The sequence below is a fragment of the Bradyrhizobium sp. USDA 3256 genome (assembly GCF_054058275.1).
The window spans coordinates 2499303-2555223 of sequence record NZ_JBSSAE010000002.1; the positions used below are offsets into that span (position 1 = coordinate 2499303).

Here is a 55921-nt window from a genome sequence, read left to right on the forward strand (position 1 = left end):
CACCTCAACCCTCTAAGAGCGAGCTTCGCTCGTCTCGACCCCGCAAGAGCGGGGCGAGGGAGAAGGAAGGAAGAGGTACTGCCATGGCCGAGTTTGACGTCGACCTGTTTGTCATCGGTGGTGGTTCGGGTGGCGTTCGTGCCGCCCGCATCGCCGCGGGTTACGGCGCGAAGGTCATGGTCGCCGAAGAGTACCGGATGGGCGGCACCTGCGTGATCCGCGGCTGCGTGCCGAAGAAGCTGTTCGTGATCGGCAGCCACGTCCACGACGAGATCGAGGACGCCGCCGGCTTCGGCTGGAGCATCGGGCAGGTCTCGTTCGACTGGGCGACGCTGGTCGCCAACAAGGACAAGGAGATCGCCCGGCTCGAGGGCGCCTACACCACCAATGTCGAGAAGTCGGGCGCGCGGATCGTAAAGACCCGCGCGGTGCTGGAGGATGCCCACACCATCAGACTCGCCACCGGCGAGAAGGTGACGGCGAAGTACATCCTGATCGCCACCGGCGGCGCGCCCAACCACGGGCCGATCGTGCCCGGCATCGAGCACGTGATCTCCTCCAACGAGGCGTTTCACCTCAAGGAGCTGCCGAAGCGGATCGTGATCCAGGGCGGCGGCTACATCGCGCTGGAATTCGCCGGCATCTTTGCCGGCTTCGGCTCCGACGTCACGGTGATCTATCGCGGCGACAACATCCTGCGCGGCTTCGACGAGGACGTGCGCAAGCATGTCCGCGCCGAGATGGAGAAGCGCGGCATCACCATCATCACCGGCTGCACGGTGGCGCAGGTCGACAAGCACGGCCATGACTTCACCACGCATCTGTCGAGCGGCTCGAGCATCGCCTCCGACCAGGTGATGTTCGCGATCGGCCGGCATCCCAATGTCGCCAATCTCGGGCTCGAGACCGCCGGCGTCGCCATCAATCCCGCCAATGGCGGCATCCAGGTCGACGGCTGGTCGAAGACCTCGGTCGACAACATCTACGCGATCGGCGACGTCACCCACCGCACCAATCTAACCCCGGTGGCGATCCGCGAAGGCCATGCCTTCGCCGACACCGTATTCGGCAAGCGCCCGGTCCAGGTCGACCACGCGACGATCCCGACCGCGGTGTTCTCGCAGCCGGAGGTCGGCACCGTCGGACTGACGGAAGAGGAGGCGCGGGCGCAGTTCAGCCACGTCGACATCTACAAGACTGATTTCCGCCCGATCAAGGCGACGATGTCCGGCCGCGACACCCGCGTGCTGATGAAGCTCGTGGTCGACGGCGCGAGCGACCGCGTGCTCGGCTGCCACATCGTCGGCGATGGCGCCGCCGAAATCACCCAGGCCGTCGCGATCGCCGTCAAGATGAGGGCGACCAAAGCCGATTTCGACGCCACCGTCGCGCTGCATCCGACCGCCTCCGAAGAGCTGGTGACGATGCGCACCCCGACCGCGCGCCACGTTCGCCAGGCGGCGGAGTAGCCTAACCCGCGGGGCCGGCGCTGCCGTCCTGGTGCTCTCCTGGCGATCGCGAACGGGGAATGTGCCCTGCCTGACAGCCCAACGCCGCCCGCTTAAAATACATGCGGACGGCGCTGTCTCTAGCCCCAGGAAGGTTCGTGGCAAAATCCTGATGAGTTTTTGTCTGCGGAAGCGGGCAAAGGTTTCATACCTCAGAAGGGGTAGCGCGCCTCCGCAAGACCGGCGCCGACGGCCGCGCTTCGTGGCGGGGAATTAGGGCACCCTTGTTGACATGCACATCCACCAGGGACTTTTCCTCAGGGCCGCTCTTCGCGCGCGCTCAAATCGAACCCGGTTTCCGGCGAATGGCCCGCGCGGCGGCGCTGTGCACAGGCCACGCGTCATCGGCGCGTGGCCGTCTCGCGCGCCTTGGAACCTTGCGCTATGCTGTCCGTTCCACTCTCAAACAGTTTGATGTCTCAAATTGAGGGAGCCGCGCATGAGAGGCCCAACCGAGCAGGAGATCCGGACCCGCGCCTACGAATTGTGGAAGGACGCCGGCGAGCCGCCGGGCAAGATGGATCAGCTCTGGTATCAGGCCGAAAAGGAATTGCTGGCGCGGCGGGCCACCAACGGCGAAGCGCCTTGCGACATCAACGGGCGCAACGGGCCGAGTACATATCCGGAGAGGCTAAGGGGCGTGCATTGAGTGCCTCGCGCGGCTGAGCTAACGAGTCCGGCAGGCTGGCCCGGACCCGGAGGCATCATGAGCGGCGCGATTGATCTTTCGCAGAAACTGTCGACATTCTCTGACCACTGGTCGCCGCGCACCGTGGCGCAATTCAATGCCTGCGACGTCATGGTCGTGAAGGTCCAGGGCGAGTTCGTCTGGCACAAGCACGACGACACCGACGACTTCTTCCTCGTGCTGAAAGGCATCCTCGACATCGAGCTGCGCGATCACACCGTGACGCTAACTCCCGGCCAGATGTACATCGTGCCGAAGGGCGTCGAGCACCGACCCGTCGCACGGGAAGAGGTGCATCTGCTGCTGATCGAGCCGACCGGGACACCCAACACGGGCGATGCTGCGACGGCTGCGCCGCGGAAGGTGGTGTGAGACTGGTAGATGGGTGGAGCGAAGCGATACCCATCATCTTGACCACGAATCCGAGTTGGAGAGCAAAGCTCGGGCGATTCATGTCGCGAGAATGCGAAAGTATGACTCACCGGCAGCGCAATACATGCGGCGTCGTCCGTGCTTTCGCAGGGACGATGTGTGGAAAGAGCAGCGAGCTCTCATTCTCTTTGGTGTCATCGCCCGTGCATGCGAACGATCCAGTACACCGCGGCTTCTCGGTTCAAGCACCAGCGTCTCAGAAATACCGGATCGCCAGTCAAGCCGGGCGATGACAGCGAGACGAGCTACGCATCAGCGGTGCATCGCATCGCGCGAGAGCCATCCTCATCGTCGTCCTGGCGCAAGCCAGGACCCATTACCCCAAATCTCAATTGTTGCGCGAGGCTGGGGCCGCGTTCCCGTTCACAAGCAAATTCGGTGGTTATGGGTCCTGGCTTGCGCCAGGGACGACGGCGGTGATGGTTCGCGTCTATCCCTCCGCCTCAATCCACTCCGCGGCGCCGCGCCACAGCGCGTTGCGGTGTTCGCTGCGGAAGAAGCCGAGATGGCCGATCGCTTTTGCGCCGGCGTCGGCGGGACGGATCGAGATGATCTCGGGCGTGATCGACGTGAAGGCGGAGCACAGCAATTCGACCGCCGGCCGCGTCGCCCAGGTGTCGTCGGTCATGACGAGAGCGCGGAGCTCGCCCTTGAACTTTGGAAAATTCTCGCGCGCCGTCAGCGTGGCATCATCGAGCAGATAGCGCTCCCGCATCACCCAGCTCCGCCATTGCTCGAACGCGCCCCTCGGCAGGTCCATGCCGAGGCCGGCCCAGGCGGGCAGGTAGCCGAGCGTGCGCGCCAACGGCAGGCCGACGCCGTTCAGGAAGGCGACGACGCGGTAGCGCTCGGGCGAGGCCATCAGCTTCCAATAGGCAGCCTGCGAGGCGATCAGGAGCGCGCGCGGGATCTCGGCATTGTTGGCGAGCAGGCCGAGTGCCTGGCCGCCGAAGGAGTGGCCGACATAGGCGAAGGGGAGATTGCGGTAGCGCTCGCGCATCCAGCTCACCGCCGCGGTGGCGTCGAGCGCGGCCCAATCCGCCATCGTGGCCTTGAAGCCGGCCAGCGATTTCGGCTTGTTGAGGCCTGTCGCCGCCATCGGCCGGCTATCGCCGGTGCCGCGGTAGTCGTAGGTCAGCACCGCCGCGCCGCGGCGGGCGAGGTAGCCGGCAAAGCCGCGATAGACCTTGCGGGGCACGGCGGTAGCCGAATTGATCAGAACGGCGTGGCGCCGCGTGCCGCGCGGCAGGAACAGCGTCGCGGCGAGCGGATAGCCGTCCGCGGCCGGCACGACGATGTCGTCGCTAAAAACGTCGTCCAGCGCGGCGGAGGCCACGGCGATTTCCCCGGCATTCATGCTATGCTCTACCAAATGCGAATTCGGATTTCCCTGCAAGGGCTTGACCAGATTGCAGGAATCCTTCTAGCGGGAAAGTAGGGCCCTGTGTATAAGCCGGGCTTTCCTCATGCCGTGATTAGGTTGCGGTTTTTGCTCAGGAGTTGACCTCATGTCCGAGCGGTGGACACCCGATAGCTGGCGCGCCAAGAAGGTGCTGCAGGTGCCCGATTATCCCGATGCCAAGGCATTGGCCGATGTCGAGGCCCAGCTGGCGACCTTTCCGCCGCTGGTGTTCGCGGGCGAGGCGCGCAGCCTGAAGAAGGCGCTGGGGCGGGTCGCCGCCGGCGAGGCCTTCCTGCTGCAGGGCGGCGACTGCGCCGAGAGCTTTGCCGAGCACGGCGCCAACAACATCCGCGACTTCTTCCGCGTCCTGCTGCAGATGGCGGTCGTGCTGACCTATGCCGGCGCGCTGCCGGTGGTGAAGGTCGGCCGCATCGCCGGCCAGTTCGCCAAGCCGCGCTCGTCGCCGACCGAGAAGCAGGGCGACGTCGAGCTGCCGAGCTATCGCGGCGACATCGTCAACGACATCGCTTTCACCCCGGAAGCGCGCATTCCCGATCCGCAGCGCCAGCTGATGGCTTATCGCCAATCCGCCGCGACGCTGAACCTGTTGCGCGCGTTCGCCACCGGCGGCTTCGCCAATCTCGGCAGCGTGCATCAGTGGATGCTCGGCTTCCTGAAGGATTCGCCGCAGTCACGCCGTTACAAGGAGCTGGCCGACCGCATCTCGGATGCGCTGAACTTCATGCGCGCCTGCGGCCTCGATCTCGAGAGCCATCCCGAGCTGCGCGCCACCGATTTCTACACCAGCCACGAGGCGCTGCTGCTCGGCTACGAGCAGGCGATGACGCGGGTCGATTCCACCACCGGCGATTGGTACGCGACCTCCGGCCACATGATCTGGATCGGCGACCGTACCCGCCAGCTCGATCACGGCCATGTCGAATATTTCCGCGGCATCAAGAATCCGATCGGCCTGAAATGCGGCCCGTCGCTGAAGCCGGACGAGCTGTTGAAGCTGATCGATATCCTCAATCCCGACGATGAGCCGGGGCGGCTGACCCTGATCAACCGGTTCGGCGCCGACAAGGTCGGCGACCATCTGCCCGGCCTGATCCGCGCCGTGCAGCGGGAAGGGCGCAAGGTGGTGTGGTCGTGCGATCCGATGCATGGCAACACCATCACCTCGACCTCGGGCTACAAGACGCGGCCGTTCGACCGCGTGCTGTCTGAGGTGCGGTCGTTCTTCCAGATCCATGCCGCCGAGGGCACCCATGCCGGCGGCGTGCACCTGGAGATGACCGGACAGGACGTCACCGAATGCATCGGCGGCGCGCGCGCCATCACCGATGAGGACCTCAACGACCGCTACCACACGGTCTGCGATCCCCGCCTCAACGCCGAACAGTCGATCGACATGGCCTTCCTGATCGCCGAGCTCCTGAAGCAGGAGCGCGCCGGCAAGGTCAAACCGATGCCGGCCGCCGCGGGCTTGTGATTTGGGGCAGGTGACTTGGCGCAGGCAGTGACTTGGGGGCAGTGACTTGCTGAGGTTCTGGCGAGCCACCATCAACTCGCGCAACGGGCTGGCATTCGCCATTCGCTCGGAGCAGGCGATTCGCGAGGAGGTGGTGGCGCTGGCGCTGTCGCTGCCGCTGGCCTGGCTGGTCGGCGCCACCGTGATGCGCCGGGTCGAATTGGTCGCCACCGTGGTGCTGGTGCTCGTCATCGAGCTGCTCAACACCGCGATCGAGAAGCTCGCCGATCGCCTGACCATGGATCACGATCCGCAGATCGGGCGGGTCAAGGACATGGGCTCGGCCGCGGTCGGCGTCGCGCTTGTCATGGCCGGGCTGTTCTGGCTGTTCGCCCTCGCCGAACGCATGGGCGCGTTCTGATTCCCGAGCATGATCCGGAAAGTGGGAACCGGTTTTCCGATCGGATCATGCTCAAAAGACACCACCGACGGCCATGGCGCGATTTCTGCAATCGCACCATGACCGGATGGTGATTGAAGTTTGCTGTTGTGCAGGACAACTTAAGCGTATGAGCGAACAACAGATCAAGATCACCCTGGCGCAACTCAATCCGACGGTCGGTGACGTCACCGGCAACGCCGCGAAGGCGCGCGCCGCGCGCGAGAAAGCCAAGGCCGACGGTGCCGACCTCGTGGTGCTGTCGGAGCTGTTCATCGCCGGCTATCCGCCGGAGGATCTGGTGCTCAAGCCGGCGTTCCAGTCGGCCTGCCGCGCCGCGATCGAGGAACTGGCGCGTGAGACCAGGGATGGCGGCCCGGCGATGTTGATCGGCACGCCCTGGGTCGAGGACGGCAAGCTCTACAATGCCTGCGCGCTGCTCGACGGCGGCCGCATCGCCGCGCTGCGCTTCAAGGCCAATCTGCCGAATTACGGCGTGTTCGACGAGAAGCGGCTGTTCGCGCGCGGCCCGGCGCCGGGACCCGTGACGGTGCGCGGCGTGCGCATCGGCGTGCCGATCTGCGAGGACATCTGGCTCGAGGAGTCCGAAGAGTACGAGAACGTCGTCGAATGTCTCGCCGAGACCGGCGCCGAGATTCTCGTGGTGCCTAACGGCTCGCCCTATGCCCGCGACAAGGCCGACCTCAGACTGTCGATCGTGGTGGCGCGCGTCACCGAGAGCGGACTGCCGCTGGTCTATCTCAACGAGGTCGGCGGCCAGGACGAGCTGATTTTCGACGGCGCCTCGTTCGCGCTGAATGCCGATCTCTCCGTCGCGGCGCAGCTTCCGGCGTTCGAGGAGAACATCACGACGCTGACCTGGCGCAAGACCGCCGACGGCTGGCGCTGCAACGGGCCGAGCACGGCGCAGCTCGAGGGCGACAAGGCCGATTACGCGGCCTGCGTGCTCGGCCTGCGCGACTATGTCCGCAAGAACGGTTTTCCCGGCGTGCTGCTCGGCGTCTCCGGCGGCATCGACTCGGCGCTGTGCGCGGCGATCGCGGTCGATGCGCTCGGAGCCGACAAGGTGCGCGGCGTGATGCTGCCGTTCCGCTACACCGCGCAGGTGTCACTCGACGATGCCGCCAAGCTCGCCGCCGCGCTCGGCATCCGCTACGAGATCCTGCCGATCGCCGATGCCGTGAACGGCTTCGAGACGATTCTGGCGCCGGTGTTCAAGGGGCTGGAGCGCGACATCACCGAGGAGAATTTGCAGGCGCGCGCCCGCGGCACGCTGTTGATGGCGATCTCCAACAAGACCGGTGCGATGGTGGTGACCACCGGCAATAAGTCGGAGATGTCGGTCGGCTACGCTACGCTGTATGGCGACATGAATGGCGGCTTCAATCCGATCAAGGACATCTACAAGACCGAGGTGTTCCGCCTGTCGAGCCTGCGCAATGGCTGGAAGCCGGACGGCGCGCTCGGGCCGTCAGGCGAGGTGATCCCGGTCAACATCATCATCCGGCCGCCGACCGCGGAGCTGCGCGAGAACCAGACCGACCAGGATTCGCTGCCGCCCTACGACGTGCTGGACGCGATCCTCGAACGGCTGGTGGAGCGCGAGGAGCCGCTGGCGACCATCATCGAAGCCGGCTTCGACCGCGATGTGGTGGCCCGGGTCGATCGCCTGCTCAACATCGCCGAATACAAGCGGCGGCAGGCGGCGCCGGGGGTGAAGGTGACGCGGAAGAATTTTCGGCCGCGACCGCCGCTACCCCATCACCAACCGCTTCCGCGATTTCGGCAAGGCGCTGCCGGCGCCCGACGAGACGCTGGTGGCGCGCACCTCGCGCGCGTCGGCGGAAGCGTTCGAGGGCTGAGCTCTTCTTACCGCTTGGGAATGAAGGTCGGGCCGACGGTGCGGATCTGGCCGTCGCTCGCCGGCGCGGCCGCCGGTGCCGTGGCGTCAGCGGCTGCGGGCTGCTGTTGAACTGCGGCGGCGGGCGCGCCCTTCTTGCCGGCGGCGGCCTTGGTCTGGGCCCGCTGCTGCATCTTCCGCGCGGTCTCCTCGGTGACGATGATGTCGCCCTGCTGCTCGGCGGACGCCTTGTCGTCCACCGCCTTCAGCGCCTCGGCCCAGCTCTGGCCGGCCGGCTTGCAGGAGCAGGACGGATTGAACTCGGTGCGGTACTTGAAGGCGTTCGGCAGCGACGAGTAGGACACGCCGCTGATCGAGACCGCCTGGTTGATGTCCTCGCCGGGATTTCGGTAGGTGAACAGGCTGGCATCCGCGGCAGGGCACTGCGCCTTGCAGATCTGCTCGTCGGCGGCGAAGCGCGCCTGCACCGTTGCGAACGAGATCGGGAAATAGGCGCCGTCGCAGGTGCGGACGCAGACGGTGCGGAAGGTGCCGGACTGGGCGCCATACTGCGCATCGGGCGGGGGCAGCGGATTGTTGGGATTGCCGCCGCCACCGCCGCCGAACAGGTTCTCGAGGAAGTTGCCGGGGCCACGCGCGGCCGCGGCATATTGCGGACCGCAATTGTTCTGCGCCAGCGCGGTCAGGACCGAGCGGCGCTGGTTCTCGCGGTCGGCGCCGCCGAGCCCGCCGGAGCGCAGCCGCTCGAGATTGGCGGTGATCTGGTCGAGATTGGCGCGCATCTGCTGGATCTGGGTGTTGACCGGACCGCACTGCGCCGAATTGTTGTTGAAGAGCGAGAAGAACCCGGAGCTGTCGCAGCCCATGCGCCGGGCCTGCGCCGTCACGCGATCGAGCTCGCCCTGCTGGCGGGTTGCCGCGTCCTGATAGCGGCGAATCTGCTCGTCCTTGGCCGGGTCGCCGGAGCCGCCGCCGCGGTCGATCGCCGCCAGCTGGCCTTCGAGCCGGCCGCACATCGGATTGGCCTGCTGATTGGGCTGTGCCGCGCCTTGCGGAGCCGGACCGGGCGGGCCGGGCGGCACTTGCGCCAGGGCATGCGTGGCGGGCAGGGACATGCCGGCCAGCACGGCGCAACTCAGAAACCAGCGGGAGAAGCGAGAACGGGAGCTATTGGGCATATCCGGCCATTAAAACGACGCCGCGCGGCGATCAACGCCAAAGCGCGCGGGCAAGGCCGCTGCAATAGCCGTTTCTCGGGGCAGCGTCACGTCGTTTCCGGGGCGCCGGTGTGGCAATAACCCCGTCTGGCCAGCGGCTTGGCTTAGCGCTGGCAGGTGATGGCGACGAATTCGCCGCAGCCGTTGCCGCTGCATTTTTCATTCGCGGCCTGCGGAACCGCGCCCGTGATCTCGTCGGGATCGACGCGGCGGTAATTGGTGGCCTGCGCAAAATCACGTGACCGGCAATAGGCGCGGGCGGCGGAGGCGCCGCAGCGATCGCCGCGGGCGAGGCACTGGTCGATGCCGTAGCCGTCGGCCTGGTTGGCGACGATGAAGACGCGGCTGTCGGCCAACGCGACCGAGGAGACAAGGAAGGACGGAGCAAGGACGAGCGCGCAGGAAATCAATGCTGAAATGGGCCGCATGGTGCACCAGTGAAACGGCGGGGAATCCGCTAGCGACCGGATACGCCCAAATCCTTAATAATGATTAACCATGAGGGCGTTGACGTGATTTCGGTGCGGGGCGGCTGGCAAACCGCCCGAAAACAGCCCCTTGACGCAATAATGGGGCCGTGAGACATGGTGGAACCATGAACGGCCACCTCGCCATCTGCAGCATTTGCCGCGAGATTATGAGCTAGCGATTCGCTGGCTGAGGCCGTCTTTTCTCAACACATGAGAGCATTGGACCGCCCGGCCGCAAGGGAACGGTTTCCATGGATTTGCGCCTCTACGATACGCTGACCCGGGAGAAGCGGCCGTTTGTGCCGCTCGATGCTGACAACGTCCGCATGTATGCCTGCGGACCGACGGTCTACGACTTCGCCCACATCGGCAACGGCCGCGCCGCCATCGTTTTCGACGTGCTGTTTCGCGTGCTGCGCCATCGCTATGGCGCCGGTCACGTGACCTATGTCCGCAACATCACCGACGTCGACGACAAGATCAACGTCCGCGCCGCGCGGGATTATCCCGGCGTGCCGCTGAACGAGGCGATCCGCAAGGTGACCGAGCTGACCTATCAGCAGTATCAGGACGACGTCAGCGCGCTCGGCTGCTTGCCGCCGACCGTGCAGCCGCGCGCCACCGAGCACATCCCGGAGATGCGCGCCATCATCGAGAAGCTGGTCGCCGGCGGCTTTGCCTATGTCGCCGAAGATCACGTGCTGTTCTCGCCGCAGGCGATGAACGCGGCCAATTCGATGCTGCCGCGTTACGGCGCGCTGTCGAAGCGTTCGCTTGACGAGATGATCGCCGGCGCCCGCGTCGATGTCGCGCCCTACAAGCGCGACAACACCGACTTCGTGCTGTGGAAGCCGTCGAAGCCGGGCGAGCCGTCATGGCTATCGCCCGCAGGCATCAATGCCGAGGGCCGGCCCGGCTGGCACATCGAGTGCTCGGCAATGGCCTGGAAGCATCTCGGCGAGAAGTTCGACATCCATGGCGGCGGCATCGACCTGGTGTTCCCGCACCATGAGAACGAGCTCGCGCAGACTTGCTGCGCGTTCCACTCCGACCGCATGGCCAATGTCTGGATGCACAACGGCTTCCTGCAGATCGAAAGCGAGAAGATGTCGAAATCGCTCGGCAACTTCTTCACGATCCGCGATCTCTTGGCCGATTGGCCCGGCGAGGTGCTGCGGCTTGCGATGCTGAAGACGCATTATCGTTCGCCGCTCGACTGGACCGCCAAGGCCACCGAGGAGGCCGCGAAGACACTCGACGACTGGTACGCGGTTGCGGCAGACGCCGAGCCCGGCGCGCCGTCGCCGGCGATGGTCGAGGCGCTCTACGACGACCTCAACACGGCGCAGGCGATGGCCGTGCTGCACGGCCTGCGCGGTGCTGCGTCGAGCAGCGAACAGAGCCGCAAGGAGTTTGCCGGCTCGCTCCGGCTGCTCGGCTTCCTGTCGGAGAGCGCGGCTGCATGGGAGGCCCGCAAGCAGCAGGCGAGCGGCGTCGATGCCACAGCCGTCGAGGCACTGATCGCCGAGCGAACCGCGGCGCGCGCGCGCAAGGACTTCAAGGAATCCGATCGGATCCGCGATCAGCTCGCCGCGATGGGCGTGGCGATCAAGGACGGCAAGGATGCCGAAGGAAAGCCGATCACCACCTGGGAGATCGCGCGATGAGCCGCTCCGCACCCGCCTTGCGCCCGTATCTGCCCGACGACGCGCCGCTGCTGGCGGCGATCTTCGCGGCCTCGATCATGGACCTGACCTGCGACGATTACAGCGAGGCGCAGCAGGAAGCCTGGGCGATGGCCGCCGCCGACGAGGCGGCCTTCGGCAAGAAGCTCGCCGGCCAGCTCACGCTGATAGCGACATTGCAAGGCGCGCCGGTCGGTTTCGCCTCGCTGAAGGGCGCCGATCTCATCGATATGCTCTATGTGCATCCGAGCGCGGTCGGGCAGGGGGTCGGCAGCGCGCTGTGCGATGCGCTGGAGAAGATCGCGAGTGCCCGCGGCGCCAAGAACCTGAAGGTCGATGCCAGCGACACCGCGCTGGAATTCTTCCGCAAGCGCGGCTACGTCGCCCAGCAGCGCAACTCGGTCACTATCAACGACGAGTGGCTCGCCAACACCACGATGCAGAAGCAGCTCGATGGTGTCGCGACCCCGGGAGGCCACGCGTGAGCCGCGAGCGCCTCTATCTGTTCGACACCACGCTGCGTGACGGCGCGCAGACCAACGGCGTCGACTTCACCCTGCAGGACAAGCAGGTGATATCAGGCATGCTCGACGCGCTCGGCATCGACTATGTCGAGGGCGGCTACCCCGGCGCCAATCCGATCGACACCGAATTCTTCAGCAAAAAGCCTGCGTTCGACCACGCACGCTTCACCGCGTTCGGCATGACGCGGCGGCCGGGCCGCTCGGCGTCGAACGATCCGGGGCTTGCCGGCATCCTCGAGGCCAAGGCGGACGCGATCTGCTTCGTCGCCAAATCCTCCGCCTACCAGGTCCGCGTCGCGCTCGAGACTACGAATGAGGAGAACCTCGCCTCGATCCGCGACAGCGTCGCGGCCGCGAGAGCGCTCGGCCGCGAGGTGATGGTCGACTGCGAGCATTTCTTCGACGGCTACAAGGAGAACCGCGACTACGCGCTCGCCTGCGCCACGGCCGCCTATCAGTCCGGCGCCCGCTGGGTGGTGCTGTGCGACACCAATGGCGGTACCATGCCGCATGAGATCGAGACCATCGTCGGCGATGTCATCAAGCAGGTGCCGGGCGCCAACGTCGGCATCCACGCCCATAACGACACCGAGCAGGCGGTCGCCAATTCGCTCGCCGCGGTTCGGGCCGGCGCGCGGCAGATCCAGGGCACGCTCAACGGCCTCGGCGAGCGCTGTGGCAACGCCAACCTCTGCTCGCTGATCCCGACCTTGAAGCTGAAGCAGGAGTTTGCCGACAAGTTCGAGATCGGCGTCACCACGGAGAAGCTGGCAACGCTGGTGAAGGTGTCGCGCACGCTCGACGACATGCTGAACCGCGCGCCCAACCGCCATGCGGCCTATGTCGGGGAAAGCGCGTTCGTCACCAAGACCGGGATCCATGCCTCCGCTGTCATGAAGGACCCGCAGACCTATGAGCACGTGCTGCCGGATTCCGTCGGCAACCACCGCAAGGTGCTGGTGTCCGATCAGGCCGGCCGTTCCAACGTGATGGCCGAGCTCGACCGTGCCGGCATCGCCTACGACAAGAGCGATCCGCGCCTGACGCGCCTGGTCGAGGAATTGAAGGAGCGCGAGGCCGCCGGCTTTGCCTATGAATCCGCCAACGCGTCGTTCGATCTGCTGGCGCGCCGCACGCTGGGCAAGGTACCGGAATATTTCAAGGTCGAGCAGTTCGACGTCAATGTCGAGCAGCGCTACAACGCCAACGGCCAGCGGGTCACCGTGGCGCTCGCAGTGGTGAAGGTCGATGTCGACGGCGAGCGGCTGATCTCGGCCGCCGAAGGCAACGGCCCGGTCAACGCGCTCGACGTCGCGCTGCGCAAGGATCTCGGCAAATACCAGAAATATATCGATGGCCTGAAGCTGATCGACTACCGTGTGCGTATCCTCAATGGCGGCACCGAGGCGGTCACGCGCGTCTTGATCGAAAGCGAGGACGAGACCGGCGAGAGCTGGACCACGGTCGGCGTCTCGCCCAACATCATCGACGCCTCATTCCAGGCGCTGATGGATTCGGTGTTCTACAAGCTGGTGAGGTCAGGCGCGCAGGCGTGAGGCTTAGGCTGTCATTCCGGGATGGTCCGTAGGACCAGACCCGGAATCTCGAGATTCCGGGTTCGGTGCTGCGCACCGCCCCGGAATGACGGATAGAGGAGGACAGACATGATCGACCACGTCTCCGTCGGCGTCCGCGATCTCGAACGTGCCGCGCGGTTCTATGAGCCGACGCTGGCCGCGCTTGGCCTGAGCCGCCTCGTCACGCGGCCCGCGACGATCGGCTTCGGCAAGGCCTATCCCGAATTCTGGATCAATCTGCGCGCCGCGATGGCGCAGGTGCCGCATGAGAGCGGCACCCATATCTGCCTGCGCGCGAAGACCACCGCCGAGGTCGATGCCTTCCACGCCGCCGCGCTGGCGTCCGGCGGCCTCTCCGATGGCCCTCCGGGCCTGCGCCCGCACGACCGCGTGCGCTACTATGCGGCCTTCGTCCTCGATCCCGACGGCAACCGCATCGAGGCCGTGACGTTTCCGAGCGAGTGAGGTTGGGGGGCGACGACCTAACCCCGTCGTCCTGAGGCGCTCGCGGAGCGCGCCTCGAAGGGCGAACGGCCACCAGCCGGGCTGTACATGCTTCGAGACGCGCGTTCCGCGCTCCTCAGCATGACGGAATAGGGTTAGCGCGCCCGAACAATCAGAGCCGCCGCGCCACTTCGGGCGCGAGTTCCTTTGCGGCCTCGGGCGTGCGTGCCACCGCCGAACGCAGCCGCGGCAGGATCTCGTCAACGCGGTCGGCCATCAGGACGTTGATCGGCAGCGTCGGGCGGATGAACTCGGTCATGCGCATGTGGTTCAAAAGCGAGAGCAGGGGCTCCCAGAAATTGTCGATGTTGGCGAGCAGGATCGGCTTGTGGTGACGGCCGAGCTGCTGCCAGGTCAATTGCTCGACCAACTCCTCCAGCGTGCCGATGCCGCCGGGCAGCGCGACGAACGCATCCGAGCGCTCGAACATCAGGCGCTTGCGCTCATGCATGTCGGGCGTGACGATCATCTCCTGAACCGAGGTCAGCGCGTTCTCGCGCGCGCGCAGGAATTCGGGAATGATGCCGGTGACGGAGCCGCCGTGGTCGAGCGTGGATTTCGCGACCGCGCCCATCAGGCCGATCGAGCCGCCGCCATAGACCAGGCGAACGTTGTTTTCGGCAAAGCTCTTGCCGAGCGCGACGGCAGCTTCAACGAAACGGGGATTGTTACCGGGGCCGGAGCCACAATAAACACAGACAGTCTTGATTTGGTTCATATGATCCTTGTGGCACCGCAGCGTAAACAGGGTCAAGACTCCCATATGGGGATTGAGAGCCAAAAAATCCCGTAAATTCCCGCGAATCGCGAACAATTTTCGTCATAAGCCTGTACGCCGCGTTCAAACGATCTATATGACGGGCACAATGGCAAACCGTGGAAAAGATGTGGCAGCGGACCGCCGCGCCGTGAACGCGCGGGCGGGCGCCTGATGGTGCTGCCGCAACAGCATGTGACCGGCGCCGCACAGCCCACGGCCACGCCGCCGGCCGCCGAGAAGGGGACGCTGCTCGGCACCCTCGTTCATCTCTGGCCCTATATCTGGCCCGGCGATCGCGCCGATTTGAAGACGCGCGTGATCTGGTCGGTGGTGCTGCTGCTGTTCGCCAAGCTCGCGACGCTGTCGGTGCCGTTCACCTTCAAATGGGCGATCGATGCGCTGAACGGCACCGGCTCGGCGCCGGTTGCGGCCTCGAACTGGGTGGTCTGGCTGATCGCCTCGCCGGTGCTGATGACGATCAGCTACGGCGCGGTGCGCATCATCATGGCGGTGCTGACGCAATGGCGCGACGGCATCTTCGCGCGCGTCGCCATGCATGCGGTGCGGCGGCTCGCCTACATCACCTTCGTGCACATGCATGAGCTGTCGCTGCGCTTCCATCTCGAGCGCAAGACCGGCGGCCTGACCCGCGTGCTGGAGCGCGGCCGCTCTGGCATCGAGATCATCGTGCGGATGGTGATCCTGCAGCTGATCCCGACCATCGTCGAGGTCGCGCTGCTGGCGGCGGTGCTGCTCTGGCAGTTCGACTGGCGCTACGTGCTCGCGGTGCTGCTCACGGTCGTCGTGTTCATGTACTTCACCTATATCGCGACCGAGTGGCGGATCGAGATCCGCCGCAGGATGAACGATTCCGACACCGAGGCGAACACCAAGGCGATCGACTCGCTGCTCAATTACGAGACGGTGAAATATTTCGGCGCCGAGGAGCGCGAGGCGCGGCGCTACGACCGCTCGATGGAGCGCTACGAGCAGGCCAGCGTGAAGACCTATACCTCGCTTGCCGTGCTCAACACCGGGCAAGCGATCATCTTCACCGCGGGGCTGACCGCGACCATGCTGATGTGCGCGTTCGGCATCCGCAACGGCACCCACACCGTCGGCGATTTCGTGCTGATCAATTCGATGATGATCCAGCTCTACCAGCCGCTGAACTTCATGGGCATGGTCTATCGCGAGATCAAACAGGCGATCATCGACATCGAGAAGATGTTCGACGTGCTGGCGCGCGATCCCGAGGTGAAGGACATTCCGGGGGCCAAGCCGCTCGCGGTGTCGTCCGGCAGCGTGCGGTTCGAGGATGTCCGCTTCGCCTACGAGACGGACCGGCCGATCCTCAAGGGCCTGAGCTTCGAGGTGCCGGCCGGCAAGACGGTCGCGATCGTCGGTCCCTCTGGCGCCGGCAAGTCGACGATCTCGCGGCTGCTGTTCCGCCTCTACGACGTCTCGAGCGGCCGCATCCTGATCGACGGCCAGGACATCAAGACCGTGACGCAAGCCTCGCTGCGCTCGGCGATCGGCATGGTGCCGCAGGACACCGTGCTGTTCAACGACACCATCCGCTACAACATCCGCTATGGCCGCTGGGACGCCGGCGATGACGAAGTGGAGGAGGCGGCGCGCCTCGCGCAGATCGACGGCTTCATCCGGATGTCGCCGCAGGGCTATGAGACGCAGGTCGGCGAGCGCGGTCTGAAACTCTCCGGCGGCGAGAAGCAGCGCGTTGCGATCGCGCGCACGGTGCTGAAGGCGCCGCCGATCCTGGTGCTGGATGAGGCGACCTCCGCGCTCGACAGCCACACCGAGCACGAGATCCAGGGCGCGCTGGAGCGGGTCTCGCGCAATCGTACTTCGCTGGTGATCGCGCATCGGCTGTCGACCATCGTCGGCGCCGACGAGATCATCGTGCTGGACCAGGGCCGGATCGCCGAGCGCGGCACCCACGCGCGGCTTTTGGCCGCCGACGGCCTCTATGCCAGCATGTGGAACCGGCAACGCGAGGCCGAGGAGGCCCGCGAACGGCTCGCCCAGGTCGATGACGACGGCACCGCGCCGAATCGGCTGCCGCCGGCGGTCACCGAATCGTCGGAGGATTCCACCCCTGATGCGGGTGAGAAACCCTTGCCGACCGCCGCGGAATAGTCGATTTAGGGCCTCTCCCGCCAAATGGGGCGGGGAAACGCAAGCGAGCTCTGATGTCGATCGCCAATTCCATCCGCGCGCAGATCCCGCCGATCCACCCGGAGGGCTATCCCTTCATTGGCGGCTTCGCTCTGGCGAGCCTGATCCTGTTCTGGATCTGGACCCCGCTGGGCTGGATCGGGACGCTGCTGACCGTCTGGTGCGCGCTGTTCTTCCGCGATCCGGTCCGCGTGACGCCGCTGCGCGACGGCATCGTGGTATCGCCGGCCGACGGCCGCGTCTCGATGGTGGTGCAGGCGCTGCCGCCGGCCGAACTCGGGCTCGGCGACAAGCCGCTGCCGCGGGTCTCGGTATTCATGAGCGTGTTCAACTGCCATGTGAACCGCAGCCCGGTGGTCGGCCGCATCGACCGCATTGCCTACCGGCCCGGCGCCTTCATCAATGCCGAGCTCGACAAGGCGAGCGAGGACAATGAGCGCAATTCGCTCGTGATCTCGACCTCCAACGGGCGCATCGGCGTGGTCCAGATCGCGGGCCTCGTGGCACGGCGCATCGTCTGCTTCGTCAAGGAAGGCCAGTCGATCGGCGCCGGCGAGCGCTTCGGCCTGATCCGCTTCGGCTCGCGGCTCGACGTCTATCTGCCCGAGGGCACCAAGGCGCTGGTCTCCGAGGGCCAGACTGCGGTCGCCGGCGAGACGATTCTGGCGGATTTCCGCAACGCCGATCCGGGCCGGACTTACCGCGCCGATTAACTCTGTTTCGGCGGCGCCATCAGCCGGTTCCCGCTGCAATGGCGGAGCCGGACGGCGCTTGCTATATTCGTCAGGCCATGACGCCATTCGATCCGAATTCTACCGAGTATCGCCGCCGCCGGTTCCGCCCGATCCCGGTGCGGATGCTGGTGCCGAACATGATCACGCTGCTGGCGATCTGCGCCGGGCTGACCGCGATCCGGCTGTCGACGGAAGGGCGGATGGAGCTCGCGGTCGCCGCCATCGTCTTCGCCGCGATCCTCGACGGCATCGACGGCCGCGTTGCCCGCATGATCAAGGGCCAGTCGAAATTCGGCGCCGAGCTCGACAGCTTGGCCGACTTCGTCAATTTCGGCGTGGCGCCGGGCCTGATCCTGTATTTCTGGCAGCTGCATGAATTGAACAATGGCGGCTGGATCGCCGCGATGGTGTTCGCGATCTCCGGCGGCCTGCGGCTTGCGCGCTTTAATGCCTCGATCGACGATCCGAACAAGCCGGCCTTCGCCGCCAACTATTTCACCGGCGTGCCGGCGCCGGCCGGTGCGATCACCGTGCTGCTGCCGATCTATCTCGCCTTCCTCGGCGTACCGATGCCGCCGGCGACGCTGACGGCGTTCTATACGCTCTTGATCGCCTTCCTGATGGTGTCGCGGCTGCCGGTGTTCTCCGGCAAGACCGTGAAGATGCGCGTGCCGCCGGAAATGGTGCTGCCGGTGTTCGTGTCGGTGGTGTTCTTCGTCGCACTGCTGATCGGCTATCCCTGGCACATCCTGTCGGCGGGCTCGGTGCTCTACCTGATCAGCCTGCCCTGGGGCTGGAAGTCCTATCGCGACCAGGAGCGCCAGCTTGCCGCGCAGACGCAAGCTGCGGGCGCGCCGATGGCGGCGCAGGCCGCTGCTCCCTATACGGCGCCGGTCGCGGAGAGTGACCACGACGATCGTCCGACGCATCTGCACTGATGCCTCAGCGTAACCCGTCACCCCGCGCAAAGGCTTCGCCTTTGTCGCTGGAGGCGCGAGCGCAGCGAGCCTCGTAGGGTGGACGGCCACCAGCGAGGCCGTCGACCCTTCGAGACGGCCGCTGCGCGGCCTCCTCCAGCGACAACGGCTTTGCCGTTGCGCGGGGGTGACGGTGATGTTGCTTCATTCCAGCAAATATCAGCCATGAGCGTGCCTCGGTTGGGTTCGCGTGCGATCTCGGCTATAGGCTGAGACGGCCCGCTCGAGCATGATCCGGAAAAGTGGAGACCGGTTTTCCGAGAAGATCATGCTCAAACAAAGAAATGAGATCATGATGCGTTTCCCTGGAAACGCATCATGATCTGACGCCAAAAATCAGGAGAGAAACGCCGTGACGACATCCGCTTCCGCCCCGCTTCCTGCTTCCGTCCTTGAAGCGTTGGCGCGCTACGACACGCCGACGATTTGCAACGCGATGGAGATCGTCGCGCCGGAGCGCCGTCTGATCGGCTACACCGTGAAGCCGCTGGTCTGCCCGTTCCCGACGCTGCCGCCGATGGTCGGCTACGCCCGCACCACGACGATCCGCTCGGTGCTGAAATCCGGTCTCTCGGCCGAGGAGCAGTCGAAGCGCCGCATCGAATATTACGAATATGTCGGCACCGGCTTTGGCCCGCGCATCTCTGTCATCCAGGACATCGACGGTCCCGACGTCGGCTACGGCGCATTCTGGGGCGAGGTGCAGAGCAACGTGCACAAGGCGCTCGGCTGCCTCGGCGTCATCACCGACGGCTCGATCCGCGACATCCCGCAATGGGCGCCGGGCTTCCAGGCGCTGGCCGGCTCGATCGGCCCGTCGCACGCCTGGGTGCATGCGGAGAGCTTTGGCGGCGAGGTCCGCGTCGCCGGCATGACGGTGCGTTCCGACGACCTGATCCACGCCGACAGCCACGGCGCGATCGTGATCCCCTATGAGGTCGCGGCGAAGCTGCCCGAGGCCGCCGAACTCTGCGGCCGCCGCGAGACCCCGATCCTGGACATCGCGCGCAGCAAGGAGTTCTCGCTCGAGAAGCTCAAGGACGCGCTGAAGCGTTCGGCGGAAATCCACTGAGGCAGCACGCGTTGTCGACTTGCAGAACGGCGGGCCGAACGGCCCGCCGTTTTGCTTTCGGTGTCAGACCGGAGCCACCTTCGCGATCTCGTTCGCTCCGCGAACCGTCATGTCGATGGCGACGTAGAGGATCACGGCGAGGCCGACATAGGCGATCCAGCGGTGGTTCTGCAGCAGCCGCGCGATGAAGGAGGCCGCCGCGCCCATCATCGCGATCGAGAGCGCGAGGCCGAACACCAGCACGATCGGCTGCTCGCGCGCCGCGCCCGCGACCGCCAGCACGTTGTCGAGCGACATCGAGACGTCGGCAACGATGATCTGCGTGGTGGCCTGCCACAGCGTCTTGCGCTGGCCCTTTGCGCCATCGGCATGTTCGGCAGTGGTCTCGTGCGCGTCGGCGCGCAGCTCGCGCCACATCTTCCAGCACACCCACAACAGCAGGATGCCGCCGGCCAGCAGCAGGCCGACGATCTGCATCAGCTGCGTAGTGACCAGGGCGAACATGATGCGCAGCAGTGTCGCGGCACCGATGCCGATCAGGATCGCCTTGCCGCGCTGCTTCTCCGGCAGGCCGGCCGCGGCAAGGCCGATCACGACGGCGTTGTCGCCGGCCAGCACGAGGTCGATGACGACGACTTGCAGCAATGCGCTGAGGGCGTCGAGTGAAAACAACTCGGGCGAAAATAGTTCGGACATGGGTCATGTTCCCCTTGAGGTCGGGGAGCGGACCCTTTCGACGAAACCGGTTCTTGCCGTCATGCGGACGGCAAATCCACCGCGACGCTTATCGCGTCACGGGTCGAAGCAGGGCCACTCCAACTGAGTTCCAGTCCGACATCGCAGCTTGTGGCTGCCAGAGGGGCCCGGCCTGGGATTACGGTCGTGACACCGGACGCATTGCTGCTTCTTCCTCGAAGAACAGCGCCGCCTGATCCGGTTCGCCGAGGATCGCCGCTGCGCACCCCATGAAGGTGAACGCGCCGGCAAAATCCCACAGCGTGAGGTTCGCCACGCTTGCGCGCACGTGGATCACGCGCGCCGCAATCGCGGCAATGGCTGCCTGGACGAACAACAACAGGCTGAGCACGGGCAGCACGAGTGCGGGCTCAACCAGACGGAGCGTCAGGACGATCGGCAGCGCGGTCAGCGCGCCGAACAACAGCAGCATGCGGAACGGCTCCAGAGAGGGAGTCTTTCGCAAGGTCCTGTCTGGAATGATCGAGGACATTCCGGTCCTTTACCGATCCTGATTTGTCGTTCACCTCGAGGATATCAGAACGCGATCTCCTTGACGCGCGACGCGGCGCCGCGCGACCGCCGGCCGCGCGACAAGATGTACGCATGCGGGTTCCGGAGAAGGCCCGAGCCCCGGGGTGATCTTGGACGCTATTTTGGCGCCGCCGGCGCCGTGGCATGCCATGGCAAAGTCCGCGCGGCGCCTTTATCTTTGCTGACAGCGCTGGGCGAACGATCGAAAGGCAATTTCGATGAATATGGCAGGCAAGACGGTGCTGATCACCGGTTCCACCGACGGCGTCGGCCGCTACGTCGCGATGAAGCTGGCGTCGGCCGGCGCCCGGGTCCTGATCCACGGCCGCGATACCAAGCGGGCGCAGACGCTCGCCGACGAGATCAAGCGCCTCAGCGGTCGCGAGCCGATGTTCTACCAGGCCGATCTGTCCTCCCTCGCCGAGGTCCGCGAATTCGCCCAGCTGGTGCTCGACGACCAGGAACGCCTCGATGTGTTCGTCAGCAACGCCGGCATCGGTTCGCAAAACGAGGGGCCGGCGCGGCAGACCAGCAACGACGGCCACGAGCTGCGCTTCGCGGTCAACTATCTCGCCGGCTTCCTGCTCGTGCATCTGTTGCTGCCGCGGCTCAAGGCGAGCACGCCGGCGCGCATCGTCAATGTCGCGTCGCTCGGCCAGCACCCGATCGATTTCGGCGACGTGATGATCACGAAGAACTACAGCGGTGCGCGCGCCTATGCGCAGAGCAAGCTGTCGCAGATCATGTTCACCATCGACCTGGCCGCCGAGCTGGAAGGTTCCGGCGTAACCGTCAACTCGCTGCACCCTGCGACCTACATGAACACCACGATGGTGCGCGCCAGCGGCGCGACGCCGATCTCGACCGTCGAGCAGGGCGGTGATGCCATCCTGCATCTGGTCCAGGATGACGATCTGGCAGGCCGGAGCGGGCTGTTCTTCGACGGCAAGCGCGAGGCCCGCGCCCATGCCCAGGCCTATGATTCCGAGGCGCGCAAGCGGCTCAAGGCGTTGAGCCTGACGCTCACCGGGCTGCGGGCTTCCTGATACTGCGCGGCGCCGGCCCCCCTTGGATGCGACCTTGGGCGCGGATCGCCTCGAACAGGCGCTTGCATGCGGCCGGAACGCCGCGATCCGGCACCGTTGCTATGCCGAGCAATAGACCCGGCTGCGCGCGCTTCGGTGAGACATACCAGGGCGAGAGCGGGGCGGGCGCCAGCCCGTGCGCGAGCAGTGCCCTGACGATCTCGACGTCGGCGGTCTTGTCCGGCAGCGTCAGCATGACGGCGAGGCCGGCAACCCGCACGTCGTTGCTCCAGCTCCGTAGCGCCGTCGTCAGCGCATCGCGGTTGTCGCAATAGGCCCGCTTGGTTCGCCTGAGATGGCGAATGTAGTGGCCGTCACGCATGAACTCCGCGGTGGACAGCTGCACCGCCGGGCCGGGAGCAGGGACAAGGCACGTCGCGACGTCGGCGAACTGCGCCGCCAATGGCTCCGGAGCAACCAGGAAGCCGAGGCGAAGCGTCGGCGAGATCGTCTTGCTGAAGGAGCCGAGATGGATCACCCGACCGGCGCGATCGAGCGAGGCAAGCGCCGGCGCGGCACGGCCATCGAGCTGCAATTCGCCGAGATAGTCGTCTTCGATGATGAAGGCTCCGGTTTGGGCGGCCCAGTCGAGCAGCTGCGCGCGGCGCTTCGGCGACAGCGGCGGGCCGAGCGGCGCCTGCTGGCCCGGTGTCACGACCGCCAGCGCCGCGTCGGGGGCATGCTTGAGGCCGTGGTCGACATCGATGCCGTTGGCATCGACAGGGATCGGGACGACCTCCAGCCGCGCGAGCTCGAGGCCCTTTCGCGTCAATGGAAATCCCGGGTCTTCCATCCACACGCGGCGGCCTTCGAGGCCGAGCACGCGCAGCGCGAGGCCGAGGCCGCCGGCGAAGCCCGAGGTGATGACGATTTGCGCGGGCGAGCATTCGAGCCCGCGCACGATCGCGAGATGCGCCGCGATCTCGCGCCTCAATTCGAGCTCGCCGCGCGGATCGATGGTGCGCATCACCGCGCTCAATTCCGCCCGGACGGCGCGCGCGCGGATTCGCGCCAGCAGCTTGGCGGGGAGGCTATCCTGCGCGGGGACGCCCATCCGGAAGTGTCCGTGACCGCTCAGATCACGAAACATCTCCACGACCGAGCCGGGAGCGACCGGCGCATCGGGCTTGGCGGCTGTTCGCGGCCGCCTCGCGACGGTGGTGCCGTTGGCCTTCGACGACACGATATGCTGGGCGTCCGATAGCTTGTCATAGGCCGCACGCACGGTGCCGCGCGCGACGCCGAGCTGCGCGGCGAGGTCGAGCCACGACGGCAGTCGGGCGCCCGGCACCAGCACGCCATTGTCGATCGCCGCCGCGATCGCCTTGCGGATCTGCTCGGAGAGCGGCGTCCTGGCCGAGCGGTCGAGCGCGATGGGAAGCGGGTTGGGCATGGCCCGTGGTACACCAATTCGGTCCATTCTTGGTGCTTCTTTTCAGGCCTCCGTGCCCGCATCTATCCGGTAGCAATGGAGGCACGAGATGAAGACGTTGATGACGACGCTGTTGGCCTGCGCCGTGCTTGCGACCCCCGCCTTGGCGCAATCGGTGACGCCGAAGTTCGAGCATATGATCACGAACATTCCCGGCAAGTCGCTGATCGCGGTCGAGGTCAACTTCCCGCCGGGCGAGCCGTCGGCGCCGCATCATCACGCCAAGTCGGCGTTTCTCTATGTCTACGTGCTCCAGGGCGCGATCGAGAGCCAACTGGAGGGCGAGGCCGCGCACATCTATCGGGCCGGCGACAGCTTCTTCGAGCCGCCCGGCGCGCATCACGTGCTCGGGCGCAACGCCAGCGCGACCGAACCGGCGAAGCTGCTTGCGGTGTTCGTCGTCGACAGCAACGACAAGGCGCTGACCGTGTTCGACAAGGAAGGACACAAGCAATGAGCATGCGGATCGATTACAACAAGGTCGCGCCCGCGGGCATCAAGGCGCTCGGTGGCGTCTATGGCTACATCACGCAAAGCGGGCTTTCCGCGCAGCTCGTCGAACTGGTCTATCTGCGGATATCGCAGATCAACGGCTGTGCCTATTGCCTGGACTCGCATACCCGCTCACTGCGAAAAATGGGTGTCGCGATCGAGAAGCTGGCGCTGCTGCAGGTTTGGCGCGAGGCCGAGGCGCTGTTCGACGATCAGGAGCGCGCCGCGCTGGCCTGGGCAGAAACCGTCACCCGTGTGGCGGAGACCGCGATCCCGGACGACGCGTATGAAGCGGCGCGCGCCACCTTCAGCGAGAAGCAACTCGTCGACCTGACCATCGCGATCGGCCTGATGAACACCTACAACCGCATCGCCATCGGCTTCCGCAACCCGCCGCAGGCTGTGGTCGAGCATTCCGCTGCGGCGGCTTGATCTTGGCAGGATGGGTCAACTCCTCGACAGGAGCAACTCATTCTTTGCGGGCCGCATGCTCAGCAGCAGGAGTGCACCGGAGAGTAAGTACAGCGCCATGACGAAGTACATGCCATAGATGTTGTCGCCGGTGTTCCGCACGATGAACCCGGTGATCGACGGGCTTACCGCCGGACCGAGGTTTCCGAGGCTGGTGACGAGGGCAAGGCCGCCGGCCGCCGCGCCTGCTGAGAGGTACTCACTGGTCAAGGCATAGAAGAGCGGCGGCGCTGACACAAACCCGATGACGGCGAAGGAGAGAGCCAGGATCGAACCAACAAAAGTGCCGTGGAGCAACATGAGAAAGAACAAGCCGCCGGCGGCAATCGTGACGCAGGTCGCATAGTGCCAGCGGCGCTCATGCCGCTTGTCCGAGTGACGACCGATCAGTATCATGCAGACGATACCCGCAGCGTTGGCTACTGCGTGATAGACGCCGACCAGTAGCGGATCCTTTACTCCCCAGCTATGGATCAGGGTCGGCATCCAGAATACCATCGTGTAGTTGGCGCCCAGCAGACAAAAACAGGCCAGCGACAACAGGTAGACCTTCGGGTCTCGCAGCAGCTGCCGGAACGTCCCCGAGGTCGCCTTCACGATGTTCTCTTCGTCATGCTGTAAAGCATCGTCCAGCAGCGCCTTCTCCCCCTTCGAGAGCCAGCCGGCCTGGAACGGCTTGTCCTTGAGCAGGTAATACACGAGAACGCCGAGGATTGGCGCGGGCAGCCCCTGGATCAGAAACAGCCATTGCCAGCCGTAAAGACCGCTGACGCCGTCGAAATACTTCAGGATCGAACCACACAGCGGACCAGCGATGAACATCACAATGGGGGGCGCCGACGCAAGGATCGCGATGACCTGCCCGCGCCTCACCGACGGGTACCAATACGTCAAGTACAGCAGCACGCCCGGGGCGAAGCCGGCTTCAAAGACACCAAGAAAGAACCTCGCCGCATAGAACTGGAGCGGCGTCGATACGAACATCATGGCGGTCGCCGCCAATCCCCAGAGCACCATGATCCGCAACAGGGTCTTGCGCGCGCCGATCCTTTCCAGAAGAAGATTGCTGGGCACCTCAAACAGGAAATATCCGACGAAGAAGATGCCCGCGCCGAGCCCGTAGACTGCATCATCAAATGGCAGTGTCTGCTTCATCTGAAGCTGTGCAAAGCCGATATTGATGCGGTCGAGAAAGGCGACCATGCTGGCGATCAGTAGCAAAGGTATAAGGCGCCAGTCGACCTTGGCGAACACGGCCTTATACGCCGGGTTCTCCAATATGGGCGACGATGACTTGTTTGCAGCAGGCAGATGCATTCTTGTTCCTTCCAAAATATGCTTTTGCCTATGATGTCCTTCGAACCAGTCGCTGCTCCATTGCGCGGGAGTAATGGTCTGACCTCGAAAGCTCAGGTGACCGTTGCCTCGATGAGGCTGAGACGCCCGGCCGGATAGGTCGCGGTGTGAGTAAAGCCGGATTCGCGAAACAGCCAAGCGTACTGCTTTTCCGTTCTTTCGAGACCGCCAGGCCCGCGAAGCATGAGCAGATCGGTCAGCGTCTGTTCCCTGTGCGCATCGCTTACGCTCGGGAATTCCGGCATGATCCGTTCGATAAGCAGGAGCACGCCACCTCCGGGGAGCGCCCTTCGGCAGTTTGCGAGGATGACCATGCTGCGCTCATCGCTCCAATCGTGAATGATGTGCTTCATCACGATGGCATCCGCGATCGATGGAATCGTCTGAAAGAAATCGCCGGCCATGAATTCGACGCGGTCACTGAGCCCGCTGCGCCTCAGGTGGCCAGTCGCGGATTCGGCGCAGCGGGGAAGGTCGAAAATGGTCCCTCGGATGTGCGGATGTTGCTCGGCTATGGCGCCAACGAGTTCGCCGGAGCCGCCGCCGACATCCATGAGATGAGCGAACGCACCGAAGTCGTAGGCCCCCAGGATATCCGGAACCGCCAGACGGGTCCCCTCCATCATAGCCGCATTAAATATGCTGACCATCTCCGGATCGCACGCCATCAGATCAAAGCTGTTTTCGTGGCCAAGCAGTTGCGCGGCGGTCTTGCCGGTCATGATCGAGTCCAGCAGCCCGGTCCACGATTCGGTCAGAAACTGGCCTTCAAAGATCGTCCAGTTTTTGAGGGACTGGGTTGCGGCCCCGTCAAGGCAAGCCCCCAGTTCGGTCAATGCGTATTGCTCTTCAGCGACCGTGCAAATGCCTATGGTCGAAAGCGCGGTCAGCAGGCGGCGGAGCGCCTGCTTGTTCGCGCCGGTCGCCTCGACGAGTTCGCCAAGGGGCCGCGATCTATCGCGCAGGAGCTCAGCGATCCCCAGCTTCGCGGCGACATAGATGACCGCGGTCACGCGCTGCGACTGAATAAGGTGCAGCAATCTTACGGATGCGTGGATAGAGGACATCGATCACTCCCTCTCATGTTGCTCGTTGGTGCCGGGCCAACACTCCCGGGCAAACCTGCTCAGGCTCGAAAGCGGCGCGCTGTGCGGCATTGATTGGCCGATCCTGATCTCGGTGTCGATGACGCCGGGGCCGCATCGCCAGTCCGTCCCCGCAACCGGGGAAGGGTTGAAACCTGAAATACTTAGCGCAGTATGGATGACAGAACTGATCATGGAGGCCTGCCTGGCGCTGACCGCTTTTGGTGGATCGCTGCTCGGGACGGTTTTGCTATCCCGCGCCGCAAGATGATGCTGTACAATTGCTGCCAGGTCCCGAAACCTCGCCGATATTCTGCCGATATTTTCCGAAATGGCCCAACGAGGCGTTCTTGCTTAAGTCATCGCAGCCTTCGATTGTGATCGGTGACCGGACCTTGGATCTGGCTCGCGAATTGCTGCTCGACGGGCGCGGCGACATCGTGCCGTTGCGTCCTCAAGCCTGGGCGGTGCTGCGGCTCCTCGCGCAACGCGTCGGGCGCCTGGTGCATAAGGACGAGATATTGGATGAGGTCTGGTCGGACTGCGAGGTCACGGAAGACTCTCTTGTCCAGGCCATCGGCGACATCAGGGAGGCCTTGGGAGGGGCGGGCCGATTGGCCCTGAGAACCTTGCCTCGCCGCGGCTACATGCTGGTCGTGGATGGCGAGCAGGCCGACCGCCCCGCCTCTGCCAGCGTCACGACCTCGTCGATGCCGGACCACGCTGGAAAGCCAGCGGGTTCATCTTCGATCCCACACCTGTCCATTGTTGTTCTACCGTTCACAAATATTGGCGGAGATTTGGAGCAGGAATATTTCGTCGATGGCGTGACTCACAGTTTGACCACCGACCTGTCGCGGATCGCCGGCGCGTTCGTCATCGGCCGGGGCACCGCGTTCACGTTCAAGGGCAAGGCGGTGGACGTGAGGGAGATCGGTCGCGAATTGAATGTCCGTTACGCGCTGGAAGGGTCGGTGCAACGCGGCGGCAACCGCTTTCGCCTGAACGTTCAGTTGACTGACACGGAAACTGGAGCCCACGTGTGGGCCGAGCGCTTCGACAAGCCCGCTGCCGACTTGCTGGACATGCAGGATGAGATCGTATCCCGGCTCGCCAATACGTTGAACGCCGAGCTTATCAAGGCCGAAGCGCGACGGGCAGAACGGTTGCCCCAGCCGGACGCGATGGATCTCTATTTTCAGGGCAGGGCTGTCCTGAACAAAGGAATAGCGCCTGCGGTTATGGCGCGAGCAAGGGATTTCTTCATGCGCGCCCTCGCGCTTGATCCCGACAATATTGAAGCAGCCGTTGCCGCGGCTCAGGTCGATTTTGCGATCGGTTCTTCCTCCATGGCCGATGACGGACCGGCATATTTCAGGGCCGCGGAGAATGCGCTGAATGGCGTGTTGTTGCGTGCGCCCAATCACCCCAGAGCCCACATGTTGCTCGGCGCGGTTCAAATTCGGACACACCGCGCTGCAAAGGGTATCGCTGAATGTCGCCAGGCGCTGGCGCTCGATCGGAATTTGGCCGATGCGCATGGGTTTATTGGCCTCGGGAAGCATGCGCTGGGGCGTGGCGAGGAAGTCGAGGGGCATATTCAAGAGGCGTTACGACTGTCCCCTCGCGATACGCGTGCCTTTCTCTGGATCATGGTTGTCGGGATGGCCAAGTTGATGTCCTGCACCAATGCAGACCTCGAGGCGCTGGACTGGCTTCGCCGGAGCATTGAGGCTAATCCCAATTTTGCGCTCGCTCACTTTCACTTGGCTGGCGCGTTGGCCATGATGGGAGACCTCGAGGAAGCACAATCCAGTGCCAAAGCCGGACTGGCACTTGATCCCAACTTCAGCATTCGTCGATACGACGTCAATGTCGTCTTCCTGTCCGACAATCCGGTATGGCTCGCCAAGCGTAAGCGTTTTTATGAGGGAATGCGCATGGCCGGCGTGCCGGAGAGCTAGTGCCGCGTTCGATCATCTACGTGAATGGGATAAAGCTGCGACGAGGAGCTACATTTGAGCTCCAGCAGCGGCGCGCCATACACGCGTCTTGGTCAGCGGCGGAGCACCACTCACGAACCCGGCTTGGCCTCGACAGGCTTCTGCGCGAACTGCGGGAATGTCTCGGCCACGACCGGTCCATCCAGCCGCCATGAATAGCAGCCGCCGACGAAGAACGGCGGCTCGGTGACGTCGCGCTGATGGTCGAGCGTGCCGCGGCCCTGCGGGTCCTTGCCCGAGGTAGCGGTCTGGAACAGCGTCGTCACCGCGGGACCCAGGAGCTCGGCGAGATGGGTGCAGGTCTCGAGCCTGCCGATCTTGCGACGGACCAGTTCGCGCCAGCCCTTGCCGATGCGTTCGCCGACCAAGCGCTGCAGGATGCCCTCGACGTCGAGGCAGGACGGGTAGGGCGTCGAGGCCATCGTGGTGCCGGTCTCGCGGATCGTAAAGCTGTCGTCGACCGCGAGCCGCAGGCGGATGTCGTGCACGGGATCGTCGGGCTGCTGCAGGCCGCGATGCTTGTCCTGTCGGGCATAGGGTTTGGTGTCGACCAGCCGCGCCTCGACTTCCCACAATCCGTCGTCGCGGAGATAGCCGAGACATTCGACGGAGCGGCGGTGCATCAGGCGGCGGGGCTTGCCGTCGGCATTGGTATCGGGTGCGGACATCGGAACTCGCTGGATTGAATCTCGAACCGATCCAATCGGCCGTGCGCTCCGATGTCAACGCTCGCGGCCGAATGGCGTCATGAGACGTCGTCATTCCGGGATGGCGCGTTAGCGCCAGACCCGGAATCTCGAGATTCCGGGTTCGATGCTTCGCATCGCCCCGGAACGACGGGGGTGACGTTGAGAGCCGTCCCTCAGCTCACGCGCCGTTCGCGGTTCTCCCAATACGGCTTGCGCAGCTCGCGCTTTAAAATCTTGCCGGCGCCGGAGAGCGGCAGCGGCGTCGCGGTGATGTCGACGCTGCGCGGGCATTTGTAGCCGGCGATCAGCACCTTGCAGTGCTCCATCAGCTCTTCCGGCGTGGCGCTGGCGCCGCTCTTCATCACCACGACGGCGTGAACCTGCTCGCCCCAGCGTTCGCTCGGGATCCCGATCACGGCGCATTGCGCCACCGCCGCGTGCTGGGCGAGCGCGTTCTCGACCTCGGCCGAATAGACGTTCTCGCCGCCGGAGATGATCATGTCCTTGACGCGGTCGACGACGTAGACGAAGCCGTCCTCGTCCATGTAGCCGCCGTCGCCGGTGTGCATCCAGCCGTCGATCACGGCGCGCGCGGTCTCCTCCGGCCGCTCCCAATAGCCCATCATCACCATGTCGCCGCGCACCGCGATCTCGCCGACGGTGCCCGTCGGCACGACCTTGTCCTCGGTATCGACGATCTTGACCTCGGCGCCGAGCGTCGCCCGGCCGGCGCCGCGATGCCGTCCCTTGGCGCGGCCGTCGCCGATATGTTCCTTCCAGTGCAGCAGGGTTGCGATCGGCGACAGCTCGGTCATGCCGTAGGCTTGCGTGAACTCGACATGAGGCAGCGCCTTCATGGCGCGCATCAGCACGGCGTCGCTGATCACGGAGGCGCCGTAGGAGATCCGCTTCAACGACGACAGGTCGTAATTGCCGAGCGTCGGGTGATCGACGAACATCTGGATCATGGTCGGCACCAGCAGCACGTCGGTGATGCGCTCCTTCTGCACGGCGGCCGCGACGCCGTCAGGCGTAAAGCCCTGGATCACGACGTTGGAGCCGCCCGACAGCAGCACCGAATACATCGCCGCGCCATTGGCGAGGTGGAACATCGGCGCCGCGTGCAGGTAGATCGTGCTGTTCGGCCACAGGCCTTCGCCAAGCGCGTTGAGCGCGTTGGCCATCAGATTGCCGTGGCTCAGCATCACGCCCTTGGAGCGGCCGGTGGTGCCGCCGGTGTAGAAGATGCCGGCAAGGTCGTCACGGGTGCGCATGGCATCCGCCATCGGCGCGCTGCGCGCGATCAGCGTCTCGTAATTCGCCATGCCGGCGGGCGTCTCGCCCTCGTCGGCATAGACCAGCTTGAGGCCGGGGATGGCGCCTGCCAGCGCCGTGCCGACCGGCGCAAACGCCTTGTCGACGAACAGGATCGTTGCGCGGCAGTCGCGCAGCGCCTCCTCGTTTTCGATCGGGGACCAGCGGATGTTGAGCGGCACGATCACGGCGCCGGCCCAGCCGACGGTGAGGTAGAGCTCGAGATAGCGGTCGGAGTTCAACGACAGGACCACGACGCGGTCGCCGTCCTGGGCGCCGAGGCCGCGGATCGCGGCGGCGAGGCGGGCGACGCGGTCGCCGACCTCGCGCCAGTTGCGCCGCCGCTCACCGCAGACGACTGCGAGCCCGTTTGGATTGACCTGCAGCGCGCGCCGCAGTCCGTGTGTGATGTTCACTCGTCTCCTCCCTTGATGCGTTTCCCTTGCGAGGCGGTTTGTCCGCCTTCTCGTGCGCCGTTGTTTTGCGCGTTGATGTCGTTTGCGTTGTTGTTTTGGCGATACCTTCGGTGAGACGGATCGCGAATTCCTCGGCGACGGCACGTCCGCTCAGCTCGCCGCCCCGCTGGAACCAGTGTCCGATCCAGTTCAGCGAGCCGGCGATCGCGAAAGCCGCGAGCTTCGGGTCGCAGGGTTTCACCGAACCGTCCGCGACGCCCTGTGCGATATAGTCGCGGAAGGCGCGGTCGATCCGCCGCTTCGCGGTCTGCACGATCTTGCGGTTGTCCTCGCTGAGATCGCGGATGTCGAAGCGGACCAGGCTCTTGCCGTAGTCCGCGGTCATCAGCTCGGCATAGCGGACGGTGAGCTTGCGAAGCTTGTCGAGCCCTGAGCCGCCGCCTGCCGAAGTTTCGGCAATGCAGTCGTCGACCAGCTCATTGCCGATCGACCAGCACTCGTACAGGATCTCGTCCTTGCCGCGGAAGTAGTTGTAGAGCGCCGGCTTGGTGATGTTGAGCCGCTTGGCGACGTCGTTCAGCGTGGCGCGGTGATAGCCCTGTTCGAGGAATAGGGCGACGGCCGTGCGCAGCACCGCCTCGCGCTTCTCGTCGCGGGCGCGGCGCCGGCTCTCGAACGGCAGCCAGGGCGACTCGTTGCTGGAAGAGGGGGAGTGGGCGTCCATCGCGTCGGCTGTTGTCGCATTGACTCCGGAAGATCGCCCGTATATTACCCATGGGTAATAAATAGTCCAGTGGGTAATTTCCGGGAGGGCACGCGATGACGTCACGCACCTATGTTGCCGGGGTCGGCATGATCCCGTTCGTCAAGCCCGGCGCCAATGCGCCGTATCACGTGATGGGCGCCGAGGCGGCGAAGCTGGCGCTCGCTGACGCCGGCCTCGATTACGGTCGTGTGCAGCAGGCCTATGTCGGCTATGTCTATGGCGACTCGACCTGTGGACAGCGCGCGCTCTATCCGGTCGGCATGACCGGCATCCCGATTGTTAACGTCAACAACAACTGCTCGACCGGCTCGACCGCGCTGTTCCTGGCGCGGCAGGCGATCGAGTCAGGCGCGGCCGATTGCGTGATGGCGCTCGGCTTCGAGCAGATGAAGCCCGGCGCGCTCGGGGCCGTATTCACCGACCGTCCCAGTGCGTTCGACGATTTCGACGCCGCGGCCGACAAGCTGGTCGACGCGCCCGGCGTGCCGCTGGCGCTGCGCTATTTCGGCGGCGCCGGCCTCAGCCACATGAAGAAATACGGCACGCCGCTCTCCGCCTTTGCAAAGGTGCGCGCCAAGGCGAGCCGGCATGCCAAGAACAATCCGCTGGCGCTGTTCCGCAAAGAGGTTACCGCCGACGACGTGATGAACGACCAGGTGATCTGGCCCGGCGTGATGACGCGGCTGATGGCGTGCCCGCCGACCTGCGGCGGCGCCGCCGCGATCCTGGTCTCGGAGAAATTCGCCGACCAGCACGGCCTCAACAAGCAGGTCCGCATCGCGGCGCAGGCGATGACCACGGATACGCCGTCGACCTTCGGTGCGTCCGACATGATGCAGGTGGTCGGCTATGACATGGCGCGGGATGCCGCCAAAAAGGTCTACGAGGCTGCCGGTATCGGGCCTGATGATCTCGACGTCGTCGAGCTGCACGACTGCTTCGCCCACAACGAGCTGATCACCTATGAAGGGCTCGGCCTGTGCGGCGAGGGCGAGGCCACGAAATTCATCGACGACGGCGACAACTCCTATGGCGGCAGGATCGTCACCAACCCGTCCGGCGGGCTGCTGTCGAAGGGCCATCCGCTCGGCGCCACCGGGCTTGCGCAGTGCTATGAGCTGACGCGGCAGCTGCGCGGCACCGCCGCGGCGACGCAGGTGGAGGGCGCGCGGATCGGCTTGCAGCACAATCTCGGCCTCGGCGGCGCCTGCGTCGTGACGCTCTACGAACGCGCCTGAGGTCGTCATGGTCGATCAATCGGCTGTCGGGCGTACATTTACGCCCGTGACCGCGCGCGTCGAGCCGGGGCGGCTGCGCTTCTTCCTCGATACGCTCGGCGAGACGAACGCGATCTATCGCGACGAGGCAACCGCGCAGGCGGCCGGCTTCACGGCAGCGCCAGTGCCGCCGACCTATCTGTTCTGCCTCGAGATGATGGATGCACCTGACCCGTTCGAGTTCCTGACCGCGCTCGGCATTGACTTGGCACGCGTGCTGCACGGCGAGCAGCGCTTCGACTATCACGCGCCCGTCATGGTCGGCGACACCCTGACCTTCCGCCCGCGCGTCACTGGCGTGACCGACAAGAAGGGCGGGGCGATGACGCTGATCGTCGTCGACACCCCGGTCACCAACCAGACCGGCGTCCATGTCGCCGATGTCTCGCGCACCGTCGTGGTGCGCAATGCGAGGCCGTCATGAGCGCCCGCGTTCCATCGGTCGGCGACATCATCGTCCACAAGGAGTTTCCGCCGATCACCCGCCATCGCCTCGCGCTGTATTGCGGCGCCTCGGGCGATCACAATCCGATCCATGTCGACATCGACTTCGCGAAGGCGGCCGGCTTCCCCGACGTGTTCGCGCACGGCATGCTGGTGATGGGCTATCTCGGCCAGGCGCTGACCGACGCGGTGGCGCCGTCGCGCATCCGCTCGTTCTCGACCCGCTTTGCCGCAATCACCCAGCTCGGCGCGAAGCTGACCTGCGAGGGTGCGGTGACCGAGCTGATCGAGCAGGGCGGTGAGAAGCGCGCAAAACTCGCGCTGACCACCAGAGATCAGAACGGCGAAGTAAAGCTCGCCGGGGAAGCCATTATCGCGCTTTAGCGAGAAGGTCTCGTCAAGCAGGGACTCGTGCTCCCTCTCCCGCTTGCGGGGGGGGGGGGAGGGTTGAGGTTGGGGGCTCTCTCCACCGGCCATCTTGTGGAGAGAGCCCCCACCCGCATCGCATCTCCGATGCGATGCGACCTCCCCCGCAAGCGGGAGAGGTGAAGAAAACAAGATCATCTCGTCCAAGGGAGGAACCATGTCGAAACTGCAAGGCAAAGTCGCGCTCGTCTCAGGCTCCGGCCGCGGCATCGGGCGCGCGATTGCGTTGAAGCTCGCCAGCGAGGGCGCGCGTGTCGTGGTCAATGATCTCGATGCCGATCCGGGCGATGCAGTCGTCGCCGAGATCAAGGCCATGGGCGGCGAGGCCATCGCGGTCAATGGCAGCGTGACCGGAGCCGGCTTTGCCGATCGCTTCGTCGGCGCCGCCATCGAGCAGTTCGGCGGTCTCGACATCATCGTCAACAATGCCGGCTACACCTGGGACTCGACGATCCAGAAGATGACCGACGAGCAGTTCCAGGCGATGCTCGACGTCCATCTGGTCGCGCCGTTCCGCATCATGCGCGCGGCGTCGGAGCCGATCCGGGTGATGGCGAAAAGGGAGGCCGAAGCGGGCCGCGAGGTGTTCCGCAAGGTCGTCAACATCTCCTCGATCGCGGGCCTCTACGGCAATGCCGGGCAGGCGAGCTATTCGTCCGCCAAAGCCTCGCTGATCGGGCTGACGCGCACGATGTGCAAGGAGTGGGGCCGCTACAAGGTCAACGTCAATTGCGTGGCGTTCGGCCTGATCAACACCCGCCTGACCCAGCCGATCGAGACCCAGCAGAAAACCATCGACGTCGCCGGCCGCGACATCAAGGTCGGCGTCCAGCCGCAGATGCTGGAGGCGATGGGACGCATGATCCCGCTCGGCCGCGGCGGAACGCCGGAGGAGGCGGCTGACGCGGTCTATCTGTTCTGCGCTCCGGAATCGAATTACATCAGCGGTCAGGTGATCGTCGCCGGCGGCGGTCTCTTGATCTGACGAGAGCGTTTTCAAGCGAAGTGGGTACCGGTTCGCGTCAAGAAAACGCGTCAAGAAAGAATGCGTAGCGAGGATATCATGCATTACCGATCGTCCTGGATGACCGAGGAGCTGGACACCTTCCGTGACCAGTTCCGCAAATTCCTCGCCAAGGACCTGGCGCCGCACGCTGAAAAATGGCGCGAGCAGAAACTGGTCGACCGCTCGGCATGGCGCGCGCTCGGCGAGATGGGCGCGTTGCTGCCGAGCGTGCCCGAGGCCTATGGCGGCTTAGGGGCCACCTTTGCCTATGACGCCGCCGTGCTCGATGACCTCGAGAGCACGGTGCCGGAGCTGACCACCGGCGTCTCCGTGCACAGCGCGATCGTGGCGCATTACATCGTCAACTATGGCTCGGAGGAGCAGAAGAAGCGCTGGCTGCCGAAGATGGCGTCGGGCGAGATGGTCGGTGCCATCGCGATGACCGAGCCCGGCACCGGCTCCGATCTGCAGGCCGTCAAGACCACGGCGAAGAAGCAGGGCAATTCCTACGTCATCAACGGCCAGAAGACTTTCATCACCAACGGCCAGGCCGCCGATCTCGTGATCGTGGTCGCGCGCACCGGAGCTCCGGGCGCCAAGGGTATCTCGCTGATCGTGGTGGAGACCGCGGGCGCCGAGGGCTACCGCCGCGGGCGCAACCTCGACAAGATCGGGCTGCACGCGTCTGACACGTCGGAGCTGTTCTTCGACAACGTCACGGTGCCGCCGGAGAACCTGCTCGGAGCCGAGGAGGGCAACGGCTTCGCGCAGCTGATGCAGCAATTGCCGCAGGAGCGGCTGTCGCTCGCGATCGGCGCGGTGGCCTCGATGGAGCGCGCGGTCAGGATCACCGCCGAGTACACCAAGGAACGCACCGCGTTCGGCAAACCGCTGCTCGAATTCCAGAACACCGCCTTCAAGCTCGCCGAGCGCAAGACCGAGGCGATGATCGCCCGCGTGTTCGTCGACTGGTGCGTCGAGCGCCTGGTCGCCGGCGACCTCGACACCGTGACGGCGTCGATGGCGAAATGGTGGTGCTCGCAGAAGCAGGTCGAGACCGCCGACGAATGCCTGCAGCTGCATGGCGGCTACGGCTACATGCAGGAATATCCGATCTCGCGCATGTTCATCGATTCCCGCATCCAGAAGATTTATGGCGGCACCAACGAGATCATGAAGCTCCTGATCGCGCGTTCGCTGTAGGCGGGCGCGTCCTTGGCGTCATTCCGGGGCACGCGAAGCGTGAACCCGGAATCTCGAAGTTGCGGCTCGAGACTGCGGATTCGACGCTCGCGCATCGCCCCGGAATGACACGGAGAGGCGGGTGCGCGCTCACGTCCTTCGCGCGCCGCTACATCGCGCGCACGTTCTTGAGGAACTTGTCGACCTGAACTTCCAGCTCGGAGGCGTTGCTGGCGAGCTCTCCGGAGGCCGCCAGCACGTTCTCCGCGGCCTTGCTGGCATCGTCGATCGCCTTGGTCGTGCCGTTGATGTTTGCGGTGACCTCCTTGGTGGCCGCGGCCTGCTCCTCGACGGCGCTCGCGATCACGGTCGAGATCTCGCTGATCTGGACGATGACCTGCGAGATCGCCTTCAGCGCGGTAGCGGTGTTGCCGGTTGCGGCCTGCATCTCGTTGATCTGCGCCGAAATGTCTTCCGTGGCCTTGGCGGTCTGGTTGGCCAGCGCCTTCACCTCTGAGGCGACGACGGCGAAGCCGCGTCCGGCCTCGCCGGCCCGCGCGGACTCGATGGTTGCGTTGAGCGCAAGCAGGTTGGTCTGGCCGGCGATCTGGCTGATCAGGGCGACGACGTCGCCGATCTTCTGCGCCATGGTCACGAGACCCGCGACCAGCTTGTCGGACTTCTCGGCTTCGTCGACCGCCATGCGGGCGATGCGGCTCGCCTCGGCCACCTGGCGGCTGATCTCGTTGACCGAGGACGACAGCTCCTCGGACGCGGACGCCGCGCTCGCCGAGCGCTGATTGACGAATTCGGCGGTCGTCGTCAGCGATCGCGCCGTGCCCTGCATTTGCGTCGAGGCCGACGCCAGCATCCCGGCAAGGCCCTTCACGTCCTTCTCGAAATCGTCGGCCAGTTTCACATTGCCTGTCACCACCGACCAGCTCAGCATCGCGCCGGTGTAGTTGCCGCGCTTGTCGGTCAGCCCGGAGACCCGCAGGTCGAGCGTTTCCGGCCCGAGCTTGATCTTGGCCGCATGCGGCAGGTTCTTGGGATCGCCGACGATGCGGCGCTGGTGGGCCGGGTTCTTGTGGAAGATGTCGAACGAGTTGCCGAGGATCTTGTCCGGCGCCACCGGAAGCAGATGCTTCACGGTGTCGAGCGTCTTGAGGCTGGTCTGGTTGATGTAGGTGATGTTGAAATCGGTGTCGCACATCATGATGTTGATCGGCATGTTGTCGAGCATCTGCAACAGCCGTTCGGTCTGCGTTTCAAGCCGCGCCTTCTCGGTCGCGAGCTCCCAGGTCAGCATCGGCCCGGTGTAGCGGCCGCGCGAACTGGTCATCGCCGTCACGGTGAGATCGAGCGTCTCGCCGCCGATGGTGATGCGCGCCTTGTGCGGCAGGTTCTTCGGGTCGGACAGCAGCCGGCGCTGATGCTGCGGGTTCTTGTGAAAGATGTCGATCGATTGCCCGATCAGCGCGTCGACCTTCACGGGCAGCACATGCTCGATCTTCTTCAGGTTCTGCCGCGTGGACTCGTTGATGTAGGTGATTTTGAAATTGTCCAGCTCGCAGAGCATGACACTGATCGGCATGTCGTCGAACAACCGATACGAACTGTCCGAGCCGACCACGCTTGCGACGCTCTTCATCCCCAACATGCATTGCCTCCAGCCTTGATAATGATCTTGGTGAATTGAAACGGTGCACCTGATCGGCGACGGAATGCCTTCCACCGCCGCCCCACGCAGGTGCGCTACACGATTTACAATTTCTGACTGCGTGGAACGGTAGGCGATTCGAGTTCCACCAAGAAGGGCGTGCAATGCGCCGCGTGCGCTCGCGCAAGGTCGAGCGCGCGATGCTCGCGATGAGCGCAGCCGAAAACGTCGCGCAGCACCGCGATTTGCCGTGAACGCCGCGCGATCCTGCGACGAAGATGCGAAGCGGCCGATCGCTGCACCGTAATCTTACGGGAGCAGATGCGTGCGCTCCCAATGATTGTTAGCGTGCACATGACGTGGTGACTTATGCAGATCGTGCCACGCCATCGCGCGCAGCGGAGAGCTCCTGATTTCAATCGTGTCGGCGGCCACGCGCTGTCGGTCTTGGCGACGTGGCGTGCGAGCATTCTTTCGCTTGCGCTCTGTCGCGTCGGTCGGCGCCTCGTGATGACAGGGGCTGCCGCATTGTCGATGCGAGTGTTAATGAAAGAAGCTCGCGCAGGTTGATCATGCCGCGCGAGACCCGATGGGGGTCACAGACCGGCGTGGCGACATCGGTCTCGCTTGAGCGCGGCGAGATCGCGCCGGGGCCGGCCGACGGTCACCTGCGTTGCCTGCCGCCTGGCGGCTCCAATCCTGCCGGCGATCGTCCGCTCTGCGGAAATCGATGACGAAACAGCGTTGCCCATTGCCTACCGCATGGCTTGGCGCCGCTGCGCCCGCGAGACGCAGCTTCGGCCTTGCACCCCATTTCCGTCTATCATACCCCGTGGGACCACGATCCGCGCGAAGCCCAAACGCGCGCCAGTATTTGCAGGGAGCCCTCATGACCAAAAGCAATGCCCGCACCGGAGGCCAGATCCTGATCGACCAGCTGGTCGCGCAAGGGGTGGAGCGCGTCACCTGCGTGCCGGGCGAGAGCTATCTGGCGGCGCTCGACGCCTTGCACGACAGCCCGATCGACGTCGTGATCTGCCGCGCCGAGGGCGGCGCCGCGATGATGGCGGAGGCCTATGGCAAGCTGACGGGACGTCCGGGCATCTGCTTCGTCACCCGCGGTCCGGGCTCGACCAATGCAGCCCATGGCGTGCACATCGCGATGCAGGACTCTACCCCGATGATCCTGTTCGTCGGCCAGGTCGACACCGGCATGCGCGAGCGCGAGGCGTTCCAGGAACTCGACTACAAGGCGGTGTTCGGCACCATGGCGAAATGGGCGGTCGAGATCGATCGTCCGGATCGCATTCCGGAACTGGTCGCGCGCGCCTTCCGCGTCGCGCTGCAGGGCCGGCCCGGTCCGGTGGTGATCTCGCTGCCGGAGAACATGCTGACCGAAACCGCCGCGGTCGCGGACGCGCCGAAGGTCGAGCCTGCGGCGAGTTGGCCGGCGCCGTCGGATCTCGAGCGTCTTGGCACCATGCTGGCATCCGCCACGGCGCCGATCGTGGTGCTCGGCGGCTCGGCCTGGACCGCGGAGGCCGCCAAGGGCATCGCGCGCTTCGCCGAGCGCTTCGACCTGCCGGTTACGACCTCGTTCCGCCGCGCCTCGCTGTTCGATGCCGACCACTCGCATTATGCCGGCGATCTCGGCATCGGCCCGAGCCCGAAGCTCAGGGATCGCATCACCGGCGCCGACGTCATCCTGCTGATCGGCGGCCGCATGTCGGAGATGCCGTCCTCATCCTACACTCTGCTCGACATTCCGGTGCCGAGCCAGAAACTGATCCATGTCCATCCCGGCGCCGAGGAGCTCGGCCGTGTCTACCAGCCGGCGCTGGCGATCCAGGCGACGCCTGCGGCCTTTGCCGCCGCGGTCGAGACCATGAAGCCCGCGGCCGCACCCGCCTGGAAGGGCGAGGCGGCCAAGGCGCATGCGGACTATCTCGCCTGGACCGACAAGCCGCGCGAGCTGCCGGGCAGCTTCCAGTATGGCGAGGTCGTGACCTGGCTGCGCGATCGCCTGCCGAAGGATACCATCGTCTGCAACGGCGCCGGCAATTATGCCGGCTGGATTCACCGCCACCATCGCTTCCATGCTTTCGCCGCGCAGCTCGCGCCGACCTCGGGCTCGATGGGTTACGGCGTGCCGGCGGCTGTGATGGCCAAGCGGCATCATCCGGACCGGGTCGTCGTGGCGTTTGCCGGCGACGGCTGCTTCCTGATGAACGGGCAGGAGTTCGCCACCGCCGTGCAGTACGACGCGCCGCTGATCGTCGTCGTCATCGACAACGCGCAATACGGCACCATCCGCATGCATCAGGAGCGCGACTATCCCGGACGCGTCGTCGGCACCCAGCTCAAGAATCCGGACTTCGCGCTTTATGCCAAGGCGTTCGGTGGCCATGGCGAGCGTGTCGAGCGCACCGAAGACTTCGCGCCCGCGTTCGAGCGCGCGCTGGCCTCCGGCAAGCCGGCGATCCTGCACTGCCTGGTCGATCAGCGCGCGCTGTCGGTCGGTAAGGACTTTGTGCCGCAGGCAACGCGCTAGGGCATGATCCGGAAACGTGCGAAGCGGTTTTCCGAGGAGATCATGCCCCAACAAGAGTCCCGTCACGTCGCGATCATCGGGGCCGGCGCGGTCGGCGTGATCAGCGCCATCGAGGCGCTGCGCGCGGGCCACAGCGTCACCTTGATCGATCCGGGCGAGCCCGGCGGCACCCAGGCGGCGAGCTACGGCAATGCCGGCTGGCTGTCGTCGCATTCGGTGATCCCGCCGGCCGAGCCGGGCACCTGGAAGAAGGTGCCGGGTTATCTGATGGATCCGATCGGGCCGCTGGCGATCCGCTGGTCGTATCTGCCGAAGGCCTTGCCGTGGCTGATCAAGTATCTGCTGTCGAGCCGGACCGAGGCGCAGGTCGAGGCCACCGCGCGGGCGATGCGCGATCTCCTGAAGGATGCGCCGCTGCTGCACCTGCAGCTCGCCGAGGAAGCAGGCGTGGGCGAATTGATCGAGCGGCGCGGGGTGATGCATGTGTTTCCCTCGCGCGCGCCGTTCGACCGCGATCTCGGTTGGCGCATCCGCAAGCGCGTCGGCATCGAATGGCTGGAGCTCGATGAAGACGAGATGCGCCAGCGCGAGCCCGACCTGCACCCGCGCTACAAATTCGGCGTCGTGGTGGAGGAGGCGGGCCGCTGCCGCGATCCAGGCGCCTATGTCGCGGCGCTTGCCGCGCACGCGATCGCGATTGGCGCCGAGCGCGTCGCCGCCAAGGCCACGGGCCTCAGGCTTGCCGGCGACAGGCTGGTCGCCGTGGTCACCGAGAGCGGCGAGATCGCCTGCGACGCCGCCGTCGTCGCCGCGGGCGCGCGCTCCAGGCAACTGACCGCCTCGATCGGCGATCCGCTGCCGCTGGAGACCGAGCGCGGCTATCACGTCATGATCGAGAATCCGGAATCCGGCCCGCGCAATTCGATGATGGCCTCGGACGCCAAGATGGTCGTCAACTGGACCGACAAGGGCCTGCGCGCCGCCGGTACGGTGGAGATCGCGGGGCTCGATGCCGCGCCGAACTGGAAGCGCGCCGAAATCCTGCGCGAGCATCTCTTCAGTATGTTCCCGAAGCTGCCGAGGGATATTCCGCCATCGCGGATCAAGACCTGGTTCGGCCATCGGCCGAGCATGCCGGACGGGCGCCCCTGCATCGGCTATGCCCGTGCCACGCGCGACGTGATCTACGCCTTCGGCCACGGCCATGTCGGCCTGGTCGGATCGGCCCGCACCGGCCGGCTGGTCGCGCAACTCCTGAGCGGCAAGGCGCCGGAGATCCCGCTCGCCCCGTTCGCGCCCTCACGCTTCCTGTAGGGAGCAACGGAGGCGAAGTCTCAGCTGTCGCCGGCCCAGGCCGTGATCGCGGCCGGCGCGATCACGCGTCTCGGTATGTGCGGATTGATCGTTCCGGCGCTGACGTCCTGCGTCTGAACGAGCAGGGTGCGCGCAAACGCCTTGGCATCCTGCTCGGTCGTGAAGGTACGGGTCTGGCGCGCGAAGCGGTGATGTCCGGCGTCAGGATTTCGCATGGCGAACGAGACGTACCAGATAGCCTTGTCGGTCTTCATCGCGCCTCTTTGGTGGTAATCCGCCCGCGCGATCGCGACGTGGTGCTCGATGCTCGATGTGCAAAAAGTGCCAAGACAAAGAATCCTGAAATACAACACATTGCGGCGAATAGGCTCCTCGGCGAACCAGCAATGCTACAGCATCGGCACGTCTACCGATACTGGCGGCATATTACCTGTCAACCGATGGGTGAAATGACAATGCGCCGTTGCGACGTTGGTTCCATCCGGCAAATTGCCATGTCCTCCCGGGACCTTTGCGCTGTCAGGAACGTCGATCTCCTGGGCAAGTTGTCCCGCGCATTCGTGGCCGGAGCGCGCGGCGTCGGGAGCACGAGATGACGGGGGTCGGTAGGTGGAAAATCCAATACGGTTCGATCGTCGAGATCACCAGTGAAGCGAATGGCCGCATCGAGGGGACGTTTCGAACCGCGCTGGCCGATAGCGGCTTCTACGGCCAGACGGTCGCGATCGTCGGCGTCCACCAAGGCAATTGCATCGGATTTTCGTCGGTCGGTTCGTCGGCGGCGGGCGATCGCGTGGTTTCCTATACCGGCTTGCTGCGCGATCAAAAAATGGAAGCGGCGTGGTTTGTCGTGTCGGACAAGGCGCTGGTCGCGGCCCGCGAGGGCGAAGCGGCGGCCCTGAAGCCCGTGAACTGGTGGCGAGCCGTCACGACAAGTGTCGATACATTCGAACGCTCGACGTAGACCTCGCTAGATGACTTGGTCCTCCTTTCGCGCTGCGTTGATGGTTTCCTCCACCTCGGCGGCAAGGGCCGTGAGATGTTCGGCGAGCTTGCTGAACAGCTCGCGCTTGCGCATGTCAGTTGCCAAGTCGCGGATCAACGCACATTCCGCCGCGTCGCGTCGAAGCTTTTCGAGATGCGTCAGCATGTCCTGCATTTTTCGTCCCCGAATGCCGTATTCCGCAACGCTAAGGCGGCACAGAACCGCGCAACAATAACCTGTGATAATTTTCGCGAACCTTGGCGACGGTCGCATATCTCTCCGACCCTCAAGGCAAGCTTGGCTTGCGAGACCGGCTTCTCCAGGAGGCCGCGTCCTCCCGCAGCTTGCTGCTCGTCATGCGGTTGTTTGACTCACAGACCGCGCAACACGCTCGCCGTCGTTCTGGCCTAGTACGCACTTGCGCACGAGGGCCGGGACTCATTACCACGAATGCGAATTGTTGTGCGACGCTGGGGCCACAGCCTTCTTCCACAACTCGCCCGTGTGGTTATGGGTCTCAGCTTTCGCCGGGACGACGATGGTGGATGTGGCAGGACATCATTCCCGATTCCTGCGCAACTGCGCGCGAGGCTTGGACGGCAGCGAGCAGGCCGACACGACAGTGGGATGAGGCGATAGCGCTGCCTCTCTCACGACCCGATCCGCACCACCATCTTGCCGAGCGCCGCACGGGTTTGCATGGTGGTGAAGGCCGCGCGAAAGTCCTCGAATGCGAATACCTTGCCGACCACAGGCGTCAGCCGGCCTTCGTTTAGCCATGCCGACAATTGCGTCATCACGCGCGCCTGCGCCTCGGGCTCCCGCCGCGCGATCTGGGCGGCATCGACGCCGATCAGGAGGCCGCCTTTCAGGAGCGGCAGATTGAACGGCAATGCGGGAATGTTGCCGGCCGCGAAACCAACCACGACATGGCGGCCGTTCCAGGCGATCGAGCGGAACGCCTGCAGCGAGACCTCGCCACCGACCGGATCGAAGATCACGTCGGGGCCATCGCCGGCGGTCGCGTCCTTCAGCGCGTCGCGCCAGTCGGGCTTCGTGTAGTCGACGACCGCGTCGGCACCGAAGCTTGCGGCGAAGTTGCGCTTCTCCTCCGTCGAGGCCGCGGCGACGACGCGCGCGCCGAGCAGCTTGCCGACTTGAATGGCGGCGATCCCGGTGCCGCCGGCGGCGCCGAGCACCAGCAACTGCTCGCCGGCCTTGAGCGAACCGCGCTCGCCGAGTGCATAGAGCGCGGTGAGGTAATTGGTGCGAAAAGCCGCGGCGGCCTCCATCGACAGTCCGTCGGGCATGATCTCGACGGCGTCGGGCGGCACCACGATGTGCTCGGCCAGCGCGCCCGAGCGCGCCGCGCCCATCACCCGCATGCCCGGCGCGATGCCGGCGACGCCGCCTGCGACCGCATCGACCACGCCGGCGAATTCCGCGCCCGGCGTAAAGGGGAGGGCATCCTTGGTCTGGTAACGGCCCTCGACCTTCAGCCCATCGACGAAGCCGATGCTCGCAGCGTGGACCCGGACGCGGATCTGTCCGGGGCCGGGTTCGGGGGTGGCGATCTCCCTCAGCCCGATCTGATCGATGGGTGCGTATTGCTCGACGACGACCGCCTTCATCCTGTCCTGCTCGCTTGTTCGTTTCCTCTGGCCAAACCTATGTCATGTCCGTTGTTGTACGGGGAGACCTTTTGCGCATGCAGCGATGGCATCGCATGCGGAAAGCCAGCATCTTCAACGACATCGCGAAAAGGCCGGCGTTTACCCGTTGTTATCCCTACCAAATTCGGTAACGCGTCCTTAATGGCGTTAACGTTAGGGTTTTCCACGCGGCCCGCACTGGGCTGCGCGCCGTCCAGGACGGGCAGGTTGCGTACGCGTTGGAGTCTCCTATGGATATCATGACTGGCGCCGGGCTGTTGGCTGGCATCATCGTCATCGCGGTGATGATGTTCATGGGCGGCGACCTGCACATGTTCATCTCCGAACACGCCATGATCATCATCTTCGGCGGCTCGATCGCGGCGACGATGATCCGTTTTCCGCTCGGCGTGATGCTGCATGGCCTGCCGCTCGGCGCCAAATTCGCCTTCACCATGAGCCGGTTGTCGGCCCGCGATCTGGTCGACGAGCTCGCCCGCATCGCCGAGATCGCCCGCAAGCAGGGGCCGGTCGGTCTGGAAAAGGTCGAGACCGACGAGCCGTTCCTCGCCAAGGGCATCCGTTACGTCGCCGACGGTTACGACCTCGAATTCATCCGCGACAACATGGAACGCGACCGCGACAACTTCCTGATGCACCTCGACGAGGGCAGCAAGATCTATCGCGCGATCGGCGACTGCGCGCCGGCGTTCGGCATGATCGGCACGCTGATCGGCATGGTGCAGATGTTCGCCAACATGACCGACCCCTCCAAGCTCGGCCCGTTCATGGCGACCGCACTGCTCGCGACGCTGTACGGCGCGCTGGTCGCCAATTTGTTCTGCCTGCCGATCGCCGACAAGCTGCACGGCAAGCTGCTCGACGAGGAGACCAACCGCACGCTGATCATCGACGGCATCCTGATGATCCGCGACTCCAAGAGCCCGGCGCTGGTGCGCGAGATGCTGCTGGCCTATCTGCCGGAGAAGCATCGCCAGGAGGAAGGCGAGCCGGTTCCGGCCTGACCGGACCGCGCTTTCGGGAAACGCAGCCGGAAAAAGCTACAATGGCCAAGAAAAAGCGCGGCGACGCCCATACCGGAGGTCACGGCTGGTTCGTGACCTTCGCCGACCTGATGGGCCTGATGATGAGCTTCTTCGTGATGCTCGTCGCGTTCTCCACCATGGACAACAACAAGCTGAAGATCGTTGCCGGCTCGATGCGCGATGCCTTCGGCGTGCAGACCAATGTGCGCTATTCCGGCATCGTCGAATCCGATGGCCTGCCGACCCGGCCGAAGCTGAAGAACGTCGAGCACATCTCGCCGGAGGAGTCCTCGGCCAATCCGACGCCGGACGAGAAGGAGCGCAGCCAGATCAACGGCGCGCGGCTGAAGATCGACCGCGAATTCGCGCTCGCCTCGGCCTCGCTTCGCCAGGCGCTGCAGGACATGCCGGAGCTGACCGAGATCTCCAAGAACATCATGTTCGAGGAGACCAAGGAGGGGCTCAACCTCGAGATCGTCGACCAGGACGGCCGCTCGATGTTCGCGGACGGTTCCAGGGAGCCGTACGACCGCACCCGCCGGCTGATCCAGAAGCTGGCCGCGCCGCTGAAGGCGACGCCGCTGCGGGTTGCGATCGTGGGGCATACAGCCGCAGGCTTCGTGCCGGCGCGCAGTGATTACGACGGCTTCGACCTGTCCGCGGACCGCGCCAACGCGGTGCGGCAGATCCTGGAGCGGGAAGGGCTGCCGCCGTCGCATATTTTCGCGGTTTCCGGCAAGGCCGACGGCCAACCGCTGTTTCCCGACGACCCGACGCTGCCGGCCAACCGTCGCGTGACCATCACGTTGATGCGGGAAAATCCGCCACTGCCGCCGGATCTGAAGCCGTAGCTCCGGGTTACCATACTACCGTTAACTACCACCGGTGCGCGGTTGACACGTGAAGCGGAAGCGTCGATAGCCGCGCGGATCAAATCAACCGATCGGGCGTTCCAACCTCGCCATGGCTGTCAGCGTCTCATCTACCGAAGCTCAGGAAGGACAACCCACCTCCAGCTTCTGGGCCCTGACACTCGGCAGCATCGGGGTGGTGTTCGGCGATATCGGAACTTCGCCGCTCTACGCATTCCGCGAGGCGGTCGGCGGCGCCGCGCACGGCCAGCCGGTCACCCGCATCATGGTGCTGGGCGTGCTCAGCCTGATCCTGTGGGCGCTGTTCACCGTTGTCACCGCGAAATACGTGCTGCTGCTGCTGCGCGCCGACAACAATGGCGAGGGCGGCACGCTCTCGCTGATGGCGCTCGGCCAGCGCGCGATCGGTCGGCGCAGCTGGCCGCTGCTCGCGCTCGGCGTGGTCGGCGCCTCGATGTTCATCGGCGATTCCATGATCACGCCTGCGATCTCGGTGCTGTCGGCGGTCGAAGGCCTCAAGCTCGCCACCCCGCATCTCGAGCACTATGTGGTGCCGCTGACGATCCTGATCCTGGTCGTGCTGTTCTCGGTGCAGAGTTCTGGCACCGCGCGCGTCGCTTCCGCCTTCGGTCCGGTGATGGTGGTGTGGTTCGCCTCGCTGGCGGTGATGGGGCTCGTCCACATCATGGACGACCCGTCGGTGCTGGCGGCGATCAATCCCTATTACGCGCTCCAGTTCATGCTGACCCACGGCACCATCGGCCTGGTGACGTTGGGCGCGGTGTTCCTCGCGGTGACCGGCGGCGAGGCACTGTATGCCGATCTTGGGCATTTCGGCCGCAAGCCGATCCAGTCCGGCTGGCTGTTCTTCGTGCTGCCCTCGCTGCTGCTGAACTATTTCGGGCAGGGCGCGCTGGTGCTGTCCGACCCTGGCGCGATCGAGAACTCGTTCTACCGCATGGTGCCCGACGTGCTGCTGCTGCCGCTGGTCGGGCTCGCCACCGCCGCGACGGTGATCGCGAGCCAGGCGGTGATCACCGGCGCCTATTCGCTGATCAGCCAGGCGGTGCAGCTCGGGCTCTTGCCGCGCTTCGAGGTCCGCTACACCTCGGAGACCCATGCCGGTCAGATCTATCTGCCGCGCGTCAACCGGCTGCTGCTGATCGGCGTGCTGCTGCTGGTGCTGCTGTTCCGCACCTCGAGCGGGCTGGCTTCGGCCTATGGCATCGCTGTCTCCACCACCATGGTTGCCGACGGCATCATGGGCTTCATCGTGATCTGGAAGCTGTGGAACTGGCGCGTGGCGTCGGCGGCGGCCTTGATCCTGCCGTTCGTGATCGTTGATATGACCTTCTTCAGCGCCAATCTCCTGAAGCTGTTCGAGGGCGCGTGGGTGCCGCTGCTGTTCGGCGTCGTGATGGCGACGATGATCTGGACCTGGCGCCGCGGCGCCGCCATCCTGGTCGCCAAGACCCGGCGCATCGAGGTGCCGCTGCGCGACCTGATCCACAGTCTGGAGAAGCGGCCGCCGCATATCGTCAAGGGCACTGCGGTGTTCCTGACCAGCGATCCGAGCTTCGTGCCGACCGCGCTGCTGCACAATCTCAAGCACAACAAGGTGCTGCACGAGCACAACGTGATCCTGACCATCGAGACCGCACCGACGCCGCGCGTCGATCTGTCCGAGCGCGTCAACATGGAGAAGGTGAGCGACAAGTTCACCGCGGTCCGGCTGCGCTTCGGCTACATGGAATCGCCGAACGTGCCGAAGGCGCTGGCGGTCGCGCGCAAGCTCGGCTGGCAGTTCGACATCATGTCGACCTCGTTCTTCGTGTCGCGCCGCTCGCTGAAGCCGTCGGCCCAGTCCGGCATGCCGCAATGGCAGGACCACCTGTTCATCGCGATGAGCCGGTCCGCCAATGATGCCACCGACTATTTCCAGATCCCGACCGGCCGGGTGGTTGAAGTGGGTACCCAGGTAACTATCTGATCCAGCGCAGGATTCTGATGTTGATCGACCGTGATCCATGCGTGATATGCATGGCGGAGGCCTGAATCCGGGCTAACCTATGCATTCCTGCCGAGAGTATAGCGCTGCGACCCGGCATTGTGCGGTGCGGCAGAAGACAGAGGCACAGCTTCCCCATGTCATCCGAGAGTGCGATCACCGCGGCGGAAACGCCGGCGGCAAACGGCAATGGTGAGGCGCATTCAACCGCCACCTTCAAGGCCCTGATGCTCGGCAGCATCGGTGTCGTCTATGGCGACATCGGCACCAGCCCGCTTTACGCCTTGCGCGAGGCCGTCGTTGCGGCCGCCGGCGGCGAAGGCGCGGTGACGGCGCATGCGGTGCTCGGCGTGCTATCGCTGATCCTCTGGGCTTTGATCGTCGTCGTCACGCTGAAATACGTCGTGATCCTGCTGCGCGCGGACAACAATGGCGAGGGCGGCACGCTGGCGCTGATGGCGCTGGCGCAGCGCGCGGCGACCAAGGGCGGCGCCGCGATCGTGCTGCTCGGCATCATCAGCGGCGCGCTGTTCTATGGCGACGCCGTCATCACGCCGGCGCTCTCGGTGCTGTCGGCAATCGAGGGCATCAAGCTCGTTACCTCGACATTCGATCCCTATGTCGTGCCGCTCACGGTGGTGATCCTTGTCGTCCTGTTCGCGGTGCAGTCGCGCGGCACCGCGCGCGTCGCGGCCTTCTTCGGCCCGGTGATGTGCGTGTGGTTCGCCCTGATCGCGGTCGCGGCGCTGCCGCAGATCGTGCGGCATCCCGAAGTGCTGTACGCGCTCAATCCTATCCTTGCGGTGTCGTTCATGCTGCATCACGGCGTGATCGGGTTCATCACGCTCGGTGCGGTCTTCCTCGCGGTGACCGGCGCCGAGGCGCTCTATGCCGACCTCGGCCATTTCGGCAAACGCCCGATCCAGACCGCGTGGCTGTTCATTGTGCTGCCGTCGCTGGCGCTGAACTATCTGGGGCAGGGCGCGCTCTTGATCGGCAATCCCAAGGGCATCGAGAACCCGTTCTTCCTGATGTTCCCGGACTGGGCCCTGATCCCGATGGTTGCGCTGGCGACCATGGCGACCGTGATCGCGAGCCAGGCCGTCATCACCGGTGCGTATTCGCTGACGCGGCAGGCGATCCAGCTCGGCCTCTTGCCGCGGTTCGAGATCCGCCACACCTCGGAAGCGCATTCCGGGCAGATCTACATGCCGCGCATCAACCGCTTCCTGTTCATCGCGGTCATCGTGCTGGTGCTGATGTTCCGTTCGTCGAGCGCACTGGCCTCGGCTTACGGCATCTCGGTGACCGGCACCATGGTGGTGACGGCGATGATGGGCTTTGTCGTGATCTGGAAGGTCTGGCGCTGGTCGCCGATCGCGGCCGCCGCGCTGGTCGCGCCCTTCCTGTTCCTCGACATCACCTTCCTCGCCGCCAACCTGCTCAAGGTGTTCGAGGGCGGCTGGGTGCCGCTCGCGCTTGGCGGCGCCATGATCGTGGTGATGTACACTTGGCGGCGCGGCAGCCGGCTGTTGTTCGAGAAGTCGCGCAAGCTGGAATTCCCGCTCGCCGATCTCGTCGCGATGCTGGAGAAGCGGCCTCCGCAACGGGTCTCCGGCACCGCGGTGTTCCTGACCAGCGATCCCGTCAGCGCGCCGACCGCGCTGATGCACAGCCTCAAGCACTACAAGGTGCTGCACGAGAAGAACGTCATCCTGACCATCGAGACCGCGCCGACGCCGCGGATCGATCCGTCCGAGCGGGTGCGGATGGAGCAGCTGAGCGAGACCTTCTCCAAGGTGACGCTGAAGTTCGGTTTCATGGAACAGCCGAACGTGCCGAAGACGCTGGCGATCGCCCGCAAGCTCGGCTGGCAGTTCGACATCATGTCGACCTCGTTCTTCCTCTCCCGCCGTGCGCTGAAGCCGGCGGCGCATTCGGGCATGCCGAGTTGGCAGGACCATCTGTTCATCGCGCTGAGCCGCTCGTCGAACGATGCCACCGACTATTTCCAGATCCCGACCGGGCGGGTGGTCGAGGTCGGCACCCAGGTCACGATCTAGGGGCCACGATCCAGCTTTTCCGCGTGGCATCTAACTCGTTTCGGACGCTTGATTTTCTCCGCGCAAGAGGCGACTTTGCGGCCCGGAACGGCGAGCGGCGCGACGCTCGCCAAAGATCATGTCGGGAGGATATTTCCGTGGCGGACCACAAGGTGGAAGATTTGTTTCCGGACGAGGTGTCGAAGGGCATAGCGGAAGGCCGCTATCTCCTGGTCGACGTCCGTGAGCCGAACGAGGTCGCCGTCGAGGCCTATCCTGATAGCGTCGTGGTGCCGCTGTCGACGTTCGACCCGGCGGCGATTCCTGATCCGCAGGGCAAGCAGGTGGTGTTCGCCTGCCGCTCCGGCAAGCGCTCGGTGACGGCCTCGCTGGCCGCGCAGGCCGCGGGCCTGCCCTACGACAAGCACCTGGCGGGCGGCATCATCGGCTGGAAGGCGGCGGGACTGCCGACCAAGACCGGCGGCTGATCCCTGACATGACCTCCATGAACAAGGTCTTCGCGGACCTTCCTGTCACCATCTTCGAGGCGATGTCGCAGGCCGCGCGCGACAACAACGCCATCAATCTCGGCCAGGGCTTTCCCGACGATCCCGGTCCGGAGGACATCCGCCGCGCCGCCGCGGACGCCTCGATCAACGGCTATAATCAATATCCGTCGATGATGGGCATCCCGGAGCTCCGTCAGGCGATCGCATCGCATTACGGCCACTGGCACGGGCTCAAGCTCGATCCGATGACCGAGGTGATGGTCACCTCCGGCGGCACCGAGGCGTTGACCTCCTCGATCCTCTCCGTGGTCGAACCCGGTGATGAGGTGGTGTGCTTCCAGCCGGTCTATGATTCCTATCTGCCGATCATCCGCCAGGCCGGCGGCATTCCGCGGCTGCTGCGGCTCGAACCGCCGGAGTGGCGGCTGAGCGAGGAGATGCTGCGCAGCGTCTTCAATCACAAGACCAAGGCGGTGCTGTTCAACAATCCGCTCAATCCGGCGGCGGTGGTCTATCCGCGCGAGGACCTCGAACTGCTGGCGCGGTTCTGCCAGGAATTCAACGTGGTCGCGATCTGCGACGAGGTCTGGGAACACGTGGTGTTCGACGGCCGCGAGCACATCCCTCTGATCACGATCCCGGGCATGCGCGACCGCACCATCAAGGTCGGCAGCGCCGGCAAGATCTTCTCGCTGACCGGATGGAAGATCGGCTTCGTCTGCGCCGCGCCGCCGCTGCTGCGCGTCGCTGCGAAGGTGCACCAGTTCCTTACCTTCACGACGGCGCCCAATCTGCAGGCGGCGGTGGCATATGGCCTCGGCAAGCCCGACGATTATTTCCTCGACATGCGCAAGGACATGGCGCGGAGCCGCGACCGCCTGACCAAGGGGTTGGAGAGCATCGGCTTTCCGGTGCTGAAGTCGCAGGGGACCTACTTCCTCACCGTGGACCTGTCGCCGCTCGGTCTCAATGAGACCGACGCGGAGTTCTGCTGGCGGATCGTGCAGGACTACAAGGTCGCGGCGATCCCGGTGTCGGCGTTCTACGAGCAGGATGCGGTGACGTCGGTCGTGCGTTTTTGTTTCGCCAAGAAAGACTCGACGCTCGACGCCGCGCTGGAGCGGTTGTCGGACGCCGTTCACCGCCGCAAGAGGTAGGCCAGAATGCGAGAGCAGAACCGTCGTCTCGTCAGCTTCGTCGGCGCGGTCGCGACGGTCCTGCTGCTCTCGGCCTCCGCCGACGCCGAGGAGCGCACGGTCAACTTCTACAACTGGTCGAACTACATGGCGCCGGGAGTCCTCGAGGACTTCACCAAGGAAACCGGCATCAAGGTCGTGTACGATACGTTCGACGCCAACGAGACGCTGGAGACGCGGCTGCTCGCCGGCAAGTCGGGTTACGACGTCGTGGTGCCGACCGGCTACTTCCTGCAGCGCCAGATCACCGCGAAGGTGTTCCTCAAGCTCGACAAGTCGAAGCTGCCGAACCTCGCCAACGCGTGGCCCGTGGTGACGAGCCAACTAGCCACCTACGATCCCGGCAACAATTACGGCGCCAACTACATGTGGGGCACCACCGGCATCGGCTACAACGTCAAGATCGCGCAGAAGACTCTCGGTCCCGATGCGAAGATCGACAGCTGGGACATGGTGTTCAAGCCGGAGAACCTCGCCAAATTCAAGGATTGCGGCATCCACATGCTGGATTCCGCCGACGACATCCTGCCGGCGGCGCTGAGCTATCTCGGCCTCGATCCGAACTCGACCAAGCAGGCCGACCTCGAGAAGGCCGCCGATCTCGTCATCAAGATCCGGCCCTATGTGCGTAAATTCCACTCGTCCGAATATCTCAGCGCGCTGGCCTCGGGCGAAATCTGCATCGTGGTCGGATGGTCGGGCGACATCATGCAGGCGCGCAGCCGGGCGGCGGAAGCCAACACCGGCGTCGAGATCGGTTACACGATCCCCAAGGAGGGCGCGCAGATGTTCTTCGACAATCTCGCGATCCCCGCGGATGCGAAGAACGTTGCCGAGGCCTATGAGCTGATCAACTACCTCTACCGTCCCGAGATCGCGGCGAAGAACTCGAACTTCCTGTCCTATGCCAACGGCAATCTGGCGAGCCAGAAGCTGATCGATCCGAAGATATTCGATGACAAGAACATCTATCCCGACGAGGCGATGCAGAAGAAGCTGTTCGTGATCACGGCGCGCGATCCCGCGACGCAGCGGATCATCAATCGCCTGTGGACGAGGGTGAAGACCGGGAAGTGACGCGGGGCGTCATTCCGGGATGGTGCGTCAGCACCAGACCTCAGATGCGCAATTGCGCATCGGGGAATCTCGAGATTCTCGGTGCGCAAATGCGCACCTAAGGGTTCGATGCTTCGCATCGCCCCGGAATGACAAGTCGGATGAGCCTACCGCCAGCGCCGGTGTAGCCAGAGCCATTGATCGGGATACTCACGGACCCAGCCCTCGACGACATCGGTGATCGCCTGCATGGTGCCCTGAATATCGATCTGGCCGGATGCGTCGAACACCGGCTTGACTTCCTCGGTGACCTCGCCGCGGAAGCGGCCGTCGGGCAGGCGGATGATCCGCGTGCCGTGGATGGGGCAATCGATCTGCCGGCGCAGGCGCGCCAGCAGCGGATTCGCCGTGGTCTTGCGGCCGAAGAAGGTGACGGGAACGCCGTTGGTCAAATACTGATCGACCAGCATCGCGACGTGCTGGCCGTTCTTCAGCGCCTGCGCCAGCTTGAGCGGTGCGTCACGGCCGGCCGGCACCAGGGTGCCCAGGTTGACCGCGCGGATGCGTTCGATGGCGCGGTCGGCGGCTTCGATGTTCGGCCGGCGAAACAGGATGGTGGCGTCGAGCCCATGCGCTGCGGCGGCAATTGGAGAGAGCTCCCAGTTGCCGAGATGTGCGGCGAAGAACAGAGCCGGCTTGCCGTCGTCACGCAACTGATCGAACAGCTGCTTGCTGCGCGCCGAGAATTCGACGCGACCCGGCTTGTCGGGATTCTGGGGATCGTGGTCCCAGATGCGGTCGATGTGCGCGAATTCAGCGCCGATGCGTCCGAGGTTGTGCCAGACGCCCGTCAGGATCTTCTCGATCTCCTCGGGTGACTTTTCCGGGAAAGCGGCCTTGAGGTTCTCGCGGCCGATGCGATCCTCGCGCAGCCGGCGGCCGATGAAATGCGCGGCGCGGCCGAAGAACCTTGCGGTCTTCTCGGGATCGAAATAGCGCGTCGTGCGCAGCAGGCCGATCGTCAGCCCGCCGATCGCCGCGTCGGTCACGGGCTTCGCGGCGTCACGCAGGTGCGCCCTGGTGCGAAGGAGCAGACGTTTCATCTGATGATGCGAGGGCGCTAGGCCGGCTCGCGCGTCAGGATCAGTGAGGCGTTCTGCCCGCCGAACCCGAACGAGTTCGACATCACGGCGGTCACCTTGGCATCGCGCGCCTTGTTGCCGACCACGTCGAACGGGATCGCGGGATCGGGCACCTCGTAGTTGATCGTCGGCGGAATCCGCTGATGCTCGAGCGTGAGCAGCGAGAAGATCGCCTCGACTGCGCCGGCGGCCGAGATGGTGTGGCCGACCATCGACTTGTTCGACGACACCGGAATGTTTTTGGTGTGCTCGCCAAACACGGCCGACGTCGCAAGATACTCCATCTTGTCGTTTTCCGGCGTCGAGGTCCCGTGCGCGTTGATGTGATCAATTTGCTCGGGCTCCATTCCAGCATCGGCGAGCGTCTTGCGCACGCAGCCGATCGCCGGCTTGCCGTCCGGGCTCGAGCGGGTGCGGTGGAAGGAATCGGTGAGTTCGCCGCAGCCGGCAACGACGCCGAGGATACGCGCGCCGCGCGCCATCGCGGCGTCGTAGCTCTCGAGCACCAGCGCACCGGCGCCCTCGGCCATCACGAAGCCGTCGCGGTTCTTCGAGAACGGTTTCGAGGCGGCCTGCGGCGGGTCGTTCTGGGTGGAGAGAGCCGACAGCAGCGAGAAGCGCACCATGGCTTCGGGATTGACCGAGCCATCCGTCGCGATGCACAGCGTTGCATCGGTTTCGCCGCGGCGGATCGCCTCGACGCCGAGCTGGATCGCGGTCGCGCCGGACGCGCAAGCCGTCGACAGCGAAATCGGCGACCCTTTGGTGCCGAAGGTCTCGGCGAGATTGAGCGCGACGGAGCCGAAGGTGAAGCGCCGGTGAAAGTGCGCGAACTTCCCGCCGCTGCAGGTCGCCAGGTATTCGATGATTCCAAAGTCCTTGGTCGGAACCTCGCGCGCGACTTCGAGCCGCTGCGGCCACTCGGTCTCGATCGGGGCGACTGCCAGAAACAGCGGGCCGGGAAAGTCGCCCTTGCTGCCGATGCCGGCTTGCTCGAGCGCTTCTTCGGTCGCGATCTCCGCCAGACGCTGCGACAGGCTGGTCGACGAGAACGGGTCGACGGTGACGAAATCGACGGCGCCGGCCATCGTCGTCTTCAGACTGTCGAGCGGGAAGCGTGTCACGGTCTTGATGCCGGACTCACCCGCGGTGAGGCGCTTCCAATTGTCGGTCTTGCCGCCGCCGAGCGACGTCACGATTCCCATGCCGGTCACGACAACGATCGGTCGGCCGAATTTATCGCGTGGTGCTGTCATGGTTTCCCCGTCGGTGCTTGCGCCGGACTTAAAGTGCGATGAGCTTCATCGCACTCTAGTTGTTTGTTCGAGCATGATGTTCGGAAACAATTTTCCGGATCATGCTCTAACTGACGGCCTCGACCAGCGCCATGCCTTCGCCCTGCCAGTGGCCGACCCCCAACACAACAATCTGGGTTGGCGCTTCGGTCTTTTCAACCTCCAGCCCGGTCGGGTCGTTGGCCGGATAGAGCGCGCCGCGCGAGATCGACAGCGCGGCCAGCGCGAGCCCAAGCGGGAATTGCGCCTCCATGGTGTGGCCAAAGGTCGTTCCGGTGGCGCGGACGGCAAAGCCGGCATGCTGGCTGAGGAATGCGCGCTCTTCGGCAGTCGCAG

General features: G+C 65.0%; 52 protein-coding genes and 1 pseudogene (1 of these 53 running past the window's edge). 34 read left to right on the top strand and 19 right to left on the bottom strand.

The window, feature by feature from the left end:
- Positions 1–83: 83 nt before the first annotated feature.
- The 3 genes from gor to ACVWY5_RS13260 all read left to right on the top strand — a co-directional run bounded on the left by gor (position 84) and on the right by ACVWY5_RS13260 (position 2568).
- Entirely contained in the window at positions 84–1469 is a 1386-nt protein-coding gene (gene gor / locus ACVWY5_RS13250; protein ID WP_028334249.1) for a glutathione-disulfide reductase, read from the top strand.
- 478 nt (positions 1470–1947) lie between these two features.
- Positions 1948–2157, top strand: a complete 210-nt coding sequence (locus tag ACVWY5_RS13255) for a DUF2934 domain-containing protein (protein ID WP_038377471.1) — start codon at positions 1948–1950, stop codon at positions 2155–2157.
- Between the two features lie 57 nt (positions 2158–2214).
- Complete coding sequence (locus ACVWY5_RS13260; protein WP_028334250.1) at positions 2215–2568, top strand: cupin domain-containing protein; 354 nt, start codon at positions 2215–2217, stop codon at positions 2566–2568.
- 490 nt (positions 2569–3058) lie between these two features.
- Here ACVWY5_RS13260 and ACVWY5_RS13265 read toward each other — a convergent pair whose 3' ends face one another.
- A complete protein-coding gene (locus ACVWY5_RS13265; RefSeq protein ID WP_051376155.1) occupies positions 3059–3985 on the bottom strand; it encodes an alpha/beta fold hydrolase in 927 nt (308 codons plus the stop codon).
- Between the two features lie 151 nt (positions 3986–4136).
- Between ACVWY5_RS13265 and ACVWY5_RS13270 the strand changes: the two genes are divergently transcribed.
- From ACVWY5_RS13270 to ACVWY5_RS13280, 3 genes and pseudogenes are all read left to right on the top strand, one after another.
- Positions 4137–5525 carry a class II 3-deoxy-7-phosphoheptulonate synthase gene (locus ACVWY5_RS13270; RefSeq protein WP_028334252.1) on the top strand — a complete coding sequence of 463 codons (1389 nt, stop codon included), beginning with the start codon at positions 4137–4139 and terminating at the stop codon, positions 5523–5525.
- A 46-nt stretch (positions 5526–5571) separates the two neighbouring features.
- A complete protein-coding gene (locus ACVWY5_RS13275; protein WP_028334253.1) occupies positions 5572–5925 on the top strand; it encodes a diacylglycerol kinase in 354 nt (117 codons plus the stop codon).
- 148 nt (positions 5926–6073) lie between these two features.
- A pseudogene (locus ACVWY5_RS13280) lies at positions 6074–7826 on the top strand (NAD+ synthase).
- 7 nt (positions 7827–7833) lie between these two features.
- Here ACVWY5_RS13280 and ACVWY5_RS13285 read toward each other — a convergent pair.
- Positions 7834–9003, bottom strand: coding sequence for a DUF2865 domain-containing protein (locus tag ACVWY5_RS13285; RefSeq protein WP_038377473.1), 1170 nt, complete (start codon positions 9001–9003; stop codon positions 7834–7836).
- 143 nt (positions 9004–9146) lie between these two features.
- On the bottom strand, positions 9147–9470 hold the full coding sequence (locus ACVWY5_RS13290; protein WP_028334256.1) for a hypothetical protein: 324 nt from the start codon (positions 9468–9470) through the stop codon (positions 9147–9149).
- Between the two features lie 293 nt (positions 9471–9763).
- Here ACVWY5_RS13290 and cysS point away from each other — a divergent pair, with 293 nt between their 5' ends.
- The 4 genes from cysS (at position 9764) to ACVWY5_RS13310 (ending at position 13763) form a co-directional block, all read left to right on the top strand.
- On the top strand, positions 9764–11179 hold the full coding sequence (gene cysS, locus ACVWY5_RS13295) for a cysteine--tRNA ligase (protein ID WP_028334257.1): 1416 nt from the start codon (positions 9764–9766) through the stop codon (positions 11177–11179).
- Positions 11176–11682 (top strand): GNAT family N-acetyltransferase, encoded by a 507-nt coding sequence (locus ACVWY5_RS13300; protein WP_028334258.1) that lies wholly within the window; start codon positions 11176–11178, stop codon positions 11680–11682. The genes cysS and ACVWY5_RS13300 overlap by 4 nt, the downstream gene beginning before the upstream one ends.
- Entirely contained in the window at positions 11679–13277 is a 1599-nt protein-coding gene (cimA, locus tag ACVWY5_RS13305; RefSeq protein WP_028334259.1) for a citramalate synthase, read from the top strand. The genes ACVWY5_RS13300 and cimA overlap by 4 nt, the downstream gene beginning before the upstream one ends.
- A gap of 108 nt (positions 13278–13385) precedes the next feature.
- Complete coding sequence (locus ACVWY5_RS13310) at positions 13386–13763, top strand: VOC family protein (protein ID WP_028334260.1); 378 nt, start codon at positions 13386–13388, stop codon at positions 13761–13763.
- 151 nt (positions 13764–13914) lie between these two features.
- On the opposite strand, the gene ACVWY5_RS13315 is transcribed toward ACVWY5_RS13310, so the two are convergent.
- A complete protein-coding gene (locus ACVWY5_RS13315; RefSeq protein ID WP_028334261.1) occupies positions 13915–14520 on the bottom strand; it encodes an LOG family protein in 606 nt (201 codons plus the stop codon).
- A gap of 213 nt (positions 14521–14733) precedes the next feature.
- Here ACVWY5_RS13315 and ACVWY5_RS13320 point away from each other — a divergent pair, with 213 nt between their 5' ends.
- The 4 genes from ACVWY5_RS13320 to ACVWY5_RS13335 all read left to right on the top strand — a co-directional run bounded on the left by ACVWY5_RS13320 (position 14734) and on the right by ACVWY5_RS13335 (position 19544).
- Positions 14734–16722, top strand: a complete 1989-nt coding sequence (locus ACVWY5_RS13320; RefSeq protein ID WP_028334262.1) for an ABCB family ABC transporter ATP-binding protein/permease — start codon at positions 14734–14736, stop codon at positions 16720–16722.
- Between the two features lie 53 nt (positions 16723–16775).
- On the top strand, positions 16776–17474 hold the full coding sequence (locus tag ACVWY5_RS13325) for a phosphatidylserine decarboxylase (RefSeq protein WP_016846296.1): 699 nt from the start codon (positions 16776–16778) through the stop codon (positions 17472–17474).
- Positions 17475–17551: 77 nt separating this feature from the next.
- Positions 17552–18433 carry a CDP-diacylglycerol--serine O-phosphatidyltransferase gene (gene pssA, locus ACVWY5_RS13330; RefSeq protein ID WP_038377503.1) on the top strand — a complete coding sequence of 294 codons (882 nt, stop codon included), beginning with the start codon at positions 17552–17554 and terminating at the stop codon, positions 18431–18433.
- A 391-nt stretch (positions 18434–18824) separates the two neighbouring features.
- A complete protein-coding gene (locus ACVWY5_RS13335) occupies positions 18825–19544 on the top strand; it encodes an RraA family protein (RefSeq protein WP_028334264.1) in 720 nt (239 codons plus the stop codon).
- 63 nt (positions 19545–19607) lie between these two features.
- Here the strand turns inward: ACVWY5_RS13335 and ACVWY5_RS13340 are convergent, their stop codons facing one another.
- Both ACVWY5_RS13340 and ACVWY5_RS13345 read right to left on the bottom strand, forming a co-directional pair.
- The gene (locus ACVWY5_RS13340; RefSeq protein ID WP_028334265.1) at positions 19608–20240 is read right to left on the bottom strand and encodes a TerC family protein; all 633 of its coding nucleotides are present in this window, start codon (positions 20238–20240) and stop codon (positions 19608–19610) included.
- A gap of 178 nt (positions 20241–20418) precedes the next feature.
- Positions 20419–20712 (bottom strand): hypothetical protein, encoded by a 294-nt coding sequence (locus tag ACVWY5_RS13345; protein WP_028334266.1) that lies wholly within the window; start codon positions 20710–20712, stop codon positions 20419–20421.
- A gap of 319 nt (positions 20713–21031) precedes the next feature.
- On the opposite strand from ACVWY5_RS13345, the gene ACVWY5_RS13350 reads away from it, so the two are divergent.
- Positions 21032–21859 (top strand): SDR family NAD(P)-dependent oxidoreductase, encoded by an 828-nt coding sequence (locus tag ACVWY5_RS13350; protein WP_028334267.1) that lies wholly within the window; start codon positions 21032–21034, stop codon positions 21857–21859.
- On the opposite strand, the gene pdxR is transcribed toward ACVWY5_RS13350, so the two are convergent.
- On the bottom strand, positions 21837–23291 hold the full coding sequence (pdxR, locus tag ACVWY5_RS13355; RefSeq protein ID WP_028334268.1) for a MocR-like pyridoxine biosynthesis transcription factor PdxR: 1455 nt from the start codon (positions 23289–23291) through the stop codon (positions 21837–21839). The two genes, ACVWY5_RS13350 and pdxR, sit on opposite strands and share 23 nt — an antisense overlap.
- 88 nt (positions 23292–23379) lie before the next feature.
- Here pdxR and ACVWY5_RS13360 point away from each other — a divergent pair, with 88 nt between their 5' ends.
- Positions 23380–23787: a cupin domain-containing protein gene (locus tag ACVWY5_RS13360; RefSeq protein WP_028334269.1), complete on the top strand. Its 408-nt coding sequence runs from the start codon at positions 23380–23382 to the stop codon at positions 23785–23787.
- Complete coding sequence (locus ACVWY5_RS13365) at positions 23784–24254, top strand: carboxymuconolactone decarboxylase family protein (protein WP_028334270.1); 471 nt, start codon at positions 23784–23786, stop codon at positions 24252–24254. Before ACVWY5_RS13360 ends, ACVWY5_RS13365 begins: the two co-directional genes overlap by 4 nt.
- Positions 24255–24269: 15 nt before the next feature.
- Here the strand turns inward: ACVWY5_RS13365 and ACVWY5_RS13370 are convergent, their stop codons facing one another.
- Together ACVWY5_RS13370 and ACVWY5_RS13375 are read right to left on the bottom strand one after the other, a co-directional pair.
- Complete coding sequence (locus ACVWY5_RS13370; RefSeq protein ID WP_028334271.1) at positions 24270–25610, bottom strand: MFS transporter; 1341 nt, start codon at positions 25608–25610, stop codon at positions 24270–24272.
- Between the two features lie 92 nt (positions 25611–25702).
- Positions 25703–26716, bottom strand: coding sequence for a methyltransferase (locus ACVWY5_RS13375; protein ID WP_028334272.1), 1014 nt, complete (start codon positions 26714–26716; stop codon positions 25703–25705).
- A 28-nt stretch (positions 26717–26744) separates the two neighbouring features.
- Here ACVWY5_RS13375 and ACVWY5_RS13380 point away from each other — a divergent pair, with 28 nt between their 5' ends.
- On the top strand, positions 26745–27005 hold the full coding sequence (locus ACVWY5_RS13380) for a hypothetical protein (protein ID WP_152977777.1): 261 nt from the start codon (positions 26745–26747) through the stop codon (positions 27003–27005).
- Between the two features lie 79 nt (positions 27006–27084).
- Positions 27085–28698 carry a winged helix-turn-helix domain-containing protein gene (locus ACVWY5_RS13385; protein WP_321176811.1) on the top strand — a complete coding sequence of 538 codons (1614 nt, stop codon included), beginning with the start codon at positions 27085–27087 and terminating at the stop codon, positions 28696–28698.
- Positions 28699–28808: 110 nt separating this feature from the next.
- Here ACVWY5_RS13385 and ACVWY5_RS13390 read toward each other — a convergent pair whose 3' ends face one another.
- From ACVWY5_RS13390 to ACVWY5_RS13400, 3 genes are all read right to left on the bottom strand, one after another.
- Positions 28809–29405 carry a DUF2889 domain-containing protein gene (locus tag ACVWY5_RS13390; RefSeq protein WP_050386145.1) on the bottom strand — a complete coding sequence of 199 codons (597 nt, stop codon included), beginning with the start codon at positions 29403–29405 and terminating at the stop codon, positions 28809–28811.
- Positions 29406–29599: 194 nt separating this feature from the next.
- The gene (locus tag ACVWY5_RS13395; RefSeq protein WP_028334274.1) at positions 29600–31156 is read right to left on the bottom strand and encodes an acyl-CoA synthetase; all 1557 of its coding nucleotides are present in this window, start codon (positions 31154–31156) and stop codon (positions 29600–29602) included.
- Complete coding sequence (locus tag ACVWY5_RS13400; protein WP_028334275.1) at positions 31086–31880, bottom strand: TetR family transcriptional regulator; 795 nt, start codon at positions 31878–31880, stop codon at positions 31086–31088. The genes ACVWY5_RS13395 and ACVWY5_RS13400 overlap by 71 nt, the downstream gene beginning before the upstream one ends.
- 95 nt (positions 31881–31975) lie before the next feature.
- Here ACVWY5_RS13400 and ACVWY5_RS13405 point away from each other — a divergent pair, with 95 nt between their 5' ends.
- From ACVWY5_RS13405 to ACVWY5_RS13425, 5 genes are all read left to right on the top strand, one after another.
- The gene (locus ACVWY5_RS13405; RefSeq protein WP_028334276.1) at positions 31976–33160 is read left to right on the top strand and encodes a lipid-transfer protein; all 1185 of its coding nucleotides are present in this window, start codon (positions 31976–31978) and stop codon (positions 33158–33160) included.
- Between the two features lie 7 nt (positions 33161–33167).
- Complete coding sequence (locus ACVWY5_RS13410; protein WP_028334277.1) at positions 33168–33623, top strand: MaoC family dehydratase N-terminal domain-containing protein; 456 nt, start codon at positions 33168–33170, stop codon at positions 33621–33623.
- Positions 33620–34027: a MaoC family dehydratase gene (locus ACVWY5_RS13415; RefSeq protein WP_028334278.1), complete on the top strand. Its 408-nt coding sequence runs from the start codon at positions 33620–33622 to the stop codon at positions 34025–34027. Before ACVWY5_RS13410 ends, ACVWY5_RS13415 begins: the two co-directional genes overlap by 4 nt.
- A gap of 199 nt (positions 34028–34226) precedes the next feature.
- Positions 34227–35054: an SDR family oxidoreductase gene (locus ACVWY5_RS13420; protein WP_028334279.1), complete on the top strand. Its 828-nt coding sequence runs from the start codon at positions 34227–34229 to the stop codon at positions 35052–35054.
- 78 nt (positions 35055–35132) lie between these two features.
- Entirely contained in the window at positions 35133–36278 is a 1146-nt protein-coding gene (locus tag ACVWY5_RS13425) for an acyl-CoA dehydrogenase family protein (protein WP_028334280.1), read from the top strand.
- A gap of 148 nt (positions 36279–36426) precedes the next feature.
- Here the strand turns inward: ACVWY5_RS13425 and ACVWY5_RS13430 are convergent, their stop codons facing one another.
- Positions 36427–37917, bottom strand: coding sequence for a methyl-accepting chemotaxis protein (locus ACVWY5_RS13430; protein ID WP_038377474.1), 1491 nt, complete (start codon positions 37915–37917; stop codon positions 36427–36429).
- An 889-nt stretch (positions 37918–38806) separates the two neighbouring features.
- Here ACVWY5_RS13430 and ACVWY5_RS13435 point away from each other — a divergent pair.
- Both ACVWY5_RS13435 and ACVWY5_RS13440 read left to right on the top strand, forming a co-directional pair.
- Positions 38807–40468 carry a thiamine pyrophosphate-binding protein gene (locus ACVWY5_RS13435; RefSeq protein ID WP_028334281.1) on the top strand — a complete coding sequence of 554 codons (1662 nt, stop codon included), beginning with the start codon at positions 38807–38809 and terminating at the stop codon, positions 40466–40468.
- 42 nt (positions 40469–40510) lie between these two features.
- Positions 40511–41782, top strand: coding sequence for an NAD(P)/FAD-dependent oxidoreductase (locus ACVWY5_RS13440; RefSeq protein WP_028334282.1), 1272 nt, complete (start codon positions 40511–40513; stop codon positions 41780–41782).
- A 20-nt stretch (positions 41783–41802) separates the two neighbouring features.
- Here ACVWY5_RS13440 and ACVWY5_RS13445 read toward each other — a convergent pair whose 3' ends face one another.
- Positions 41803–42036: a hypothetical protein gene (locus ACVWY5_RS13445; RefSeq protein ID WP_028334283.1), complete on the bottom strand. Its 234-nt coding sequence runs from the start codon at positions 42034–42036 to the stop codon at positions 41803–41805.
- Positions 42037–42374: 338 nt separating this feature from the next.
- Here ACVWY5_RS13445 and ACVWY5_RS13450 point away from each other — a divergent pair, with 338 nt between their 5' ends.
- Complete coding sequence (locus ACVWY5_RS13450) at positions 42375–42746, top strand: avidin/streptavidin family protein (protein WP_028334284.1); 372 nt, start codon at positions 42375–42377, stop codon at positions 42744–42746.
- 6 nt (positions 42747–42752) lie between these two features.
- Here ACVWY5_RS13450 and ACVWY5_RS13455 read toward each other — a convergent pair whose 3' ends face one another.
- A complete protein-coding gene (locus ACVWY5_RS13455; protein WP_016848414.1) occupies positions 42753–42941 on the bottom strand; it encodes a hypothetical protein in 189 nt (62 codons plus the stop codon).
- Positions 42942–43417: 476 nt separating this feature from the next.
- The gene (locus ACVWY5_RS13460; protein ID WP_028334285.1) at positions 43418–44398 is read right to left on the bottom strand and encodes an NADPH:quinone oxidoreductase family protein; all 981 of its coding nucleotides are present in this window, start codon (positions 44396–44398) and stop codon (positions 43418–43420) included.
- Between the two features lie 272 nt (positions 44399–44670).
- Between ACVWY5_RS13460 and ACVWY5_RS13465 the strand changes: the two genes are divergently transcribed.
- The 7 genes from ACVWY5_RS13465 to ACVWY5_RS13495 all read left to right on the top strand — a co-directional run bounded on the left by ACVWY5_RS13465 (position 44671) and on the right by ACVWY5_RS13495 (position 53169).
- Positions 44671–45444, top strand: a complete 774-nt coding sequence (locus ACVWY5_RS13465; RefSeq protein ID WP_016848416.1) for a motility protein A — start codon at positions 44671–44673, stop codon at positions 45442–45444.
- 41 nt (positions 45445–45485) lie between these two features.
- Positions 45486–46316: an OmpA/MotB family protein gene (locus ACVWY5_RS13470; RefSeq protein ID WP_028334286.1), complete on the top strand. Its 831-nt coding sequence runs from the start codon at positions 45486–45488 to the stop codon at positions 46314–46316.
- Between the two features lie 112 nt (positions 46317–46428).
- Complete coding sequence (locus ACVWY5_RS13475; RefSeq protein ID WP_028334287.1) at positions 46429–48327, top strand: potassium transporter Kup; 1899 nt, start codon at positions 46429–46431, stop codon at positions 48325–48327.
- 155 nt (positions 48328–48482) lie between these two features.
- The gene (locus ACVWY5_RS13480; protein WP_028334288.1) at positions 48483–50408 is read left to right on the top strand and encodes a potassium transporter Kup; all 1926 of its coding nucleotides are present in this window, start codon (positions 48483–48485) and stop codon (positions 50406–50408) included.
- Between the two features lie 137 nt (positions 50409–50545).
- Positions 50546–50875, top strand: a complete 330-nt coding sequence (locus ACVWY5_RS13485) for a rhodanese-like domain-containing protein (RefSeq protein WP_028334289.1) — start codon at positions 50546–50548, stop codon at positions 50873–50875.
- Between the two features lie 8 nt (positions 50876–50883).
- On the top strand, positions 50884–52053 hold the full coding sequence (locus tag ACVWY5_RS13490; RefSeq protein ID WP_028334290.1) for an aminotransferase: 1170 nt from the start codon (positions 50884–50886) through the stop codon (positions 52051–52053).
- Positions 52054–52059: 6 nt separating this feature from the next.
- Positions 52060–53169, top strand: a complete 1110-nt coding sequence (locus tag ACVWY5_RS13495; protein WP_028334291.1) for a polyamine ABC transporter substrate-binding protein — start codon at positions 52060–52062, stop codon at positions 53167–53169.
- A 146-nt stretch (positions 53170–53315) separates the two neighbouring features.
- Here the strand turns inward: ACVWY5_RS13495 and ACVWY5_RS13500 are convergent, their stop codons facing one another.
- The 3 genes from ACVWY5_RS13500 to ACVWY5_RS13510 all read right to left on the bottom strand — a co-directional run.
- The gene (locus ACVWY5_RS13500) at positions 53316–54251 is read right to left on the bottom strand and encodes a lipid A biosynthesis lauroyl acyltransferase (RefSeq protein ID WP_028334292.1); all 936 of its coding nucleotides are present in this window, start codon (positions 54249–54251) and stop codon (positions 53316–53318) included.
- 17 nt (positions 54252–54268) lie between these two features.
- On the bottom strand, positions 54269–55546 hold the full coding sequence (locus ACVWY5_RS13505) for a beta-ketoacyl-ACP synthase (RefSeq protein ID WP_028334293.1): 1278 nt from the start codon (positions 55544–55546) through the stop codon (positions 54269–54271).
- A 106-nt stretch (positions 55547–55652) separates the two neighbouring features.
- Positions 55653–55921 carry the 3' end of a beta-ketoacyl-ACP synthase gene (locus ACVWY5_RS13510; protein ID WP_028334294.1) on the bottom strand. Its footprint extends 916 nt past the window's final position, so only the last 269 of its 1185 coding nucleotides appear in the window; the start codon falls outside the window, past its right edge; the stop codon is at positions 55653–55655.

What these genes read in the sequence shown, in the direction of transcription:
- gor (WP_028334249.1), top strand. Translation starts at nt 84, where the DNA reads ATGGCCGAGTTTGACGTCGACCTGTTTGTCATCGGTGGTGGTTCGGGT.
- ACVWY5_RS13255 (WP_038377471.1), top strand. Translation starts at nt 1,948, where the DNA reads ATGAGAGGCCCAACCGAGCAGGAGATCCGGACCCGCGCCTACGAATTG.
- ACVWY5_RS13260 (WP_028334250.1), top strand. Translation starts at nt 2,215, where the DNA reads ATGAGCGGCGCGATTGATCTTTCGCAGAAACTGTCGACATTCTCTGAC.
- ACVWY5_RS13265 (WP_051376155.1), bottom strand. Translation starts at nt 3,985, where the DNA reads ATGAATGCCGGGGAAATCGCCGTGGCCTCCGCCGCGCTGGACGACGTT.
- ACVWY5_RS13270 (WP_028334252.1), top strand. Translation starts at nt 4,137, where the DNA reads ATGTCCGAGCGGTGGACACCCGATAGCTGGCGCGCCAAGAAGGTGCTG.
- ACVWY5_RS13285 (WP_038377473.1), bottom strand. Translation starts at nt 9,003, where the DNA reads ATGCCCAATAGCTCCCGTTCTCGCTTCTCCCGCTGGTTTCTGAGTTGC.
- ACVWY5_RS13290 (WP_028334256.1), bottom strand. Translation starts at nt 9,470, where the DNA reads ATGCGGCCCATTTCAGCATTGATTTCCTGCGCGCTCGTCCTTGCTCCG.
- cysS (WP_028334257.1), top strand. Translation starts at nt 9,764, where the DNA reads ATGGATTTGCGCCTCTACGATACGCTGACCCGGGAGAAGCGGCCGTTT.
- ACVWY5_RS13300 (WP_028334258.1), top strand. Translation starts at nt 11,176, where the DNA reads ATGAGCCGCTCCGCACCCGCCTTGCGCCCGTATCTGCCCGACGACGCG.
- ACVWY5_RS13310 (WP_028334260.1), top strand. Translation starts at nt 13,386, where the DNA reads ATGATCGACCACGTCTCCGTCGGCGTCCGCGATCTCGAACGTGCCGCG.
- ACVWY5_RS13315 (WP_028334261.1), bottom strand. Translation starts at nt 14,520, where the DNA reads ATGAACCAAATCAAGACTGTCTGTGTTTATTGTGGCTCCGGCCCCGGT.
- ACVWY5_RS13320 (WP_028334262.1), top strand. Translation starts at nt 14,734, where the DNA reads ATGGTGCTGCCGCAACAGCATGTGACCGGCGCCGCACAGCCCACGGCC.
- ACVWY5_RS13325 (WP_016846296.1), top strand. Translation starts at nt 16,776, where the DNA reads ATGTCGATCGCCAATTCCATCCGCGCGCAGATCCCGCCGATCCACCCG.
- pssA (WP_038377503.1), top strand. Translation starts at nt 17,552, where the DNA reads ATGACGCCATTCGATCCGAATTCTACCGAGTATCGCCGCCGCCGGTTC.
- ACVWY5_RS13340 (WP_028334265.1), bottom strand. Translation starts at nt 20,240, where the DNA reads ATGTCCGAACTATTTTCGCCCGAGTTGTTTTCACTCGACGCCCTCAGC.
- ACVWY5_RS13345 (WP_028334266.1), bottom strand. Translation starts at nt 20,712, where the DNA reads ATGCTGCTGTTGTTCGGCGCGCTGACCGCGCTGCCGATCGTCCTGACG.
- ACVWY5_RS13350 (WP_028334267.1), top strand. Translation starts at nt 21,032, where the DNA reads ATGAATATGGCAGGCAAGACGGTGCTGATCACCGGTTCCACCGACGGC.
- pdxR (WP_028334268.1), bottom strand. Translation starts at nt 23,291, where the DNA reads ATGCCCAACCCGCTTCCCATCGCGCTCGACCGCTCGGCCAGGACGCCG.
- ACVWY5_RS13360 (WP_028334269.1), top strand. Translation starts at nt 23,380, where the DNA reads ATGAAGACGTTGATGACGACGCTGTTGGCCTGCGCCGTGCTTGCGACC.
- ACVWY5_RS13365 (WP_028334270.1), top strand. Translation starts at nt 23,784, where the DNA reads ATGAGCATGCGGATCGATTACAACAAGGTCGCGCCCGCGGGCATCAAG.
- ACVWY5_RS13370 (WP_028334271.1), bottom strand. Translation starts at nt 25,610, where the DNA reads ATGCATCTGCCTGCTGCAAACAAGTCATCGTCGCCCATATTGGAGAAC.
- ACVWY5_RS13375 (WP_028334272.1), bottom strand. Translation starts at nt 26,716, where the DNA reads ATGTCCTCTATCCACGCATCCGTAAGATTGCTGCACCTTATTCAGTCG.
- ACVWY5_RS13390 (WP_050386145.1), bottom strand. Translation starts at nt 29,405, where the DNA reads ATGTCCGCACCCGATACCAATGCCGACGGCAAGCCCCGCCGCCTGATG.
- ACVWY5_RS13400 (WP_028334275.1), bottom strand. Translation starts at nt 31,880, where the DNA reads ATGGACGCCCACTCCCCCTCTTCCAGCAACGAGTCGCCCTGGCTGCCG.
- ACVWY5_RS13405 (WP_028334276.1), top strand. Translation starts at nt 31,976, where the DNA reads ATGACGTCACGCACCTATGTTGCCGGGGTCGGCATGATCCCGTTCGTC.
- ACVWY5_RS13410 (WP_028334277.1), top strand. Translation starts at nt 33,168, where the DNA reads ATGGTCGATCAATCGGCTGTCGGGCGTACATTTACGCCCGTGACCGCG.
- ACVWY5_RS13415 (WP_028334278.1), top strand. Translation starts at nt 33,620, where the DNA reads ATGAGCGCCCGCGTTCCATCGGTCGGCGACATCATCGTCCACAAGGAG.
- ACVWY5_RS13420 (WP_028334279.1), top strand. Translation starts at nt 34,227, where the DNA reads ATGTCGAAACTGCAAGGCAAAGTCGCGCTCGTCTCAGGCTCCGGCCGC.
- ACVWY5_RS13425 (WP_028334280.1), top strand. Translation starts at nt 35,133, where the DNA reads ATGCATTACCGATCGTCCTGGATGACCGAGGAGCTGGACACCTTCCGT.
- ACVWY5_RS13430 (WP_038377474.1), bottom strand. Translation starts at nt 37,917, where the DNA reads ATGTTGGGGATGAAGAGCGTCGCAAGCGTGGTCGGCTCGGACAGTTCG.
- ACVWY5_RS13435 (WP_028334281.1), top strand. Translation starts at nt 38,807, where the DNA reads ATGACCAAAAGCAATGCCCGCACCGGAGGCCAGATCCTGATCGACCAG.
- ACVWY5_RS13440 (WP_028334282.1), top strand. Translation starts at nt 40,511, where the DNA reads ATGCCCCAACAAGAGTCCCGTCACGTCGCGATCATCGGGGCCGGCGCG.
- ACVWY5_RS13445 (WP_028334283.1), bottom strand. Translation starts at nt 42,036, where the DNA reads ATGAAGACCGACAAGGCTATCTGGTACGTCTCGTTCGCCATGCGAAAT.
- ACVWY5_RS13450 (WP_028334284.1), top strand. Translation starts at nt 42,375, where the DNA reads ATGACGGGGGTCGGTAGGTGGAAAATCCAATACGGTTCGATCGTCGAG.
- ACVWY5_RS13455 (WP_016848414.1), bottom strand. Translation starts at nt 42,941, where the DNA reads ATGCAGGACATGCTGACGCATCTCGAAAAGCTTCGACGCGACGCGGCG.
- ACVWY5_RS13460 (WP_028334285.1), bottom strand. Translation starts at nt 44,398, where the DNA reads ATGAAGGCGGTCGTCGTCGAGCAATACGCACCCATCGATCAGATCGGG.
- ACVWY5_RS13465 (WP_016848416.1), top strand. Translation starts at nt 44,671, where the DNA reads ATGGATATCATGACTGGCGCCGGGCTGTTGGCTGGCATCATCGTCATC.
- ACVWY5_RS13470 (WP_028334286.1), top strand. Translation starts at nt 45,486, where the DNA reads ATGGCCAAGAAAAAGCGCGGCGACGCCCATACCGGAGGTCACGGCTGG.
- ACVWY5_RS13475 (WP_028334287.1), top strand. Translation starts at nt 46,429, where the DNA reads ATGGCTGTCAGCGTCTCATCTACCGAAGCTCAGGAAGGACAACCCACC.
- ACVWY5_RS13480 (WP_028334288.1), top strand. Translation starts at nt 48,483, where the DNA reads ATGTCATCCGAGAGTGCGATCACCGCGGCGGAAACGCCGGCGGCAAAC.
- ACVWY5_RS13490 (WP_028334290.1), top strand. Translation starts at nt 50,884, where the DNA reads ATGACCTCCATGAACAAGGTCTTCGCGGACCTTCCTGTCACCATCTTC.
- ACVWY5_RS13495 (WP_028334291.1), top strand. Translation starts at nt 52,060, where the DNA reads ATGCGAGAGCAGAACCGTCGTCTCGTCAGCTTCGTCGGCGCGGTCGCG.
- ACVWY5_RS13500 (WP_028334292.1), bottom strand. Translation starts at nt 54,251, where the DNA reads ATGAAACGTCTGCTCCTTCGCACCAGGGCGCACCTGCGTGACGCCGCG.
- ACVWY5_RS13505 (WP_028334293.1), bottom strand. Translation starts at nt 55,546, where the DNA reads ATGACAGCACCACGCGATAAATTCGGCCGACCGATCGTTGTCGTGACC.